42 protein-coding genes and 2 riboswitches (2 of these 44 only partly in view) are annotated in these 57,671 nt (G+C 59.9%); of the genes, 21 read left to right on the forward strand and 21 right to left on the reverse strand.

Going from position 1 to position 57,671, the window contains the following annotated elements; genetic code table 11:
- Positions 1-4,889: the 3' portion of an NEL-type E3 ubiquitin ligase domain-containing protein gene (locus LJX92_RS11865; RefSeq protein ID WP_228309801.1), read on the forward strand. Its footprint begins 2,353 nt before the window's first position; only the last 4,889 of its 7,242 coding nucleotides appear in the window; its start codon lies beyond the left edge, outside the window; its stop codon occupies positions 4,887-4,889.
- A gap of 44 nt (positions 4,890-4,933) precedes the next feature.
- Here LJX92_RS11865 and metH read toward each other — a convergent pair whose 3' ends face one another.
- Complete coding sequence (metH, locus tag LJX92_RS11870; protein ID WP_223018592.1) at positions 4,934-8,644, reverse strand: methionine synthase; 3,711 nt, start codon at positions 8,642-8,644, stop codon at positions 4,934-4,936.
- 167 nt (positions 8,645-8,811) lie between these two features.
- Here metH and LJX92_RS11875 point away from each other — a divergent pair, with 167 nt between their 5' ends.
- A complete protein-coding gene (locus LJX92_RS11875) occupies positions 8,812-11,103 on the forward strand; it encodes a fatty acid cis/trans isomerase (protein ID WP_228309802.1) in 2,292 nt (763 codons plus the stop codon).
- A gap of 81 nt (positions 11,104-11,184) precedes the next feature.
- Complete coding sequence (locus LJX92_RS11880) at positions 11,185-12,210, forward strand: acyltransferase family protein (protein WP_223018594.1); 1,026 nt, start codon at positions 11,185-11,187, stop codon at positions 12,208-12,210.
- A gap of 41 nt (positions 12,211-12,251) precedes the next feature.
- Here the strand turns inward: LJX92_RS11880 and LJX92_RS11885 are convergent, their stop codons facing one another.
- A complete protein-coding gene (locus LJX92_RS11885; protein WP_228309803.1) occupies positions 12,252-16,433 on the reverse strand; it encodes an SET domain-containing protein-lysine N-methyltransferase in 4,182 nt (1,393 codons plus the stop codon).
- Between the two features lie 415 nt (positions 16,434-16,848).
- Here LJX92_RS11885 and nfuA point away from each other — a divergent pair, with 415 nt between their 5' ends.
- Positions 16,849-17,433 (forward strand): Fe-S biogenesis protein NfuA, encoded by a 585-nt coding sequence (gene nfuA / locus LJX92_RS11890; RefSeq protein ID WP_003190728.1) that lies wholly within the window; start codon positions 16,849-16,851, stop codon positions 17,431-17,433.
- Between the two features lie 122 nt (positions 17,434-17,555).
- On the opposite strand, the gene cobM is transcribed toward nfuA, so the two are convergent.
- The 5 genes from cobM to LJX92_RS11915 all read right to left on the reverse strand — a co-directional run bounded on the left by cobM (position 17,556) and on the right by LJX92_RS11915 (position 20,666).
- Positions 17,556-18,302, reverse strand: coding sequence for a precorrin-4 C(11)-methyltransferase (cobM, locus tag LJX92_RS11895; RefSeq protein ID WP_228309804.1), 747 nt, complete (start codon positions 18,300-18,302; stop codon positions 17,556-17,558).
- A 71-nt stretch (positions 18,303-18,373) separates the two neighbouring features.
- Positions 18,374-18,766: a cobalamin biosynthesis protein gene (locus LJX92_RS11900; protein ID WP_032875943.1), complete on the reverse strand. Its 393-nt coding sequence runs from the start codon at positions 18,764-18,766 to the stop codon at positions 18,374-18,376.
- The gene (locus tag LJX92_RS11905; protein WP_032875940.1) at positions 18,763-19,467 is read right to left on the reverse strand and encodes a CbtA family protein; all 705 of its coding nucleotides are present in this window, start codon (positions 19,465-19,467) and stop codon (positions 18,763-18,765) included. Before LJX92_RS11905 ends, LJX92_RS11900 begins: the two co-directional genes overlap by 4 nt.
- Positions 19,468-19,478: 11 nt before the next feature.
- Positions 19,479-19,667, reverse strand: coding sequence for a CbtB domain-containing protein (locus tag LJX92_RS11910; protein WP_032875937.1), 189 nt, complete (start codon positions 19,665-19,667; stop codon positions 19,479-19,481).
- 96 nt (positions 19,668-19,763) lie between these two features.
- Positions 19,764-19,978: riboswitch (cobalamin riboswitch) on the reverse strand.
- A 118-nt stretch (positions 19,979-20,096) separates the two neighbouring features.
- Positions 20,097-20,666, reverse strand: coding sequence for a hypothetical protein (locus LJX92_RS11915; RefSeq protein WP_177327389.1), 570 nt, complete (start codon positions 20,664-20,666; stop codon positions 20,097-20,099).
- A gap of 264 nt (positions 20,667-20,930) precedes the next feature.
- Positions 20,931-21,131, forward strand: a riboswitch (cobalamin riboswitch).
- A 91-nt stretch (positions 21,132-21,222) separates the two neighbouring features.
- Between LJX92_RS11915 and cobW the strand changes: the two genes are divergently transcribed.
- Genes cobW through LJX92_RS11935 form a run of 4 tightly spaced genes read left to right on the forward strand, consistent with a single transcriptional unit; the run spans position 21,223 to position 27,702 of the window.
- Positions 21,223-22,284: a cobalamin biosynthesis protein CobW gene (gene cobW / locus LJX92_RS11920; RefSeq protein ID WP_032875935.1), complete on the forward strand. Its 1,062-nt coding sequence runs from the start codon at positions 21,223-21,225 to the stop codon at positions 22,282-22,284.
- 2 nt (positions 22,285-22,286) lie between these two features.
- A complete protein-coding gene (cobN, locus tag LJX92_RS11925; RefSeq protein ID WP_228309806.1) occupies positions 22,287-26,048 on the forward strand; it encodes a cobaltochelatase subunit CobN in 3,762 nt (1,253 codons plus the stop codon).
- A complete protein-coding gene (locus LJX92_RS11930) occupies positions 26,048-27,046 on the forward strand; it encodes an ATP-binding protein (RefSeq protein ID WP_078821506.1) in 999 nt (332 codons plus the stop codon). Before cobN ends, LJX92_RS11930 begins: the two co-directional genes overlap by 1 nt.
- 53 nt (positions 27,047-27,099) lie before the next feature.
- Positions 27,100-27,702 carry a vWA domain-containing protein gene (locus LJX92_RS11935; protein WP_032880973.1) on the forward strand — a complete coding sequence of 201 codons (603 nt, stop codon included), beginning with the start codon at positions 27,100-27,102 and terminating at the stop codon, positions 27,700-27,702.
- Positions 27,703-27,816: 114 nt separating this feature from the next.
- Here LJX92_RS11935 and LJX92_RS11940 read toward each other — a convergent pair whose 3' ends face one another.
- Complete coding sequence (locus tag LJX92_RS11940) at positions 27,817-28,764, reverse strand: DUF1853 family protein (protein ID WP_078821505.1); 948 nt, start codon at positions 28,762-28,764, stop codon at positions 27,817-27,819.
- 145 nt (positions 28,765-28,909) lie between these two features.
- Here LJX92_RS11940 and LJX92_RS11945 point away from each other — a divergent pair, with 145 nt between their 5' ends.
- The 8 genes from LJX92_RS11945 (at position 28,910) to LJX92_RS11980 (ending at position 37,670) form a co-directional block, all read left to right on the forward strand.
- A complete protein-coding gene (locus tag LJX92_RS11945; RefSeq protein WP_003217892.1) occupies positions 28,910-29,800 on the forward strand; it encodes an NAD(+) kinase in 891 nt (296 codons plus the stop codon).
- Entirely contained in the window at positions 29,797-30,771 is a 975-nt protein-coding gene (locus tag LJX92_RS11950; protein WP_164365996.1) for a metallophosphoesterase, read from the forward strand. The genes LJX92_RS11945 and LJX92_RS11950 overlap by 4 nt, the downstream gene beginning before the upstream one ends.
- Positions 30,768-31,637, forward strand: a complete 870-nt coding sequence (locus LJX92_RS11955; RefSeq protein ID WP_032875921.1) for a rhomboid family intramembrane serine protease — start codon at positions 30,768-30,770, stop codon at positions 31,635-31,637. The genes LJX92_RS11950 and LJX92_RS11955 overlap by 4 nt, the downstream gene beginning before the upstream one ends.
- Before the next feature lie 14 nt (positions 31,638-31,651).
- Complete coding sequence (locus LJX92_RS11960; protein ID WP_005788688.1) at positions 31,652-31,912, forward strand: YeaC family protein; 261 nt, start codon at positions 31,652-31,654, stop codon at positions 31,910-31,912.
- Positions 31,909-32,739: a DUF2797 domain-containing protein gene (locus LJX92_RS11965; protein WP_005788687.1), complete on the forward strand. Its 831-nt coding sequence runs from the start codon at positions 31,909-31,911 to the stop codon at positions 32,737-32,739. Before LJX92_RS11960 ends, LJX92_RS11965 begins: the two co-directional genes overlap by 4 nt.
- Before the next feature lie 13 nt (positions 32,740-32,752).
- A complete protein-coding gene (gene pepN, locus LJX92_RS11970) occupies positions 32,753-35,410 on the forward strand; it encodes an aminopeptidase N (RefSeq protein ID WP_228309807.1) in 2,658 nt (885 codons plus the stop codon).
- Between the two features lie 493 nt (positions 35,411-35,903).
- Positions 35,904-37,010 carry a cell division protein ZapE gene (zapE, locus tag LJX92_RS11975; protein ID WP_032875915.1) on the forward strand — a complete coding sequence of 369 codons (1,107 nt, stop codon included), beginning with the start codon at positions 35,904-35,906 and terminating at the stop codon, positions 37,008-37,010.
- Positions 37,011-37,175: 165 nt separating this feature from the next.
- On the forward strand, positions 37,176-37,670 hold the full coding sequence (locus LJX92_RS11980; protein WP_032875912.1) for a GNAT family N-acetyltransferase: 495 nt from the start codon (positions 37,176-37,178) through the stop codon (positions 37,668-37,670).
- Between the two features lie 98 nt (positions 37,671-37,768).
- Here LJX92_RS11980 and LJX92_RS11985 read toward each other — a convergent pair whose 3' ends face one another.
- The 4 genes from LJX92_RS11985 to LJX92_RS12000 all read right to left on the reverse strand — a co-directional run bounded on the left by LJX92_RS11985 (position 37,769) and on the right by LJX92_RS12000 (position 42,547).
- On the reverse strand, positions 37,769-37,981 hold the full coding sequence (locus LJX92_RS11985) for a hypothetical protein (protein WP_032875909.1): 213 nt from the start codon (positions 37,979-37,981) through the stop codon (positions 37,769-37,771).
- Between the two features lie 142 nt (positions 37,982-38,123).
- Positions 38,124-40,361 (reverse strand): TonB-dependent siderophore receptor, encoded by a 2,238-nt coding sequence (locus LJX92_RS11990; protein WP_223018600.1) that lies wholly within the window; start codon positions 40,359-40,361, stop codon positions 38,124-38,126.
- Between the two features lie 127 nt (positions 40,362-40,488).
- On the reverse strand, positions 40,489-42,231 hold the full coding sequence (locus LJX92_RS11995; protein ID WP_103734322.1) for a phosphoethanolamine transferase CptA: 1,743 nt from the start codon (positions 42,229-42,231) through the stop codon (positions 40,489-40,491).
- Positions 42,232-42,385: 154 nt separating this feature from the next.
- The gene (locus tag LJX92_RS12000; RefSeq protein ID WP_223018643.1) at positions 42,386-42,547 is read right to left on the reverse strand and encodes a DUF6026 family protein; all 162 of its coding nucleotides are present in this window, start codon (positions 42,545-42,547) and stop codon (positions 42,386-42,388) included.
- A 274-nt stretch (positions 42,548-42,821) separates the two neighbouring features.
- On the opposite strand from LJX92_RS12000, the gene gnd reads away from it, so the two are divergent.
- Genes gnd through LJX92_RS12015 form a run of 3 tightly spaced genes read left to right on the forward strand, consistent with a single transcriptional unit; the run spans position 42,822 to position 46,146 of the window.
- Positions 42,822-43,805 carry a phosphogluconate dehydrogenase (NAD(+)-dependent, decarboxylating) gene (gene gnd, locus LJX92_RS12005; RefSeq protein WP_032875901.1) on the forward strand — a complete coding sequence of 328 codons (984 nt, stop codon included), beginning with the start codon at positions 42,822-42,824 and terminating at the stop codon, positions 43,803-43,805.
- A complete protein-coding gene (zwf, locus tag LJX92_RS12010) occupies positions 43,802-45,325 on the forward strand; it encodes a glucose-6-phosphate dehydrogenase (protein WP_223018601.1) in 1,524 nt (507 codons plus the stop codon). The genes gnd and zwf overlap by 4 nt, the downstream gene beginning before the upstream one ends.
- Entirely contained in the window at positions 45,322-46,146 is an 825-nt protein-coding gene (locus tag LJX92_RS12015) for an HAD family hydrolase (RefSeq protein WP_148853719.1), read from the forward strand. Before zwf ends, LJX92_RS12015 begins: the two co-directional genes overlap by 4 nt.
- A 67-nt stretch (positions 46,147-46,213) precedes the next feature.
- Here the strand turns inward: LJX92_RS12015 and LJX92_RS12020 are convergent, their stop codons facing one another.
- Positions 46,214-46,474: a hypothetical protein gene (locus tag LJX92_RS12020; RefSeq protein ID WP_032875895.1), complete on the reverse strand. Its 261-nt coding sequence runs from the start codon at positions 46,472-46,474 to the stop codon at positions 46,214-46,216.
- 344 nt (positions 46,475-46,818) lie between these two features.
- Between LJX92_RS12020 and LJX92_RS12025 the strand changes: the two genes are divergently transcribed.
- Positions 46,819-48,141, forward strand: a complete 1,323-nt coding sequence (locus tag LJX92_RS12025) for a sigma-54 dependent transcriptional regulator (RefSeq protein ID WP_223018602.1) — start codon at positions 46,819-46,821, stop codon at positions 48,139-48,141.
- 543 nt (positions 48,142-48,684) lie between these two features.
- On the opposite strand, the gene LJX92_RS12030 is transcribed toward LJX92_RS12025, so the two are convergent.
- The 7 genes from LJX92_RS12030 to LJX92_RS12060 all read right to left on the reverse strand — a co-directional run bounded on the left by LJX92_RS12030 (position 48,685) and on the right by LJX92_RS12060 (position 54,654).
- Positions 48,685-49,992, reverse strand: a complete 1,308-nt coding sequence (locus LJX92_RS12030) for an autotransporter outer membrane beta-barrel domain-containing protein (protein WP_032875889.1) — start codon at positions 49,990-49,992, stop codon at positions 48,685-48,687.
- Between the two features lie 49 nt (positions 49,993-50,041).
- Entirely contained in the window at positions 50,042-50,785 is a 744-nt protein-coding gene (locus tag LJX92_RS12035; protein ID WP_032875886.1) for a hypothetical protein, read from the reverse strand.
- A gap of 37 nt (positions 50,786-50,822) precedes the next feature.
- Complete coding sequence (locus tag LJX92_RS12040) at positions 50,823-51,503, reverse strand: C39 family peptidase (protein WP_032875883.1); 681 nt, start codon at positions 51,501-51,503, stop codon at positions 50,823-50,825.
- A gap of 60 nt (positions 51,504-51,563) precedes the next feature.
- The gene (locus LJX92_RS12045) at positions 51,564-52,301 is read right to left on the reverse strand and encodes a hypothetical protein (RefSeq protein ID WP_103734318.1); all 738 of its coding nucleotides are present in this window, start codon (positions 52,299-52,301) and stop codon (positions 51,564-51,566) included.
- A gap of 69 nt (positions 52,302-52,370) precedes the next feature.
- Positions 52,371-52,919 (reverse strand): hypothetical protein, encoded by a 549-nt coding sequence (locus LJX92_RS12050; RefSeq protein ID WP_032875877.1) that lies wholly within the window; start codon positions 52,917-52,919, stop codon positions 52,371-52,373.
- Positions 52,919-53,359: a hypothetical protein gene (locus LJX92_RS12055; RefSeq protein WP_032875874.1), complete on the reverse strand. Its 441-nt coding sequence runs from the start codon at positions 53,357-53,359 to the stop codon at positions 52,919-52,921. Before LJX92_RS12055 ends, LJX92_RS12050 begins: the two co-directional genes overlap by 1 nt.
- Positions 53,360-53,658: 299 nt before the next feature.
- Positions 53,659-54,654, reverse strand: coding sequence for a FecR family protein (locus LJX92_RS12060; RefSeq protein WP_032875872.1), 996 nt, complete (start codon positions 54,652-54,654; stop codon positions 53,659-53,661).
- Between the two features lie 149 nt (positions 54,655-54,803).
- Here LJX92_RS12060 and LJX92_RS12065 point away from each other — a divergent pair, with 149 nt between their 5' ends.
- Entirely contained in the window at positions 54,804-55,073 is a 270-nt protein-coding gene (locus tag LJX92_RS12065) for a PepSY domain-containing protein (RefSeq protein WP_032875869.1), read from the forward strand.
- A 20-nt stretch (positions 55,074-55,093) separates the two neighbouring features.
- Here the strand turns inward: LJX92_RS12065 and LJX92_RS12070 are convergent, their stop codons facing one another.
- Positions 55,094-57,671: the 3' portion of a dermonecrotic toxin domain-containing protein gene (locus tag LJX92_RS12070; protein ID WP_228309808.1), read on the reverse strand. 2,561 nt of this gene lie beyond the right edge of the window; only the last 2,578 of its 5,139 coding nucleotides appear in the window; its start codon lies beyond the right edge, outside the window; it ends in the stop codon at positions 55,094-55,096.

Consider the following 57,671-nt stretch of genomic DNA (forward strand, 5'->3'; position numbering starts at 1 on the left):
TTAAAGGTGGGCGCGCAGCGCTGCCGATCAAGGTGGGGCGCAGCGATATTCTCGGCGGCGAAGTGCCTGCGCGGATTCTATTGGCGTTGGACGATTCAGAGCGGGTGCAGTTGCTCGGCACCGACGGCCCAGGCAGCCTCGACGCGCGCAAGGCGAGGTTCAACCAGCGACTGGCCGACTATGCGCGCGAGCGCAGGCCGGCGATTTTCGACAGTATCTACGGCGGCACCGAGCCGCTGGACAAGCGTATCAGCCTGCTGCAACGCACTTGCCCGGGGCTCAGCAAGGCGGCAGCGCAAACGGTGCTCGACCACGCCCGTGTCGATGAGCTTGAACGGCTAGCCGCCACCGCGCGCGTACCCTTGAACATGCTCGAGGAAGCTCGCTGGTATGCGCGACAAGGACGGTTGGCCCGAGCCTACGCCGGGCTGCGTAGCGAGACGATTGCCGCGGCCGACAGCCGACGGCTGGCGCTGCATGCCCTTCAAACGCTGCCGGGCTGGCCGGATACGTTGCGCCTGGAAGTGCGCAGCACCCACACGCGTGGCACGCTGATCGACAGCATTGGTGCGCCCACCGCGGCGCAGAAAAAATACTTGGTCAAGCACGGCCCCAGCTACCAGGCGTTCGATGAGCGGGGCGAAGCACTCAACAGTCTGGCACCGGAGGGCGACAACTTTTTCGCCTCGCTGATGCATGCCTTGCCCGATGAGGCGCGCCAGAGCCTGGGAGTGCCGCAGGTCAGCCAACACGCCGTGTTGCAACGCAAACTGATCGAGCAAGCCGATGCGCATCGTCTGGAGGCCTCGGCGTGGCTGGAGCCAAAAGTGCCCAGGTTCAAGCCGCCGGTGCGCATCAACGACACGCTGATAGGTTATCAGGCCAGTGGGCGGGGGCCGAGTGTGAGCCCGCTGCTGGCTCATCAGGTGCGCATAATCTATCCGGATCTGGATGAGGTGCAGATCAATGCGTTTTTCCTTGAGCTGGTACGGGCGGGGAACGATGGCCGAGCAATCGTCAGCAGGTTGAAAGCGCTGTTTGAAGAGCGCCAGGCGCTGCATGACGCGCTCAATCATTGGGTCAATCGCTCGTCGGTAGCCAATCGTCAGAGCAATTTCCTCGCCGGGGAAGCGCTCAAGCGTAGCTGGGGCCGTTCTTGGTTGGCCGGGAAAGTGCCGAGTGCCGATGCCTTGGCGTTGACCCTCAATGAACCGTTGCCTTCATTGACGGCGAACTTTTCATACGTGCGTGAACTATCTGTTCTCGGTACGGCCCTGCATGACACCAATATCGATGGGTTTCTGAGCCAGTTTCCCTCTCTCGAAAAACTGACCTTGCGGCCGCCCTATTTCCCAACCGTAGAAACCACGGATGCCAGCCCGAAGTTGACCCGCGTGCCCCAGGTGTTGGCACAGTTCACAGGGCTCAAACATTTGGCAGTCAGCTTCGATGCACATCAGTTGACCGCGCAGTTATCGTCGCAATTGACGGCACTGGCCGGCCTTGAACACCTGGAGCTCGGTTATTTCGCCTACGACGGCCACGTCCTCAACGGCCTGGATTTAAGCCCCTTGCAACGCTTGAAACGCTTGAAGATCGTGGCGCCCAACGTGCCAATGCAATGGCCCGCCTATGTGCAGAAACTGCCGCTTCTGGAGCGACTGGATCTGGCCCAGACCGCCATTGCCACGTTGCCTGCCGAGCTCTATAGCGGGTACGAGCGGTTATGGAGCGGGTTATCGCTGGACTGGTCGACGTTCAGCTATGAAGACTTCAAGCCAGCCTATGAGCACGTCAGGAATTATGCGGGGTCGTTCGGGCCACACCTGGCGAACCTGGACGAAATGGTCAGAGGCTTTGCACGCGGAGAATTGAGCCTGCTGATGGGCGAGGTCCCTGTCGGCCGTCGAATGACGGACGTGGTCATGGGCCTGTGGAACACGCCACAAACGCGGATGAACGCCGTGCAAGCGCTGCGTGAAGAACACCTCGGCATTTTCAAGCCGTTCTACGAACCCTCTTTGGTCCCCGTACTCCGGGTGCGCTGGAGGGACGGGCAGAATGCAAGCATCCTGGCGTTGCTGAAGAAAAGCTGGCGCGGGGCGGTATGCCAACGCTATGGCCTGCCGACCGATATCGATATTTCGATGTTTGAACTGCCGGATCCAAAGATGTCGCCGACCAATCCCCTGGTCGCTGAAAAAATCCGCGAATTGCCGGTGTTGCCGGCCGGTACCTTTTCGCATGTCAAAACGTTAAAGGTGAATTGGCTGGAGGATGTGCCGCCTGATCAGCTCAGTGGTTTCATCCAGGCGTTCGCCGGAACGCAAAGCCTTGAACTGCGCTTCAGTCGCCTCACTGAGGTACCGATCAGTGCGGACATCCTGCCGGAATTGACACACCTGGACTTGTCCGACAACCAGATCGCAGTGACCCCGGCAGTACAGGCTCAATTCAATGGGTTGAACAGGCTGCAAGTGCTGAGCCTGCAATACAACCGGCTGGGCACCCTCGACGTCAGCGCACTGACCCGCCTGACGGCGCTGAACCTGCGCGAATCGATGCTACGGGAATGGCCGCAAGGTGCTGAACACCTCGCGCAATTGGCTTGCCTGGACTTACGTGACAATCAGTTGACGAGCCTTGCACCGCTCGCGCTTGATGATTCAGATGTGTTGATGCGCACTGAGTTGGCAGGCAACCCGTTGAGCGTCGAAGGCACGACGGTACTCAATGCAGCGCGGCGTCGGATCGAGACGACCAAAGGATTGCCTGAGGGGGCGTTGAGCCGGTTTGCGCTGGATCAGGAACCCCTGGTGTTTCCCCCGAAGCAGACCGCAGGTTCGGTAGCGCACTATTTGCTGCCCTTGCCATCGGGTAGTGGACACTTTGAGGGTGTTCCGGAAAATGCGATAAGGGCGTTAAGCCCGCTCTCGACGCAAGAGCAAGCCATGGCCAGGGTCAGGCAACTGCGCGAGACGGGGCTGAGCGACCTGCAAATAGATACGCAGGTCGCTCGGTGGTATCAGACCCACGACGTGCTGACGCGTGAGTTGAATGGTTGGTTGTTTACCCGCGAGGCGCGCGCTTTTGGCGACAGTCTCGACAGTCTGAAGCGAGTAACCCCCGCACAGGCGATCCGCGAATCCTGGGTTCGGGCTGTGGTAGAAGGGCGCCCGGCTGGCGAGGTCGAGACGTTGAGCTTGCAGGCGACCCAACCTGGTGATTTTCCCGCGCTCTCCGTGCCGTTTACCCATGTGCGCAGCCTCAATCTGACGGGGGTCAAGCTCACTGCGCAAGGCAGCAACGGATTTTTAGCCGCCTTTGGCCCATTGAACCGGTTGATACTCAGTGGTAATGAGCTGACAGCACTGCCCGAAGCCGTTCAACGCATGGAGCAGCTTGAACGTCTGGAACTGGCCTACAACGCCTTCACGCAAGCGCCGTCGTTGCCTGCTCGATTGCGCAGTGAGCGCTTGCGTTGGTTGGACTTGAATCATAACAACCTGCAGGCATTTGATATGCGGGACTTCAGTCGCCTGGAGACACTGGACGTGAGCTACAACGACATCGCAAGCTGGCCCGAGGGGGCGTTGGAGTCGCAGCACCTGACCCGGCTGAACCTGAGCGGCAATGCGCTGGTGTCCTTCCCGCAGTCTCTACTCGAAGGCGCGCACGACGGCTTGGTGTCAGGTACGGACCTGTCCGATAACCATAACCTGACCGCGCAAGCCCTTGAACAAATGCGCAATTACGCCGAGGCGCATGAGGCCAATGAGGTCATGGGCTTTTCGCGAGCAGAACTGGACCGCGCCCATCGTCGCAATTATGGCGGGTCCGACACTGAGTCGGACCCGGACTCCGACTCCGATGCTGATTCGGGCTCTGGTTCTGACGACGATGATAGTGATCCGGACGCCGGCTACCTGCCGGCTGAGAGCATTGAAAACCCGCTGCAAAATACCGCGCAGCCGGCACTTGACCCCTGGTTGGCCGATACCTCAGCGGAGTTGGCGACACAACGAACAGCGCTGTGGAATCAACTGGCACAGGCGCAGGATCATGATCGGTTTTTCCACCTCATTTCGCTGTTGCGCCTGACCTCGGAATTCAACCTCAATCGTCCAAGCCTCACGCAACGGGTATGGGGGGTTATCGCGGGGGCCGCAGAAAATGCCGAGTTGCGCGGTACCCTGTTCATCGAAGCCGAAACCCATGGCACCTGTATCGATGGCCGCATCCTCACGTTCAGTGAGATGGAAGTGCGGGTGTTCGAATACCGCGCCTTGCGCGATATCCCACAGCAGCGGCTCGACCTCAGGGGCCGGGCGCTGCTGAACCTGTCGCGGCAGTTGTTTCGGTTGAGCAGGGCCGATCAACTCGCAGAAGCCGCCGCGGTGGGCATGGACCGGGCCGAGGTGCGCTTGAGTTACCGGATCGGCTTGACCCGCGGCTGGCCCGACGGCCTGGAGCTGCCTGGGCAGCCGACCTACATGGCGTTCGCAAACCCGATCAATGCCGAGCTACAGGCACAGTTACGCGCACAAATCCTGGCAACTGAAAGTACCGATGCGTTTGTCGAAAGCCTGATTCAACGTGAGTACTGGTTGCGTTATCTGGATGAGCGTTACGCCGAACAGTTCGAGGCCCTTGAGGACGAACTGGCACGCCGTTATGAAGCCTTGGAGGACGCGCACAGTGATCGGGGCGATGCCCAGAGCATGGCGCGCTATGAGCAAGCCATAGGCCAGTTGGAGATCGAACGGGCCGCCGCCCGTACTCAGAAACGCATGGAGCTGTCCCGGGCGGAGATACAACGGTTATCGGGCATGGAACCTGCCACGCCCGCTCCGTCGTCACCCCAGCCCGGTCCGTCCTGGCGTCCCTGAAGCGGCAATTTAAGAGCGCCGAACCGGGTGGTCGGGGTTTAACCTCAGTTGTCATACCCCAGGTTCGGCGCCAGCCAGCGCTCCGTCACGCTGAGGTCCTGGCCTTTGCGCGCGGTGTAGCTGGCGACCTGGTCTTTGTCGACCTTGCCCACGGCAAAGTACTGCGCCTGCGGGTGGGCGAAGTACCAGCCGCTGACTGCTGCTGCCGGGAACATGGCGTAGTGCTCGGTGAGGAACACGCCGCTGCGCCCGGCGTGCATTTCACGGGCCTCGGGGTCCAGCAGTTGGAACAGCTGGGCTTTCTCGGTGTGATCCGGGCACGCCGGGTAGCCGGGGGCAGGGCGGATGCCGCTGTACTGCTCCTTGATCAGCGCCTCGTTGTCCAGTTGTTCATCCTTGGCATAGCCCCAGTGTTCTTTGCGCACTTGCTGGTGCAGCCATTCGGCGCAGGCTTCGGCCAGGCGGTCGGCGAGGGCCTTGACCATGATCGAGTTGTAGTCGTCGCCAGCGTCCTGGTAAGCCTTGGCCACTTCCTCGGCACCGATGCCGGCGGTGGTGATGAAACCACCGATGTAGTCGGTCACGCCGCTGTCCTTGGGCGCGACGAAGTCGGCCAGGGAAAAATTCGGCTTGCCGTCGGTCTTGATGATTTGTTGGCGCAGGTGATGCAGTTTGGCGATGGGCTGGCCGTCGTCGCCGTAGACTTCCAGGTCATCGTCCTGCACCTGATTGGTCGGCCAGAAACCGAACACCGCGCGGGCGCTGATGAGTTTCTCGTCGATCAGCTTCTTGAGCATTTCCTGGGCATCGGCGTACAGCGCAGTGGCGGCTTCACCGACCACCTCGTCTTCGAGGATGCGCGGGAACTTGCCGGCCAGGTCCCAGGAGATAAAGAACGGCGTCCAGTCGATGTACTCGGCCAGGACGTTGAGGTCGATATTGTCCAGCACCTTGGCGCCGGTAAAGGTCGGTTTGACCGGGGTGTAGCTGCTCCAGTCGAACTGCGGCTTCTTGGCGATGGCCGCCGGGTAGCTCAGGCGTTCGGTACGCGCACTGCGGTTGGAGGTGCGTTCACGCACGTCGATATATTCCAGGCGGGTTTTCTCGACGAAACCGGCCTTCAGTTCCTTGGACAGCAACTGCGTGGCCACACCCACGGCGCGCGAGGCGTCGGTCACGTAGATCACGGCGTCATTGCTGTACTTGGGCTCGATTTTCACTGCCGTGTGCGCCTTGGAGGTGGTCGCGCCACCGATCATCAACGGCAGGTGGAAGTCCTGGCGCTGCATCTCGCGGGCCACATGCACCATTTCATCCAGGGACGGCGTGATCAGGCCGGACAGGCCGATGATGTCGCACTTCTGCTCCTTGGCCACCTGCAGGATCTTCTCGGCAGGCACCATTACACCCAAATCCACGATGTCATAGCCGTTGCACCCGAGCACCACGCCGACGATGTTCTTGCCGATGTCATGCACGTCGCCTTTGACCGTGGCCATCAGGATCTTGCCCTTGGCCTCCGGCTTGTCGCCTTTTTCCAGCTCGATAAACGGGATCAAGTGGGCCACGGCCTGCTTCATTACGCGGGCGGATTTCACCACCTGGGGCAGGAACATTTTGCCGGCGCCGAACAGGTCGCCGACGATGTTCATGCCGGACATCAGCGGGCCTTCGATCACTTCGATCGGACGTGCGAACGACAGGCGCGACTCTTCGGTGTCTTCGACGATATGCGTGGTGATGCCCTTGACCAGCGCATGTTCCAGACGCTTGTTGACGTCCCAGCCACGCCATTCCTCGGTCTCGGCTTCCTTGACGCTGCCGTCGCCTTTGTACTTGTCGGCAATCGCCAGCAGGGCGTCGGTGCCTTCCGGCGTGCGGTTAAGCACCACGTCTTCCACGGCGTCACGCAGCTCGACCGGGATCTGGTCGTAGATCTCCAACTGGCCGGCGTTGACGATACCCATGGTCAGGCCGTTGCGGATCGCATACAGCAGGAACACCGAGTGGATCGCCTCACGCACCGGGTTGTTGCCGCGGAACGAGAATGACACGTTGGATACGCCGCCGGAGGTCAGCGCATACGGCAGTTCGTCGCGGATGTAGGCACAGGCGTTGATGAAATCGACGGCGTAATTGTTGTGCTCCTCGATACCGGTGGCGACGGCGAAGATATTCGGGTCGAAGATGATGTCTTCCGGCGGGAAGCCGACTTCATTCACCAGAATGTCGTAGGAGCGTTTGCAGATCTCTTTTTTACGCGCTTCGGTGTCGGCCTGCCCGGCTTCGTCGAAGGCCATCACCACTACCGCAGCGCCGTAACGCTTGCACAGTTTGGCGTGATGAATGAACTGCTCGACGCCTTCCTTCATGCTGATGGAGTTGACGATGCCCTTGCCCTGGATGCATTTGAGGCCGGCCTCGATCACTTCCCACTTGGAGGAGTCGATCATGATCGGCACACGGGAGATGTCCGGCTCTCCGGCAATCAGATTGAGGAAGGTGACCATGGCCTTCTTCGAATCCAACATGCCTTCATCCATGTTGATGTCGATCACCTGGGCGCCGGCTTCCACCTGCTGCAGGGCGACTTCCAGGGCTTCGGTGTAGTTGTCTTCGCGGATCAGCCGAGCGAACTTGGCCGAGCCGGTAATGTTGGTACGCTCGCCGACGTTGACGAACAACGAGCTGCGATCGATGGTGAACGGCTCCAGGCCGGACAGGCGGCAGGCTTTGGGAATGTCCGGGATCGGGCGCGGCGCATAACCGGCAACGGCCTTGGCAATGGCTTCGATATGGCCCGGTGTGGTGCCGCAGCAGCCGCCGACGATATTCAGGAAACCGCTCTGGGCGAACTCTTCGATGACCTTGGCGGTTTGTGACGGCAGTTCGTCGTACTCGCCGAATTCGTTGGGCAGGCCGGCGTTGGGGTGCGCCGAAACGTGGGTGTTGGCTTTGTTCGACAACTCCTCCAGGTAGGGGCGCAGCTCGCTTGCGCCCAGAGCGCAGTTCAAACCGACCGAGATCGGCTTGGCGTGGGCCACGGAGTTCCAGAACGCTTCGGTGGTCTGGCCCGACAGGGTACGGCCGGAGGCATCGGTGATGGTGCCGGAGATCATGATCGGCAGTTCGATATTCAGTTCTTCGAACACGCCTTGCACGGCGAAGATCGCCGCCTTGGCGTTGAGGGTATCGAAGATGGTTTCGATCAGGATCAGGTCGGCACCGCCTTCGATCAGGCCCTTGGTGGCCTCGGTGTAGTTTTCCACCAGTTCGTCGAAAGTCACGTTGCGGTAGCCAGGGTTGTTCACGTCCGGGGACAGTGAGCAGGTACGGCTGGTCGGGCCCAGTACACCGGCGACAAAACGCGGCTTGGCCGGGTTCTCATGGGTTTTGGCGTCGGCCACCTTGCGCGCCAGGCGGGCGCCTTCCACGTTCAATTCATAGGCCAGCTCTTCCATGCCATAGTCGGCCATGGAGATCCGCGTGGCGTTGAAGGTGTTGGTTTCAAGGATGTCGGCGCCGGCGTCCAGGTAGGCCTTCTCGATTCCGCCGATCACGTCGGGACGAGTGAGGACCAGCAGGTCGTTGTTGCCCTTCACGTCGCTTGGCCAGTCGGCGAAGCGTTTGCCTCGGTAGTCCTGCTCCTCAAGCTTATAGCTCTGGATCATCGTGCCCATGCCACCGTCGAGGATCAGGATACGGTCCTTGAGGGCTTTGTGAAGGGCTTGCAGGCGAGCGCTACGATCGGGCATGGGACTACTCTGGTCAGGCATTACGGAGGGCGTGAATCATAGCAAACCTGTGCCGATTTAGAGCATGTCAGGGTTCTGCATGAATATCGCTCATGTTGTCGGCAGTCATGGCCCGGTAGAATCACCGCCACTTCACAGACCGCACGCCTTGAATCGGGACCCGATACATGTCACTTCGTTTGATCGTCAGCGCCGTCCTGGCCTTGATAGCCAGTACCGCGCAGGCTGACGGCCGCGCTTCGGCGATTTCCTATACCCGCGATATCCAACCGATCTTCACCGAGAAGTGCGTGGCCTGCCATGCCTGCTACGACTCTGCTTGCCAACTCAACCTTGGCAGCGCAGAGGGCGCGGCCCGTGGCGCGAGCAAGGTGCCGGTGTACGACGGCGAGCGTAGCCAGGCCACACCGACTACACGGCTGTTCTATGACGCGTTCGGCAAACAAGCCTGGCAGCAGAAGGGCTTCTATTCGGTACTGGATGCCCAGGGCAGCCAGGCTGCGTTGATGGCACGTATGCTGGAGCTGGGGCATAACGCGCCATTGCCACCCAATGCCAAACTGCCCGACGAGATTGTATTGGGCCTGAACCGCCAAAACATGTGCGCGACGCCCGGCGAGTTCAACGCCTATGCCGGCGCCCATCCCAAGGAGGGCATGCCGCTGGCCGTCACCGGCCTGACCGACCAGCAATACCAGACCCTGCAACGCTGGCTGGCCTCCGGTGCGCCGATTGATGAGCAGAGTCTGGCTCCCAGCACCAGGGAAGCCTTGCAGGTGCAGCAATGGGAAACCCTGTTCAACCAGCCGGGCGCCCGGCAAAGCCTGGTGGCGCGCTGGTTGTACGAGCATTTGTTCCTCGCCCACATTTACTTCGAAAACGGCGAGCCGGGGCATTACTTCCAGTGGGTGCGTTCGCGTACGCCGAGCGGGCAGCCGATCGACTTGATCGCGACCCGTCGTCCTAACGATGACCCAGGCACTCAGGTCTATTACCGCCTGTGGCCGGTACAGGGCGTGATCGTGCATAAAACCCACATCACTTACCCGTTCAGCGCGGCGAAAATGGCACGGATCAAAGACCTGTTCTATTCCGGTGACTGGCAGGTGAGCGCCTTGCCGGGCTACGGACCGGGGCGCCGTGCCAACCCGTTCGAAACCTTCGAAGCCATACCGGCCAAGGCGCGTTATCAGTTCATGTTGGATAACGCCGAATACTTCGTGCGCACCTTCATCCGCGGTCCTGTATGCCGTGGGCAGATCGCCACGGACGTGATCCGTGACAACTTCTGGACACTGTTCCAGGAGCCGGACCATGACCTGTACATCACCGATGCCCGTTACCGCGGCCAGGCCACGCCATTGTTGGCCATGCCTGGGCAAAACGATGATGTGGGCAGTGTGCTGGGCCTGTGGCTGGCCTATCGCGACAAGCGTAATCAGTATGAGGCGTTGCGCCGCGATAGCTACGCAGATGTGCCGCCGCCGAGTTGGTCGAGCTTGTGGGCGGGTAATGACAATGCCTTGCTGACCATCTTTCGCCATTTCGACAGCGCCTCGGTGACCAAGGGCCTGATCGGTGAGGTGCCGCAGACGATGTGGCTGTTCGATTACCCACTGCTGGAGCGCACTTATTACCAGTTGGCAGTCAACTTCGACGTGTTCGGCAATGTGTCGCACCAGGCCCAGACGCGCTTGTACTTCGACCTGATCCGCAACGGCGCCGAACAGAACTTCCTGCGTCTGATGCCGGCCGACACCCGCGAGGACTTCCTTGACGACTGGTACCAGAACAGTGGCAAGCTCAAGCTGTGGCTGGACTATGAAGCCATTGATGACGACAAGCCCACGGGGCTGCATCTGGACGAGAAAGATCCCAAGCGCGATTTTGCCAACCAACTGCTGACGCGTTACGGCGGTTTGAACGTCAGCCCGGACCCGATCAACCGCTGCACCGGGGCCTATTGCTCGCGCACCTGTATCGACCCGGCCTTGCAGGACGCCGAACAGGCGCTTAGCCGCCTGACGTCGCGCCCGGCGGCGGGGCTCAAGGTGATCGACCAGTTGCCCGAAGCCACCATGCTGCGCATCGAAACCCAGAGTGGCCAGCGCGTGGTCTACAGCATGCTGCGTAACCGTGCCCACAGTAACGTGGCTTTCCTGTTGGGTGAGGCTTATCGCTACCAGCCGGGCCTCGACACACTGACCATCTATCCGGGGGTGATGAGCAGTTACCCGAACTTCATGTTCAACATTCCAGCTCAAGAGGTGCCGCAATTCGTCACGCAAATGGAGCAGGCCAAGGATGCCAAGCGGTTTGAGAAAATAGTCGATCGCTGGGGGGTACGCCGCAGTCATCCGCAGTTCTGGCAATACTTCCACGATTTGTCGCGGTACATTCGTGAAACCACGCCAGTGGAAGAGGGTGTATTGGACATGAACCGCTACGAGAATCTATAACTACTGTATTGGTCCGGTCATTTCTCCAAGTGAGCGCTGAAGCAGTCGGATACCTACCTACGGACTGGACAGGGGACACCGATGTTGATTTCAGTGCAGTTTCTACGCGCCTTGGCGGCATGGAGTGTGGTGGGCCACCATTTCATGCAAGGGTTTTTCAACTTTGAAGCCAGCAACGCGCTGGAATTTCTGTTTGTCGACAAAGGCGCCATTGGGGTGGATGTGTTCTTTGTCATCAGTGGCTTGGTGATTTACCTGGCGACTGCCGACAAAGCGCTGAACCCCGGGCGTTTCATGCTGATGCGCGTGGCGAGGATTGTTCCTGCGTATTGGTTCTATACCCTGCTCATGATTCTCGTGGTTGCCGTTGTGCCTGCGATCTTTCCAGAGGCTCGGCTCGAACCCGGTCATGTACTCATGTCGATGCTCTTTATACCGGCCCAAAACCCGGGAGGCTTCGGCGTCTACCCACTGCTCGATGTCGGGTGGACACTGAATTTCGAGATGCTGTTTTATTGCCTGTTTGCCTTTGCCTTGCTGGTGCCCGCGGCCTATCGCTTGTGGGTGGTAGCAGCGCTGCTGTATCTGGTGTGCTACATCATCACTCCCGCCGTTGACCTGGCCAGTGACTTCTACCATGAGGACATTATTTTCGAGTTCCTGATGGGCGTGGTGATCGGCATGCTGTATCGGCGCGGCCTATGCCGGGCCAAGCCGTGGCTGGCATTGTTGAGTATCGCAGCGGCCCTGGTGGCTATTGATCATGGCGCGGACATACCCCGAGCCCTGGAGTGGGGAGTACCCAGCGCGATAGTGGTCTTCAGTTGCGTGGCGCTGGAACCTTACTTCCAGGGCGCGCGCTTGTTGAAGGTGCTCGGGGATTGCTCCTACTCGGTCTATCTACTCCACGTGTTGGTGCTCAGCGCCGGGCGTTGGATCGCCGACCGCACGGGGATCGACCCTTACGCCATATTGCCTGGATGTATCGTCATCATCGGACTGGGCGCATTTGTGAGTTACCAATGGCTGGAGAGGCCTGCCTACCGCACGCTCACACGCTGGTTTGGCGTTGATGCTCCGGCACCCCTTTCGACAGCGCCTCGGTGACCAGGGATCTGGTCGGCGAAGCGCTTTACAAGTGGCCGGTCTCAGGGCTTCAAGTACTTCCAATAGCTTTTGCCATAGTCCATCAATAACTCGGTCCCGGCCGGAATATCCCGCCACGCGACAATAAATACCATGTATTTACCTACGCACAGGGAGCCGACGTTCTCGATACCGACATCGGTAATGCCCGGTACCTTGACCGCATTGATCAGGCTCAGCGTATTACTGTTGCCGTGGCCGCTAATGCTGGCACCGCTGGTGTTGGTCTGAAATAGATATGTGCCGACCGCCGCTTCACCCTTTTCAAGTATTTCGGTATTCACCGAAGCTTGGTCCAAGTGCAGCTTGCCGGTGTACGGCCCCAGCACATCGAACCGCTTGATGTCGGTGCGGGCCACGACCGAGAGTCCGCGTTCCGTGCCCTCGTTGAGTTTCTTGACCTCCAGCAATCGATCGAGCTTGCGATGATGGTTGCCCTCCTTGGAGATCCATTCGCGAATGCTCTTGGTGGCAGCCTCCTTGACTTCCACATGTTGCATGCCGATGAACTCATCGAAAAAGCCGTTGGCATCGGTAATTTTGATGTTTTGCAGTGGGCCTTCCAGTTCCAGGGTCAAGCTGCGCCTGACATCGTTTGGGTCCTGCAGGATCGGTGCGTTGTTGTTGATTTTATGGTCAAAGGACGCCGTGATTGAAGTGGAACGCCGGCGGGCAGGGACGGCCTCTTCATCCAGGCGCGGATGTTTCGAGCCGCCTGCCGTAGGTGGCGGGGCGGGGCGTTTCCTGGCGATCGGTTGATCCAGCGGGCTCCTCTGCCCGAAGATCAACATTTCCCTGCCGGCGCGGGTCATGCTGCCATTGTCATTGACGTAGGCGCTCCAGATCATCGGATTGAGGTTTTTCTCATCGACAAACGTGAGCACGGAATGCCTTGAACCAGGGGTAATGTAGTGCTTGTGCCATTCGTCCAGGTGTTCAGGTGTCAGTACGGTGAATTCTCCACCGTTGGCATGCTTGGCGAGCACTTTGCCGGCGGCGCGATAGCTGCCATCGAGGTTGACGTACTGTGCCAAATCCCGTGGGTCCAGGTTATGGTCAGCGGCGAAGCCTTCAAGGGTAAGGCTGTTGCGTTCTCGTTGCGAGCTGTTGCGCCAATGCTCCAGATGGTCGTGGGTAATGGCGGTACGGGCGGTTCCCGCACGGTCGAGCATCTGTTGCCCTCGGGGTGTCAACGTGTCGCGGCTTTTGACAAATTGGCGGAATGCGGTGGGGTCCAGATTGTAGGTCTTGATGAAGGTGTCCAGGGTTTTTTTCAAGGCGTGTTCACTGGATTCGGTCCATTTCTGCAGGATCGAGGGGGTCACGACGTTCGTGACATCCGGCGCGCCACCCGTGACTTTGATCTGGCTTGAGTACCAATGCCCCGGTTCTACGGAGGATAGCGTGATCGACAGGTCGCGATTGTTCTTCGGGTTGACCATGACCACCGAGAAGCTGTTGTCGGCGCCCGCGGCGGTTTCCTGGATAAATCCATAGGAATTGTCACGTACCTGATACACCGCGATCTTGCCCTTGTCATCGACATTGCAGATGAACTTCTGGTTGTAGTCCGCGCGGGAGAAGATACCGCGTGCGTCGGGTTTGAGACCGCTGATCAACTGAGGGTCGACGGCGTATTGACGGATCAACGGGCTGCTGTTGCTGATCACCGTGATCGGTTCGCGATAACGCGGGCCGAAGGCTTTATTGGACGCGGCATCGATGAGGCGAAAATCTGGCGCGTCGAGGCTACCGACGTTACGCATCGGAATGTCAGGGAAACCGTCGACGGTAAAGAGTCGATCGCCGGCCTGAAGTGGCTTCCAGGTCGTGGGGTCAACTGACTTCATGTGGCGGGCAGCGAGGGTTCCATCGCGTAGGAGGGCGACCCCGCGTTTCGTCTGGCGCATGGCAATACGGCCAAGCTTGACCAGTCCAAAGCGCGCCAGCCTGAGCAGGCTGGGTACCGCCGCCAGGGGGTTGAGTTCCTGCAGAACTGAAATCACCAGCGTGCCTGTCAGTTTTGCGAGTTTTGGCAAGGCCAGGCGCAACCCGGTTTTCCCGGCCTGGATGATCAGACGGCTGGAGCCGGCAACATACCTTCCGACCGGCAAGGCAAAAGACACGAAGTCGATGGTCAGGCTCGCGATCCCCGGTTTGATGCGCTGGGGATCCCCGGATGCGAGGTCGTCAATGCCGGCCCAGAAGGGAACAAATACCTTGCCCCAGAACGTCATGTCTTCCAGTACATCGCGGCCGATGTCCATTTCCCGTGTGCTTTTGCGGGTCTGTTCCAGGAGCGCTTCTTCGTCGCGGAAAAACAGCTCTCGGGCGATCATACTCGCCAATTGTTCACTGCGCGGGGCATACAGGGTATTAGGGGCGAACGATTCGATTCGACGTCCCAGGGCATCGATGGCCGGCAATGTTTCGCCGACTTGCTCAACGATCAACTCGGCCTTGCGGCCTGCAACAGGGGTATTGCTCTCCTTGTAGGCATTCGGATCAAAGGGGACTTCGGTGGCCAACCTGTATTTACACCAACTCATCGCGTCGCGTAGCTCTACGACCTTGCCGTCCAGCGGCAGGGTCTTGATGTCAGGACGTCGACGAATCAATCCGGCGAGGGGGAACACCTCGATGTAGTTGGCATGGAAGGGCTGGCGTGGTTTTACGATTCGAAGGATGAAACCTGCCCGGTAACGAACGGCATCGGTCTTGCGTTTGTCTTCATATTCGACCGGAACCTTGTCCAGGGCTTTTCGCAATGAGTACACCGTGATTTCGTCTTGATCCACATTAAGGGTGTCAGAACCCAGGTGGGCAAGCAGGGATTGGATCAAGACCTTGTAGGCGTTCCTGGGCGTCTCAAGGGCCTCACGGAAAACTTTGTCGTACTCGGCGTCCGACGCCGAGCGCCAACGACTGGGCAGCTTGAGCGCAAGATCGCGGACTGCGTTGAACACCTCATGCTCATGTTGCTCGAGGGCGGCTACGGCTTGGGCAAGTTCCTCACGGGAGTGGCCTGACTGCCGAGTGGCAATCAACCCGTTGGCTTGCGCCCAGTAAACGCTCGGCGCGAGCTTGGCGGCCGCTACCAGTGCTTGTTGCTCGGGGCTGTTGGCATGGGCGCTATAGTGTGCCGCTGGCAGGTTGAGCAATTGTTCGAAGGTCATGTGGCGCGATGAGCCTGGTGCCAGCGCTTCGGCCAGAAGGAAACCGCTTCTGAAGTTGACCCAGGCAGTGGTGACACCGTAGGGCAGGTCCTGGGGAATATCGGCGACCCATACCTCGCTGGCGATATTGGCCTTGGCCACGCACATCACCAAGGGTGTCGACTCAGGGCTGATCGACAGGGCGTTTTCAAAGCGCCGGGCCAAAGAATTGCGGATCGACGAATAGTAAGTTCCCGCTGAGATGAACAACTTCAATTCATTATCAATGGACGCTTGAGGTGCGGGGATGATCGTCAGCCATAGCGCGCGCCAGAGTAATTTCACTAGAACCGGCTGTGGGCAACTTTCGTGCTTTTGGCTGCCATACCAGCCCAACGCCGTGGCTATCCGTTCGGCCAGTGCCAGGTTCTGCGGGCTGTTGAGAATCTGCTCAAGCAAGACCGTTGGTGTCGTTGCGAGCAGTTCCTGCTGCGATGGGGAATAGTGCTCAGGCAATACTGTACGGAACAGAGATCGGCCGGTTTCCTTTTCGATTTGGCGGGTCACCTCCTTGATAGTTTCGTCGGCCGGTGCATCCAACAAATGCTCCAAGTCGCTTACGTGGCCGTCGTGTCCTAGTCGCTGCAGAACGCGGTGCTCCTGCAGGCCATAGAGCACCGATTTCCACTGTGCGGTGGTCTTGGGCTGTGGGGGGGCGATGGAGTAATACTTGAAGACCAGATCAAGCCTTACCGAGCCATCGGCTTTGAGTCCATTGCCCACGCGGCGGTTGATGTCGAGCAATACATCGACGTCGATGGACCAATAAGTGGGGACATGTCGAAGGACCACGGCGTGGTCGTCGATGCTGAAAACTTCGGGAAGAGCGGGCATCGGCGGGCGGGTGCTGCTGAGCATTGTCGAGAGCAGGTCGTAGAGAAAGTCCCGCCCCAGTACGGAATTGTCAGGCTCTGGTTTCTTGCAGAGGAACTGTTGAAAGTCTTCATCCTCCTGCAGTTTTTTCAGCACCCGAAAGGCTTCCTTGCACTCGCGACCCAATGCGGAATCTTGCGGGGGGTAATAATAACAATCAGAAGCGGGTGACGACTTCAGTGGGATGCGTGCGGTCACGTAATCAATCAAATGGTCCAGATGCGCTGGCTGTTCAGGCAAACCCTTGAAATGGAAACTCTGCATAGCAATATTCATTGAATCCTCACAACCAATAGCCGAAGAGGATTCACTATATTCAGCATGATTTTGCGGGAGGCCTATATAACTAGGTGCAAGGCAGGCGTTGGCGATCGATCTGTTTTCACGGGCAATGGGGCGGTTGTTCGCCATCGGTCAGGGGGATAGGGGGGCTTTTCCGACAAAAATGCTCGGACTTTGTACCTGCGTAATAATTTGGCGTAAACTGCCGGCAAGCCTGTGAGGAGTTTCCATGACTGCCATAACCATTACCGACGCCGCCCACGATTACCTGGCTGACCTGCTGTCCAAGCAGAACACCCCGGGTATCGGCATCCGCGTCTTTATCACCCAGCCCGGCACCCAGTACGCCGAGACCTGCATTGCCTACTGCAAGCCTGGTGAAGAGAAGCCTGAAGACACCGCCCTGGGGCTGAAAAGCTTCACCGCGTACATCGATGCCTTCAGCGAAGCTTTCCTTGACGACGCCGTAGTCGACTACGCCACCGATCGCATGGGCGGCCAGTTGACTATCAAGGCACCCAACGCCAAGGTGCCCAACGTTAACGCCGACAGCCCGGTCAATGAGCGGATCAACTACTACCTGCAAACCGAGATCAACCCGGGGCTGGCCAGCCACGGCGGTCAGGTGAGCCTGATCGACGTAGTGGATGACGGTATCGCGGTATTGAAGTTCGGCGGCGGCTGCCAGGGTTGCGGCCAGGCGGACGTGACCCTGCGCGAGGGCATCGAGCGCACCTTGCTTGAGCGTATTCCTGAGCTCAAGGGTGTGCGCGACGTGACTGATCACACGCAGAAAGAAAACGCCTACTACTGAGTAAGGTGTTCACTGCGAGCTTAAAAAACGGCGCCCCGTGAGCGCCGTTTTTTATGCTCTAAATTCAGCAAGTTATGATGATTGTCTGATAGTTTGGATTGGCTGTGGGTCAGTCCATGTCTTCAAGGGCGATAGAGGTGGGCGTGACCTGCGCGGTACAGCGAGGACTCGCCAAAGCTATCATTTGCCAACACCCGCCCGACTATAATCAGCGCCGTACGCCGAAAGCCTTTAGTCGCGACCTTCTGGGCAATATCACTCAACGAACCCACCACCCAATCCTGGTCCGGCCATGTCGCGCGGTGCACCACGGCGATCGGGCAATCTGCACCATAGTGCAGCAGCAGCTCAGCGACGATCCTGTCCAGATGATTGACCCCCAAGTGAATGGCCATTGTCGTGCCGTGCCGGGCCAGGCTGTCGAAGTCCTCACCCGCCGGCATGCTGGTTTTATCCGCATAACGGGTCAGGATCACACTCTGGGCAATGTCCGGCAGGGTCAGTTCGGTTTCCAGCAACGCCGCGCAGGCAGCCACCGCCGTGACCCCGGGAATGATCTGAAAGGGAATGCCCAGCTCGCGCAAGTGACGGATTTGCTCACCAATCGCCCCATACAGGCTCGGGTCGCCGGAGTGCACGCGCGCCACATCCTGGCCTTGCGCATGGGCGGCTTTGATCACGTCGATGATCTGTTCCAGGTGCAGCTCGGCACTGTTGACCACCTGGCGTGCCTGATGACCTTCCAGTACTGCCGCAGGCACCAGCGAGCCAGCGTAGATGATCACCGGGCAGCTGCGGATCAGCCGCTGGCCCTTGACGGTAATCAGTTCCGGGTCGCCGGGGCCTGCGCCGATGAAGTAGACGGTCATGGGGAATTCCTGTTGAAAAAACGGGCGAGCATGAAGATTGCTCATGATCGAGAGCGGCAATTATCGGGATTTTAACCGGCGCAGGCTAATGCAAGGGTGGCCTGGATGGTTTTCTTGCGGGTGATGAGCAGGTGGGCAGGGCCGTGGGCGAGTTGCTCGGCCAAGGCCAATGCGGCACTTTCGGCGATGCCGTAACAGCCGGTATGGCTAAATGCTACGTCTGATTTGTGGCTCAGCCGATGTTCAAAGCCGGCCAGTTGTTCGGCGCTGAAACACTGCAAGGGCAGGCTCAATAATTGGGCCAGGGCCACCAACCCCGGCTCAGCCTGTTTGCGATCAATGCTCGCCAGCGCGGTAATGCGTTGGCGTTCAATGCCGCCTTCGGCGAGGGCGCTATCAAGGAGTTCCAGCAGGGTTCGGACATCACAACCCCGCTGGCAACCCAGGCCGACGACGAGGGTCATGCCGAGTAGTGTTCGTCGCGGTTACGGCGAAACAGCCAGGCACTGATCAGACCAAGGGCCAGCCAGAACGCCACATTGGTCAACTGCGACGCGATCTTGAACTGGGCTTCGAGGGCCTCCGGGGCCAGCATGGAGTGGACTTCCGGCTGCGGAGCGCCAATCACGTGGGGTACGGCGACGATCGCCACGCCCAGCACTTTGAGCAACCAGCCGCGACCGAACACCAGCAAAGCAATGCCAGCAGCGGTAGACGCGGCAGTGCCGATCCACCAGATCTGCCGTTGCGCCAGATCAGCGGCGGCGGTGCCCGGCAGTTCAGGCGGCAGGCCCAAGGTCGGCGCAAGTACGAATGTCGCGTAACCGGCCAGGCCCCACAGTAGCCCTTGAGCTGTACGGGTTGGTGCGCGCAGGGTGTACAGGCCGGCCAGCATCAGCGCAAACCCGACCGCAACGACTAGGTTGCCACCGGTGGTCGACAGCACGCGCTGCCAGCCATCTTCCGGCTCCCAGGCTTCGGCGTCGTGGGTGTGGGCAGCGGTGCCAGCAGCATGTTCATGGGGGACTTCGGCAACAGCTGGAGCCTTTTCAAAGGTCTCCGCCTGCAAAATCAACGGCGCGACCCACAAGCTTTGCAGCAGGGTCAGCAGCAGGGCGGCCAATAAGCCGGTGAACCCTGCGGTTTGGGCAATACGCTTGATCATGTCGGCAGGTCTCAGTGGCACGGGAACGCGGCGCTGTGGCGGGTATCGTGGGCCGCGTTGTGCACGGCTTCGATATGGGAGAAACCGGCGAAATACACCAGGCACGCACCAAGGATTGACGCACCGATGGCGGCGGTCAGGCGTTGGCTCAAGGTGGCAGTGCTGCTGGCGGAGTGCGAAGTGCTGCTGATGATCGACATGGCGCGTCCCTTTCAGGTATCAGGGTGAAACGAGCGCATGAAAACCCCGCGAGCCAGGCACGCAGGGTTCTGAACAGCGCCCGCCCACCGCGGGTTTGTTATCTGATATTTTCGGGCCGGTCTCCGGGCTTGCGAGGGGCGGCTCTTGATAGAGTCCATCCTGACAAGCGTCTCCTTCCCATGCACAGCACAGTGGATTTGACGCTTCGCTCGCTTACCGTTGCGGGGGCAGCACCGGACTGGCCATAAGTCTATGACGCACCGGTTTCCCGTTTCACCCTGTGAGGGGCACCCGAAACAAGATGTGTAGGAGAGCATGACGCAGTGATGTGCGTCAAACTGATACGTAGTGACGAACGCAGCTTGCCTGTCGAAACCTTGCCATCTTGTATCAAGCACCGCCGACTGTGTTGTATCTGACCGAACTAATCAGGTGAGTCGGTAATCCAGCAAAATCGCAAAGTGCTCTCCCATATAAGTTGGCTTTGTTAACATGTGCTCGATGTTTTCAATATCAAATCTCCCATCTTCCGCGCCGGGCCGGCCATGGTCACCAATTCCGATATCTAACTCACGAAGTACCCGAGGGTTCTGCAGGAGTATTTTGGCATAGAGGGTTGCCTCGGCGGAAAAAGCTCTGGTGGTTGGTATTTGACCTGCCGCTTCTTTCAATTCGTTAAAGTTTACAAATCGGTCGTTTTCGCCTGCGGCGTACTCACGAAAGTGCTTTTTTATCCCATTTATCAGATCGTCTTGGAAGCAATGGAGTAGGGGGCCACGTTTGCTGATCCCTTGTTCCACAAGGCTGCTCATAAGCGGCTCTGATCGTTTGAATCGCGGTAAGTTGCCGCGAGCGTTCAGGGCTGCGGGAGGGTTGTCCTGAGAATCCAGCGGCGCACGCCCAACAGCGTCAGCACTGACGGGCTGTTTGTTATTGAGTGCACCCGTATTGTTAAAAAGAGCGAGGGGGGTGGGCGCGTTAGAAGTCGATATCAGCATGATTCATTCCTGAAGCCAATGGATTAAAATTCGCCACATTTCAAAAACACTCCGCTAATTGCGAAATGGCAGGAGTCTCTGTATGAAATGAGCACTGCTGCGTGGTGTCGTTCTGCGCGTCCGTTCCGTATTGAATATGACATCATATTGCAGGGCGCTTTTGCGGGATCGGCGCAAGCCTTACAAAGACTGAGTTGGTCAAGGCACAGGCTGGGTAAGTTTATGCTTTAGGCGGCGCGACATTGACCCGCTCCGTTGCACTGCGTAGCCTTGCACCCTCGAGGTTCTTCGGCCCAGGTCGAAGCTAAGAAGGGAACGCGGTTCAAGCCGCGGCTGCCCCCGCAACTGTGAAGGGTTCAGTTGACTGCCACGCCACTGCCGAGACGGCGGGAAGGCGCAGTCAGCGTTGGTCACAAGACCTGCACGCCCCAAGCCAGGAGACCTGCCTCGTCACCGATTTTCCAATTCAACCGGGCGGGGTGATCCGGTGACGAAATCCGCTGCTGCGCGCGCCGCAGGGCCTGTCGTCCCGTATGCCCGCCCCAAAGGGCATCCGATGAAAACACTGGCCAAACTCCCCGTCACCATCGTTACCGGCTTCCTCGGCTCGGGCAAGACCACGTTGCTGCGCCACATGCTCGATAACGCCCAGGGCCGTCGCATAGCCGTGATCGTCAACGAGTTCGGCGAACTGGGCATTGACGGCGAAATCCTCAAGCAATGCTCCATCGGGTGTACCGAAGAAGAAGCCAACGGCCGCGTGTACGAACTCGCCAACGGCTGCCTGTGCTGCACCGTGCAGGAAGAGTTCTTCCCGGTGATGCGCGAACTGGTCGCCCGTCGTGGTGACCTTGACCATATCCTGATCGAAACCTCGGGGCTGGCCTTGCCAAAACCCTTGGTGCAAGCGTTCCAGTGGCCGGAAATCCGCAGCGCCTGCACGGTTGACGCGGTGATCACGGTGGTCGACAGCCCGGCCGTGGCCGCCGGCACTTTCGCTGCGTTCCCGGATCAAGTCGACGCCCAGCGCAAACTGGACCCGAACCTGGACCACGAGTCGCCTTTGCACGAGCTGTTCGCCGACCAACTGGCCAGCGCCGATCTGGTGATCCTCAACAAAGCCGACCTGATCAGCACCGAAGACCTGGCCCGCGTGCGCCTGGAAGTGGCCGAAGAGTTGCCGCCGGCGGTTAAGATCATCGAAGCCAGCAGCGGTCGCCTGCCATTGGACGTGCTGATCGGCCTGGGTGCCGGCTCCGAAGAGCATATCGACGCTCGCCACAGCCATCACGATCACCACCATGAAGGCGAAGACGACCACGATCACGATGCTTTCGACTCCATCTCCATCGACCTGCCTCAAGCCGACGAAGCACTGTTGCTGGACGCCCTGACCCAATTGGTGGTGCAACACGGCATTTTGCGCGTCAAAGGCTTTGCTGCTATCCCGAACAAGCCGATGCGCCTGCTGATCCAGGGCGTGGGCACACGCTTTGACAAGCACTTCGACCGTGCCTGGGGTGCCGATGAAGCGCGTATCACGCGCCTGGTGCTGATCGGTCAGGAGCTGGACGCCGCTGGCCTTGAAGCGCAATTGCGCGCTGCCCTCAGCGTTTAACCATGCACCTGCTCAGGACCCAACCCGGTGGTTTCGTCGCGGACGACAATATTGCCGACCTTGGCCAAACCCCCGCCGAGCTGGTGATCCTGTGCAGCGGTGACTCCAGCCTGGCGCTGCTGGCCGAAGCCGCCCAGCAGTTGCCCGAGGATTACCCCAGCCTGCGCCTGGCCAACCCGATGCAGGTGCAGAACCACGCCTCGGTCGACCTGTACGTCGATGAGGTGTTGCGTCACGCCAAGGTCATCCTGATTTCCTTGCATGGCGGCATTGGTTATTGGCGCTACGGCATCGAGCGCCTGGTGGAGTTGGCCGAGCGTGGCGTCACGTTGATCCTGGTGCCGGGGGATGATCGTCCAGACCCGGAACTCAGCGGCCTGAGCACTGTTGCTGCTGAACAGCGCGAGCGTCTGTGGCACTTTTTGCGCCAGGGCGGCCTTGGCAATGCGTTGGACTTTTATCACTGCCTGGCCAGCGCCCATCTGGGCCGCGACTATGCCTGGGCCGAGCCACAAACCTTGCCGCGTACGGCGATCTATCACCCGCACAAAGCCAATGCCCGCCTCAATGACTGGCAGGCGGATTGGCGCGCCGACTTCCCCGTGGCCGCGGTGCTGTTCTACCGCTCCCACTTGCAGGCGGCCAATACCGGGTTTATCGATGTGTTCTGCCAGCGCTTGCAGGCAGCGGGCCTGAACCCATTGCCCATCGCAGTGGCCAGTTTGAAAGAGCCCGGTTGCCTCACAGTGGTCGAGGACCTGTTGGACGACGTGCAAGTCGCGGTGATCCTCAACACCACAGGCTTTGCCCAATCCAGCCCCGAAGCGCCGCATCTGCGACCGTTTCGGCGCAACGTCCCGGTGATCCAGGCGATCTGCGCCCAGGATAACCAGCCCGGCTGGGAGGCCAACGAACAGGGGCTCGGCCCCCGCGACCTGGCCATGCATATTGCCTTGCCCGAGCTGGATGGGCGCATCATCAGCCGGCCGATCAGCTTCAAGGACCTGGCCTGGCGCAGCGAGCGCAGCCAGTCTGACGTGGTGTGCTACCGCGCAGCGCCCGAGCGCATGGATTTTGTCGCTGAACTGGCGCGGCGTTGGGTTGACTTGGCCCGGGTGCCGAATGCCGACAAACGCATCGCCCTGATCCTCGCCAACTACCCGACCCGTGACGGTCGCATCGGTAACGGTGTGGGCCTGGACACGCCAGCAGCGGCGCTGAATATCCTGCGGGCCTTGCAGGTTGAAGGCTATCCGGTGGCGCCGGCGCTTGCGGACAGCGGCACCGCACTGATCCACGAGCTGCTCGGCGGTGTCACCAACGACCTCGACAGCCTCGACCAGCGCCCGTGCCATCAAAGCCTGGGCCTGGCCGAGTACCAGGCGTTGTTCGATCGACTGCCCGAGTCCAATCGCCAGGCCGTGCTGCAACGTTGGGGTGCTCCACAAAACGATCCAATGTTCCGCGACGGCCGCATGATGATCGCCGGCCTGCGCCTGGGCCTGACCTTCGTCGGCATCCAGCCTGCCCGGGGTTACCAGGTGGACGCGAGTGCCGTGTACCACGACCCGGACCTGGTGCCGCCCCATGGGTACCTGGCGTTCTATTTCTGGCTGCGTCACACCTACGGCGCACACGGCGTGATTCATGTGGGCAAGCACGGCAACCTGGAGTGGTTGCCGGGCAAGGGCGTGGGCCTGTCGGAAAACTGCTGGCCGGATGCATTGCTGGGGCCGCTGCCGAACATCTACCCGTTTATCGTCAACGACCCGGGCGAGGGTGCCCAGGCCAAGCGGCGTACCCAGGCCGTGATCATCGACCATCTGATGCCACCGTTGACCCGTGCCGAAACCTACGGCCCGTTGCGTAACCTTGAGTTGTTGGCCGACGAGTATTACGAGGCGCAATTGCTCGACCCGCGCCGCGCCCTTGAGTTGCAAAAAGACATTCTCAAGCTGGTGCGCGAAACCCGCATCGACCAGGAGCTGGAGCTGGACAGCGAGACTGACGCCGACATCTGGTTGCCGCGCCTGGACACCTACCTGTGCGATTTGAAGGAGTCGCAGATCCGCGACGGCCTGCATGTCTTTGGCGAGTCGCCCGAGGGCCGCTTGCGCATCGACACCTTGCTGGCGTTGCTGCGCATTCCGCGTGGCGATGGCCGTGGCCCGCAATCGAGCCTGTTGCGGGTGCTGGCCAAGGCCTTCGAACTGGGCTTCGATCCGCTCGATTGCGCCTTGGCCGAACCATGGACGGGGCGGCGCCCCCAGGTACTGCAAAAGATCGACGGGCAGTTGTGGCGCACCGCCGGCGATACCCGCGAACGCCTGGAGCTTTACGCAACGCGCTTGATCGAGCAGGCGCTGGAAGGCCCTGTCGAGCAGTTGGAAGAGCCTGGCTGGGAGGACGTCAAGTCGGTCGTCGAAAGCCTGCGCATCGTGGTGGCGCCACGCCTGGACGCCTGCGGCCCGGCGGAAATGCGCGGCCTGCTCGATGCCTTGAGCGGGCGCTTCGTCCCGGCAGGGCCCAGCGGTGCGCCCAGTCGCGGACGCCTGGATGTGCTGCCGACCGGGCGTAACTTCTTTACCGTGGACGTACGCAACCTGCCAACCACCACAGCCTGGCGCATCGGTTTCCAATCGGCCAACCTGATTCTGGAACGCCATCTACAGGATCATGGCGATCATTTGCGCCAACTCGGCCTGTCGGTATGGGGCACGGCCACCATGCGCACCGGCGGTGATGATATCGCCCAGGCCATGGCGCTGATGGGCGTGCGCCCGGTATGGGCCACCGGCAGCCAGCGGGTCGACGATTTTGAAATCCTGCCGATCAGCCTGCTGGATCGCCCGCGTGTCGACGTGACCCTGCGCGTGTCCGGCTTCTTCCGCGATGCCTTCGCCAACCTGATCCGCCTGTTCGACGCAGCGGTGCAGGCGGTGGCGGCCCTGGATGAACCGGACGACATGAACCCTTTGGCCGCCAAGGTGCGCAGCGAGCGCCAGGCGCTGGTTGAGTCGGGCCTGAATGCAGAGGCTGCGGCCAAGCAGGCCGGCTGGCGCATCTTCGGCGCCAAACCGGGCGCCTATGGCGCGGGCGTGCAGGGCGCGGTTGACGGGCGCCTGTGGCAGAGCCGCGAGGACTTGGCCGAGGTCTACCTCAACTGGGGCGGCTATGCCTACGGGGGCTCCGATGAAGGCACCGCCGCCCGCGAGCAGTTTGCCCAGCGCCTGAGCCAAGTGCAGGCGGTGTTGCAGAACCAGGACAACCGCGAGCACGACTTGCTCGATTCCAATGATTACTACCAATTCCAGGGCGGTATGCTCGCCGCCGTGGAAACCCTGAGCGGTGACAAGGCCGCCAGTTATCATGGCGACCACAGTCAGCCGGACTTGCCCAGAATCCGCACCTTGAAGGAAGAGCTGAACCGGGTGATCCGCGCCCGCGCCGCCAACCCCAAGTGGATCGAAGGCGTGAAACGCCATGGCTATAAAGGCGCGTTTGAAATGGCCGCGACCGTGGACAACCTGTTCGCTTTCGACGCCACCACCGCGTTGATCGACGACCATCAATATGCACTGCTCGCCGATGCCTACCTGCTGGACCCTGACACCCGGGCGTTTGTGCAGCAGCACAACCCCGATGCCCTGCGCGACATGACCGAGCGTATGCTCGAAGCCCAGCAGCGGGGCATGTGGCAGGCGCCGGGGGCTTATCGCGAAGCACTGGAAAACCTCTTGCTGGATATAGAAGAAGACAGCTGATGACCGAGATTCCCCATTTTCCGCTGTCCGCCGTGGTCGGTGCTGACGACCTGAAACTGGCGCTGTGCCTGACCGCCATCGACCCCCGCATCGGCGGCGTGCTGATCGAAGGCCCGCGAGGCATGGCCAAGTCGACCCTGGCCCGTGGGCTGGCGGACCTCCTCGCCAGTGGCCAGTTCGTGACTTTGCCCCTGGGCGCGACCGAGGAACGCCTGGTCGGCACGTTGGACCTGGAAGCCGCACTGGGCGAAGGCCGTGCACAATTTTCCCCCGGCGTGTTGGCCAAGGCTGACGGCGGCGTGCTGTATGTGGATGAAGTCAACCTGCTGGCCGACCATTTGGTGGACCTGCTGTTGGACGTGGCCGCCAGCGGCACCAACCTGATCGAGCGCGACGGTATTTCCCATCGGCATTCGGCGCGCTTTGTGCTGATCGGCACCATGAACCCGGAGGAGGGGGAGTTGCGCCCGCAGTTGCTCGACCGCTTTGGTTTCAATGTGGCGCTGAGCGGGCAGACCTTGCCCGCCGAACGTGGGCAGATCATTCGTCGTCGTCTGGATTTCGACAGTGATCCGGCGGCCTTCTGCGCGCAGTGGGCCGCGCCGCAAGCCGAGTTGCGCGAACGCTGCACGCAGGCGCGGGCGCGACTCGACAGCATCGACCTGGACGATCACGCCTTGGCGCAGATTACCGAACGCTGCTTTGCCGCAGGCGTGGACGGTATGCGCGCCGACCTGGTCTGGCTGCGTGGTGCCCGGGCCCATGCGGCGTGGCGAGGCGCGTCAGCCATTGCCGAGCAAGACATCGAAGCGGTGGCCGAGTTTGCCTTGCGCCATCGCCGTCAGCAGCAAACGCCCGCGGCCGCACCGCCGAATCAAGGGCAGTCGTCGAAACCGTCTGAAAGCTCGCCCGGCCAAGGCCAATGGGGCGATATGCCTGCGCCGGCCTTGCCCACGGGCGCCCGCCGCGATGTGCCGGCCTGGCCAAAAAAGCCCTAGGCATTCGCCCCCGACCTGACGCGGGGGCGGATGCCCGGCCCCAGGCGGGGCGACTGGACAACGGCAGGCAGGGCAAGGCGCGCAGCGCACAGAAAGGCAGGATCAATTGGCCGGGTACGTTGCTCGGTGGACGGCCACAATGCCGTGATGATCTGCTGTTCCACCTGCGTAGCCGTTCGGCGCCGGAACTGTGGTTGGTAATCGTCGATGCCTCGGCGTCCACCCGGCGCCATCGGGCGTTGACCGATGCCAAGGGTTTGTTGGCTCAGCTGTTCGACGACGCTTATCGGCAACGGGCGCGCATGGCGCTGTTGACGGCCAGCGGATCAGCGCCGAAGTGGCAGGTGCAGGGCTTGAAGGCGGCAAAGGGATTGACGGGTTGGCTGGAGCAGTTAGGCGCCGGTGGCGGTACGCCATTGCTCGCCGCCTTGAGCGAGGCCGGGCAGTGGCTCAAAGCGCGGCGCAAGCGTTACCCGGCGCAGCAACAGCGATTGCTGGTGATCACTGATGGTCGGCTCAAAGCCATTGATGGGTTGCCGCCGTTGGAGTGTCCGGGGTTACTGGTAGACATTGAGCGCGGGCCGATCAGGTTGGGACGGGCTCAGGAGTTGGCGATGGGGTTGCAGTTGGATTATCAGCATATCGATGATGTGTAGTGCCTGGGCAATCGACATCGGGAGCAAGCCCCCTCCCACATTTTTCAGTGCGCCGCACTACCTTGTGGAAGGGGGCTTGCCCCCGATGGCTGCCTTGAATACACCGAGGATTTATCAGCCTGCCCCCGGCACATTCGGCCAAAGATCCGCCACCAGAAACAACCGCTCCGCTTCCTCCCAGTCCTCACCGTTCTGCACCATCCGAACCAGTAACTGCGCCGGTGCCATCGGATCCAGGTCCTTCAGCCAGCTTTGCATCTGCGCTTCACTCCACACTTGATCCGCCGTGTAATGCGCAGGTGCCAACCAGGCGTGGCGGGGCAGGGGTTGCCAGTGGCCGGGTGGGCGGGTGCTGACAAAATCCGACCAGTCACGCTGATGCAACCAGCAACCACGCAGATGCTGCGGGTGGGCGCCGATTGGGGGTTGCGCCGTGCCAGGCCAGGGATAGAGCAGATAACCGCCCAGCCACAAATGCGCATCGAACACCTGGATATCCAGCGCCGCCAAGGCGTCGCGGCTCTCGGCCCGCGCAGAAATCGGCAGTTGATGTTCGGCCAGGTGCGCCAGCTTGCGGTCCAGCCGGTCATGGCAGCCCGGCCCGAGCCATAGCGCGGTGTCCTGGCCATTGCCGTCCTGTGGGCCAAGATAGAGTTTGATCGCCAGTTCCAGATGGTGCACGCCATCGCGGTCGCGCAACAGCATGTCCAGTTCGCCCAGGGTATGCCCGGCGCGGCGGATCGGCAGGTTGGCGGCCAGCAATTCCACACCCGGCGCGTGCTGCACGGCAAACTGCCACAGGCGCTCGTAATAGAGGCCCAGGCGCCGTGTGCGCGACAGGCTGAGCCACTGCTGCAGGGCGCTGCTGTCCTGATCAAGCGCACGCAGCCAATGCTCAAGCCGGTGTGGCGCCTGCGCCCAGTCACTGCCGGCCAGCGGGTGGCGCTGCGGCCACGGCGTTTGCGCCAGCATGGGCGGGGCGAGGATCACCCACGCCAGGTCGCGCACCTCGGGGTGGCGCAATTGGCGGGGCAAGTTGTGCAAGTCAGGGAACACGGTCATGGTCCGAGCATAGCCTTTTCAGCCGGGTGAAGGTGCCTGAGAACCATTGTCATCAAGGCGCGGCGGCGACAAAGGATTTTGCCTGACGCGGCCTTTCGCCCATAATCGTTCTTTTTTGCCGCACCCCAAATCCCGCAGGAGCCCCATGGAGCAATTTCGCAATATCGGCATTATCGGTCGCCTGGGCAGTACCCAGGTGTTGGACACCGTCCGCCGGCTGAAGAAGTTTCTGCTCGAGCGCCACCTGCATGTGATCCTCGAAGACACCATCGCCGAAATCCTCCCGGGCCACGGCCTGCAGACCTCGTCGCGCAAGATGCTCGGCGAGGTCTGCGACATGGTCATCGTGGTCGGCGGCGATGGCAGCCTGCTCGGCGCCGCCCGGGCGCTGGCGCGGCATAACGTGCCGGTGCTGGGGATCAACCGCGGCAGCCTGGGGTTTCTGACCGACATCCGCCCCGATGAGCTGGAAGTCGAAGTGGCCAAGGTGCTCGACGGCCATTACCTGGTGGAAAACCGCTTCCTGCTGCAAGCCGAAGTGCGCCGCCATGGCGAGGCGATCGGCCAGGGCGATGCCCTCAACGATGTGGTGCTGCACCCGGGCAAATCCACGCGGATGATCGAGTTCGAGCTGTATATCGACGGCCAGTTCGTGTGCAGCCAGAAGGCCGACGGCCTGATTGTCGCCACGCCTACTGGCTCCACCGCGTATGCACTATCGGCCGGTGGCCCGATCATGCATCCCAAGCTCGATGCCATTGTGATCGTGCCGATGTACCCCCATATGTTGTCCAGCAGACCGATTGTGGTCGATGGCAACAGCGAGCTGAAAATCGTGGTGTCCAAAGACATGCAGATCTACCCGCAAGTCTCCTGCGACGGGCAGAACCATTTCACCTGCGCCCCCGGTGACACCATCACCGTGAGCAAGAAGGCACAGAAGTTGCGCTTGATCCACCCGCTGGATCACAACTACTACGAAGTGTGCCGTACCAAGTTGGGCTGGGGCAGCCGCTTGGGGGGTGGGGGCGACTGATGCTCGATCCCGCGCGTAGCTACGACCTGATTGGTGACGTGCACGGTTGCGCTCATACCCTTGAGCACTTGCTCGACCAATTGGGTTACCACAAGCAGGGCGGCACCTGGCGCCATCCGTCGCGCATGGCGGTGTTCCTGGGCGATATCATCGACCGTGGCCCACGTATCCGCGAGGCGCTGCATATCGTCCACGATATGACCGTGGCCGGGCAGGCGCTGTGCATCATGGGCAACCATGAGTTCAATGCGCTGGGCTGGACCACCCCGGCACCACCCGGCAGCGGCAGGCAGTTCGTGCGCGAGCACAACCCACGTCATGCGCGGTTGATCCAAGAGACCCTGACCCAGTTCGAGCACCACCCGGCCGACTGGCACGACTTCCTCGGCTGGTTCTACGACATGCCGCTGTTTGTCGATGCCGGGCGTTTTCGCGTGGTGCACGCGTGCTGGGATGAAGGCTTCATCCAGCCATTGCGCGCCACCTTCCCGGATGGCTGCATCGACCAGCACTTCCTGCAAGCCGCCGCCGTACCGGGCAGCTTCGCCTGCAACGCCTTCGATCGGCTGTTGCGCGGCACCGATATGCGCCTGCCCGACGGCCTGACCCTGACCGGCGGCGATGGCTTGACGCGGTCGTTCTTCCGCACCAAGTTCTGGGAAGATGACCCCAAGACCTACGGTGACATCGTGTTCCAGCCCGACGCTTTGCCAGAGCCGGTGGCGCGCACGCCGTTGTCGTCCACCGAAAAGAATTCCCTGCTGCGCTACGGCGTCGACGAGCCGTTGTTGTTCGTCGGCCATTACTGGCGCAGTGGCAAACCGGCGCCGATCCGCCCGAACCTGGCCTGCCTGGACTACAGCGCGGTGCTGTACGGCAAGCTGGTGGCGTATCGACTCGACCAGGAAACCCAACTGGATCCGCGTAAATTTGTATGGGTCGACGTTGAGCGACCCGAGGCCATTCCATGAGTACCGTAGCCGTATTGCGCTTGCCCCTGAGTGTCGACCTGGGTGGTTTCGTCAAGTTGCTGCAACGCATGCAGGTGCCCCATCGCGTCAGTGAAGAGGCGGGTGAGCAAGTGTTGTGGGTGCCTGAAACCATCAGCGATGACGTGCGCGTGTTGTATCAACGCTTTCCTGCCGGCGACCCGGACCAGCAGCTGGATATTCCTGAACAGGCGCCAGTTGCACGGCCAGGTTTCGTCCAGCAGCTGCGTCATAGCCCTGTCACGGCGCTGGTGCTGTTGGCCAGCCTGATTGTCGGCGCCGTGACCCTGCTTGGTGAAAACCTGCAAGCCATGGCCTGGCTGACGTTCCTGCCGTTCCGGGTGCTGGGCGAGTACATCCAGTTCACGCCTTTGGCCGACACGCTCGCTTCAGGGCAGTGGTGGCGATTGGTCACGCCGATGCTGATCCACTTCGGCATCCTGCACCTGGCCATGAACGGCATGTGGTACTGGGAGTTGGGCCGGCGCATCGAAGCGCGCCAGGGCAGTATCAACCTGCTGGGGTTGACCCTGTTGTTCAGCCTGGTCTCCAACTACGCGCAATACGCTTATGGCGGCCCTGGCCTGTTCGGTGGCTTGTCCGGTGTGTTGTATGGCCTGCTCGGGCATTGCTGGATCTTTCAACTATTGTCACCCAACCCAGCCTATCGCCTGCCCCGTGGGGTGCTGGTGATGATGCTGGTGTGGCTGCTGCTCTGCCTGTCGGGGCTGGTCTCGATGATCGGCTTCGGCCAAATCGCCAACGCGGCCCATGTCGGCGGCCTGGTTATCGGTTGCCTCACCGGTTTGCTCGGCGGGCTGTACAACCGTCGCAAATCGTCTATTTGATAAGGAAGAGCCGAATGTCCTCTTTTGCTGAAATGATCGAAAACATCACCCCCGATATCTATGAAAGCCTCAAGCTCGCCGTGGAAATCGGCAAATGGTCCGATGGCCGCAAGCTCACCGCCGAACAGCGCGAATTGTCCCTGCAAGCGATGATCGCCTGGGAGATCCAGAACCTGCCCGAAGAGCAGCGTACCGGCTATATGGGCCCGCAGGAATGCGCGTCCAAGTCGGAGCCGGTGGCGAACATCCTGTTCAAGTCGGATGCGATCCATTGATTGAAATTGGTCGTGGTGCAGTCAGCAAAATGTCGGCGCAACTTGGTGAGCCGACTGTTCAATATGCGTTTCGCCTGGGCGATGTCGAGGTGCCGGTCAATCCGATGATCGGCACCCATGTGCGCCTGGAGTACCTGGGTGCCATTCATTGCAGCCATTGCGGGCGCAAGACCAAGACCAGCTTCAGTCAAGGGTATTGCTACCCGTGCATGACCAAGCTGGCCCAGTGTGACCTGTGCATCATGAGCCCCGAGCGTTGCCATTACGACGCCGGCACCTGCCGTGATCCGGGCTGGGGCGAAAAATTCTGCATGACCGACCATGTGGTGTACCTGGCCAATTCGTCGGGGGTCAAGGTCGGCATCACGCGTGCCACCCAGCTGCCCACCCGCTGGCTGGACCAGGGTGCCAGCCAGGCATTGCCGATCATGCGCGTGTCGACTCGCCAGCAGTCCGGCTTCGTCGAAGACCTGTTCCGCAGCCAGGTGGCCGACAAGACCAACTGGCGCGCCTTGCTCAAGGGCGACGCGCAATCGGTGGACCTCAAGCAGGTGCGCGATGAGCTGTTCGCCTCCTGCGCCGAAGGCTTGCTGGGTTTGCAGGAACGCTTTGGCCTGCAAGCCATCCAAACCATTGCCGACATCGAGCCGATTGAAATCCGCTACCCGGTCGAGCAGTATCCGACCAAGATCGTCAGCTTCAACCTGGACAAGAACCCGATTGCCGAAGGCACGCTGCTGGGGATCAAGGGCCAATACCTGATCTTCGATACCGGCGTCATCAATATTCGTAAATACACGGCCTACCAGCTCGCCGTGCATCAGTAGAAGGATCCCGAGCATGCGCACCGAACAACCGAAGATGATTTACCTTAAGGACTATCAGGCGCCGGACTACCTGATCGACGAGACGCACCTGACCTTCGAGTTGTTCGAGGACCACAGCCTGGTCCACGCGCAGCTGGTGATGCGCCGCAACCCCGAGCGCGGCGCCGGTTTGCCGCCCTTGGTACTCGACGGCCAGCAACTTGAACTGTTGAGCGTCAACCTGGCCGACCAGCCGCTGACGGACGCTGACTACCAGTTGACCGACAGCCACCTGACCGTGCAGCCAAAGAGTGAGACCTTCACCCTCGACACCACCGTCAAGATCCATCCGGAAACCAACACTGCCCTGGAAGGTTTGTACAAATCCAGCGGTATGTTCTGCACCCAGTGCGAGGCCGAGGGCTTTCGCAAGATCACTTACTACCTCGACCGCCCGGACGTAATGAGCGTGTTCACCACCACGGTGATCGCCGAGCAGCATAGCTACCCGGTGCTGTTGTCCAACGGTAATCCGATTGCCAGTGGCCCTGGCGAAGACGGCCGGCACTGGGCGACCTGGGAAGATCCGTTCAAGAAGCCGGCGTACCTGTTTGCGCTGGTGGCCGGTGACCTGTGGTGCGTCGAAGACAGCTTCACCACCATGACCAATCGCGAAGTCGCGTTGCGCATCTACGTCGAGCCGGAAAACATCGACAAGTGCCAGCACGCCATGACCAGCCTGAAGAAATCAATGCGCTGGGACGAAGAAACCTACGGCCGCGAGTACGACCTGGATATCTTCATGATCGTGGCGGTCAACGATTTCAACATGGGCGCCATGGAGAACAAGGGCCTCAATATCTTCAACTCCAGCGCCGTGCTGGCCCGCGCCGAAACCGCTACCGACGCCGCCCACCAGCGCGTCGAAGCCATCGTCGCCCACGAATACTTCCACAACTGGTCGGGCAACCGCGTGACCTGCCGCGACTGGTTCCAGTTGTCGCTCAAGGAAGGCTTCACCGTGTTCCGTGATTCGGGCTTCTCCGCCGACATGAACTCGGCCACGGTCAAGCGCATTCAGGATGTGGCCTATCTGCGTACGCACCAGTTCGCCGAAGACGCTGGCCCTATGGCCCACGCGGTGCGCCCGGACAGCTTTATCGAGATCTCCAACTTCTACACCCTGACCGTTTACGAAAAGGGCTCGGAAGTAGTCGGCATGATCCACACCTTGCTCGGCGCCGAAGGCTTCCGCAAAGGCAGTGACCTGTACTTCGAACGCCATGACGGTCAGGCCGTGACCTGCGACGACTTTATCAAGGCCATGGAAGACGCCAATGGCGCCGACCTCAGCCAGTTCAAACGCTGGTACAGCCAGGCGGGTACGCCACGCTTGGCGGTGAGCGAGTCCTACGACGCGGCGGCCAGGACCTACAGCCTGACCTTCCGCCAGAGCTGCCCGCCAACGCCGGACAAGGTCGAAAAACTGCCGTTCGTGATCCCGGTGGAATTGGGCCTGCTGGACGGGCAGGGCGCCGCAATCAACTTGCGCCTGGCCGGTGAGGCTACAGCTGCAGGCACCTCACGAGTGATCTCGGTGACTGAAGCCGAGCAGACGTTCACCTTCGTCGATGTCGCTGAAAAGCCGTTGCCTTCGCTGTTGCGTGGGTTTTCGGCGCCGGTGAAATTGAGCTTCCCGTATAACCGCGATCAGTTGATGTTCCTGATGCAGCACGACAGCGACGGCTTCAACCGCTGGGATGCCGGCCAGCAGCTGTCGGTGCAGGTGTTGCAGGAACTGATCGCCCAGCATCAGGCAGGCCAGCCGCTGAAGCTGGACCAGCGCCTGATCGATGCGCTGCGCACGGTATTGAGCGACGAAAGTCTCGACCAGGCCATGGTCGCGGAAATGCTCTCGCTGCCAAGTGAAGCCTACCTGACGGAAATCAGCGAAGTGGCGGATGTGGATGCGATCCACGCGGCCCGTGAATATGCCCGCAAGCAACTGGCCGAGAACCTGTTCGAAGGCTTGTGGCTGCGCTACCAGGCCAATCGTGAGCTGTCCAAGCAAACGCCGTACGTGGCAGAGGCCGAGCACTTTGCCCGCCGTGCCTTGCAGAACATCGCGTTGTCGTACCTGATGCTCAGCGGCAAGCCAGAAGTATTGGCGGCCACCCTGGATCAGTTCGACACCAGCGATAACATGACCGAACGCCTGACGGCCCTTGCGGTGCTGGTGAACTCGCCGTTCGAAGCGGAAAAGGCCCAGGCGCTGGCGGTGTTTGCCGAGAACTTCAAGGACAACCCGTTGGTCATGGACCAGTGGTTCAGTGTTCAGGCCGGCAGCACGTTGCCGGGCGGGCTGGCGCGGGTCAAGGCGTTGATGGAACACCCGGCGTTCACCATCAAGAACCCGAACAAGGTGCGCGCCTTGATCGGCGCATTCGCCGGCCAGAATCTGGTCAACTTCCATGCGGCGGATGGCTCGGGTTATCGCTTCCTGGCGGATCTGGTGATCGAGCTCAACACCTTGAACCCGCAGATCGCCTCGCGCCAACTGGCGCCGCTGACGCGCTGGCGCAAGTATGACAGCGCACGCCAGGCGCTGATGAAGGCGCAACTGGAGCGCATTCTCGCGTGTGGCGAGCTGTCCAGCGATGTGTATGAGGTGGTCAGCAAGAGCCTGGCGTAACGTTTTCTGCCTGATGTTCCGGGGGCAAAATGTGGGAGCGGGCTTGCTCGCGAAGGCGGCCAGGCAGCCGACACAGTTATACCGAGTACATATCCATTGCTGCGGTAACGGCTGATATTGGTTCCGCTTTTACAGCGGGTCACTTTTGGAAAAGAGCCCGGAATGCCGGCCCAGCCAAAAGTAACCAAAAGGGCTCTTGCCCCACCACTCGGCACCTCGCTTAGGCTCGGTGTGCCCGTAATCCGCCAGTGATTTGGGGGGGCGCCGCCACGCGCCATCCATGGCGCGGGGCGGCTAAACCGGCATCCCTGCCGGTTTACCCCCCAAATCCCTGTCGAATTTCGGCCAGCGTGGTTTAACGGGGCGTCTGAGATCAAAAGCAGATCAAGATCAAGAGCGGCTCGCTTCGCATCGTGGTTACGGTTGGTGACTACAAACCAGGCTCAACGGGGCGTGCCCCCTCTCATATTTAGTCCGCAGAGCAGCATCTGACATGACGTTCGACTCGCCCCTCATTGCCTACCAGCACGCTATCGCCCAGCAAGGCTTCGTCTCCGACGACGCCCAGCGTCGGGCGGTGCAGGCTTTGCAAACCTGTCACGAGGGGTTGCATCAAGGCCATTCGCCAGTTGCCGGGGTCTATCTGTGGGGGCCGGTGGGGCGTGGCAAGACCTGGCTGATGGACCAGTTCCACCAAAGCCTGCGTGTGCCCGCGCGGCGTCAGCATTTTCATCACTTCATGGGGTGGGTGCATCAGCGCTTGTTCCAGCTCACCGGAACCCAGGATCCTTTGCGGGCGCTGGCTCAGGAGCTGAGCCAGGAAGTGCGCGTGCTGTGCTTCGATGAACTGTTTGTCAATGATATCGGCGACGCGATCATCCTCGGGCGGCTGTTCCAAGTGATGTTCGAGCAAGGCGTGGTAATGGTGTGCACCTCCAACCAGCCGCCTGATCAGTTGTATGCCGATGGCTTCAATCGCGAGCGTTTTCTGCCGGGCATCGACGCGCTCCAGCAGCATATGCAAGTGGTGGCGGTGGACGGTGGCGAAGATCATCGCCTGCATCCGGGGGTGGGGCAGCAACGCTATTGGGTGAATCAACCGAATGCACTGGCTGCGGTGTTCAAGCAATTGAGCCAAGGCCAGGCCGTAAGCAGCGGGGCGGTGAGCGTGGGGTACCGCTCCATTGTGGCGGTGCAGGCCAGTGATACGGTGCTCTGGTGTCGTTACGCCGAACTGTGCGAGCAACCCCTGGCCGCGATGGACTTCATGCTGCTGTGCGATAGCTTCGAGGCCATCCTCCTGGGTGAGGTCCCGAACCTCAGCGCCCAACAGCGCCCGGGGCGGATTGCCCGTGGCACCGAGGACGGCGCCGAGCGTGTGATGGCCGGGGACCGCCAATTGCCGCAACTGTCGGTTCATGATGACAGCGTGCGGCGCTTTATCGCCTTGGTGGACGAATGCTACGACCGCAAGGTGCCACTCTTTATCGAGGCCCGGGTGCCCTTGGAGTGCCTGTACACCGAAGGCTACCTGGAGTTTCCATTTCGTCGCACCCTGAGCCGCTTGCAAGAGATGCAACTGCAGCGCTTTGCTGTCTAGGAAAAATCCCCACTCCAGGGGCTTTTGCGCGATTTGATGCGAGCAACCTTCGCAATTTCTGTCAGATATTTGTAGTTAATCTCCTTCATCTACTGCCGACTCCACGCTTACAATCGAGGCTCTCAAAGGGGAACGAATCCCTGGTTGTCGTTATCGAGGAAGGAAATGGACACCCCAGACATCCTGGTGCTGCAAGCCAGCTATACCAACGAGGTGCACGCCAACGCCATCGGCTTGCTGCTCAACCACTATGCGCAAGACCCGATGGGCGGCGGCCACGCCTTGTCAGCCGATCTGTTGCAGCAACTGCCGGCTGAACTGGCCAAGCGTCCTCATGCGTTCAGCGTGCTGGCATTTGTCGGTGGCGAACCGGCGGGGTTGGTCAATTGTTTTGAGGGCTTCTCGACGTTTGCTTGCCGCCCGCTGGTCAACGTTCACGATGTGATGGTGAGGGAACAGTTTCGTGGCTTGGGCTTGAGCCAGAAAATGCTGCAGAAGGTCGAAGAAATCGCCCGCCAGAGGGGCTGCTGCAAGATTACTCTGGAAGTGCTTGAGGGCAATGAACTGGCGCAATCGGCGTATCGCAAGTTCGGGTTCGATGATTCAGTATTTGATCCGAAGTATGGCCATATGTTGTTTTGGAGCAAGTCGCTGTCATAAATGACTGGCGAAAAAAAGGCGCCATTAGATGGCGCCCAATAAACCTTTGCCAACGGAGCGGGATGGCGCAGGGTATTACGGATTAACTAAGCATTAAATCAACTGTTCGGTTGTTCCTGGCTGACGGTATCGACTTTCAACGTCTTCCCGTCGGCAGAGGCCATTCGTTGCTCTGCTGTGCCGTGAGTTTGCTGTTGAATGAAGCTGAAGTTGTCGTAGAACTCCTTCGAACGCTCTGAACCGCCCTCTGCGAAGGCAGCGGCGGAGGTCAGGGTCATCAGGCTGGCAAGCATCAACGTCGAGATTTTCATCGCGGTATTCCCATTAAGAGTGATAGGTGTCTGGCCGTTCCTTGATCAGAATCATGGAGCGACTATGGCGCTATCTTATTAAGTGGGAATTAACTGACAGACACTGCGAAGTTAACGATTTTGTTAACTTCGCAGGGAGCGACTACAGCTTCCAGTCCAATGCAAGCGTGATAGATCGCGGGTCACCCCAATACACACCATTATAAAAGCCGACACGTTCGTAATATTTTTTATCAAATAGATTGTTAACGTTAACCGAGGCGGAAACCTGTTCGTCGAACTGGTAGCGTGACATCAGGTTGACCACGGTGTAACCCTGTTGCGTGATCTTCGCCCGCGTGGTTATCGGCCGACCTTCGCTATTGCGTGCCCCTGTGGGCCGGTTACCGAAATCGTAGATTTCGCTTTGCCAGTTCACCGCGCCACCGACGGTGAGGTTGCGCCATGCGCCCGGCAGGCGATAGGCGCTGGAAACCTTCAACAGGTTCAAGGGCTGGCCCGTATTGGTACGTTTGTCTGAGCCATTAAGCGAGTGGGTGTAGGTGTAGCCGGCGGTCAGGTTCCAGTCCGGCCGGATTTCGCCTGCGGCTTCCAATTCGAAGCCGTTGACCTTGTTACCCTTGCCGCCAGACTTGTAGTACTCCTCGCCAGTGACGGGGTTGGGAGGGACCGAGTCATCGCGCTCTGCAACGTTGTCCTGGGTGCTCCAGAAATAGGCGGCCGCCAGGTTCAGACGTTCATTGAGCAGGCTGCCCTTGAGCCCCACCTCATAATTGCTGCCCACCACCGGTTCCAGGTACTTCTTGTTGACGTCACGCCTGTCTTGCGGCTTGAAGATATCGGTGTAGCTTGCGTAAACGGTGTACTGCGGGGTGATGTCATAGAGCAGCCCGGCGTAGGGCGTCCACATGTCGTTGTGGGTCTGGCGTGTTTTGCCGGCAGCCGTCAGTTGATCATTGTCGTTGTATTCAGGCGTGGCGCTTTCCAGCTCCCAGCTGCCGTAGCGGCTACCCAGCACGGCGTGCAAGCGGTCTGTAAGGCTCAGTCGAGTGGCGAGGTAGCCGGCTTTCTGCTGTTTTTTGCTGTGTTCGCCCTTGAGGTCGGTGACCGTGTCGGCGAACTTGCCGATATCGCCCATGTGCTTCCAATCCTCGATGGGGTAGTAGCTGGCAGGCAGGTCGTTACGCATAAAGGGCGAGACGTCCCGTTGGGCGGCCTCGCCATAGCCCATCATCAACCCGTGTTCGCGGCCCAGCAGGGTGTAGCTGCCGGCCAGGTTGAAGTCGATGGCTTCCATCCGCGACGTACCGCGCATATGACTGGCCCAGGCCGTCATGCCGCTGCGGTCCGCATTGGGAAAACCGGTGCCGCCGTAGTAGACCTTGCCGTCGGTGTCACTTTGGCGATGGGTATAGGCAGCCTTCAAATGCCAGTCGCCGCCGAGCCGATGGTCGAGGGTGGCGAAGGTGGTCTTGTCAGTCAGCGGCCAGGAGCTCCAGTGCGCCGCCATATTGGTGGAGCGAGGCAACCTTGCCTTGCCGCCCTGGCTGTTCCAGTAGGGCACAGTGCCCCAGGAGGTGCCTTGTACCTGTTTGTCCTGGTAATCAAAACCTACAGCCAGCACCGTATCGTCTGAAAGGTCACCTTCGAGAATGCCGTAGCCAACTGCGCGCTGCAGCCCATAGTTATCGCGAAAGGATTTGCTGTCACGGTAGGCCAGGACGCTACGCCCGCGCAGCTTACCGTCGAACGCCAAAGGCCCACCTACGTCGATGTAGCTGTAGTAGTTGTCATGGCTGGCGCCACTCACACCGGTCTGTGCCTGCCATTGGGCAGTAGGGCGCTTGCGCACCATGTTGACGGTGGCCGATGGGTCGCCCGCGCCTGTGGTCAGGCCCGTGGCGCCGCGTACCACTTCGATACGGTCGTAGATGATGGTGTCGGCGTCGGACTTCATGTAGCCGAATGTGTTGAGCATCCCATCAACCTGGAAGTTGTTGATGCCGTAACCGCGGGAGGAGTAGTAGACACGGTCCGAATCGTTATGTTGAACGTTGATGCCGGTGGTCTGGCGCAGCACTTCGGTCAAGGTGTTGAGGTTGAAGTCATCCATCTGCTGGCGTGTGATCACCGAGATCGATTGCGGGGTTTCCTTGATGGAAAGGTTCAGGCGGGTGGCGGTATTCATCGAACCGGTGGTGTAGGCACCGGTGTGCTCGGTGGTGGACCCAAGGCCGTCGGCGCTGATAGTGGTCGCGTCCAGCTCCAGGGCTTTGCTGGAGGCTTGTCCGGGGTCGATTTCAGCCAGCAGATCCGGGCTCAGCGCAAGACTGAACAGACCGAAGGTAATGGTCATGGAACGGGTAAAAGGCGCGAACATTGCGGCAGACTCCTTGTCGTCTTTTAACCCTCCCTGGGTGGGAGGGCATGGTTCAAAGACGAAAGGAGGTGTGGAACTTTAGGCTTAAACGAGAACGATTGTTATCTTTGTGTTGCAGCGCCCCTGATTACTTCGCCACCACTTCGGCGCCATTGGCCTTCTTCGGCTTGATCAGGCTGAAGTCGATCAGGGCCTTCTGCTTGGTTTCGTAAGGGTTGCCGATCAACAAGGGCCGAGGCTTGAAGCTGTCGCTGACCAGGCTCTTGCTGTGGTCCAGTTCGTCAAAACTCAAGCCTGCCATGTCGGCCCAGGTATGGATCAACTGCGAACTGCTGTAAGGCCGTTGCAGGTCGCCGGCGAAACTCCAGTCGTGGCTTTCGCGCCACTTCGGTGAGGCGTAGGCCATGAACGGGATAGTGTACATCGGTGCAGTCGGCTTGCCTTCGTTGCGGCCCAGGGTGTCGTGGCCGGCGGAGTCGAACACGTCTTCGCCGTGGTCCGAGAGGTACAGCAAAAAGCCGTTGGGGTCGGTCTTGGCGTAGTCCTTGATCAGGCTGGAGACCACGAAGTCGTTGTACAGCACTGCGTTGTCATAGCTGTTGTAAGTCGGCAACTGCGCGTCGCTGACACCGGCCGGCACGCCCTGGCGGTCGGTGAACTTGTCGAACGTCGGCGGGTAACGGTACTGGTAGCTCATGTGAGTACCCAGCAGGTGCACCACGATGAACTTGCGCTCGGCGGTATCGGCCAGGGCCTTGGAAAAAGGCGCCAGCACATCGCCGTCGTACTGGCGGGCGTTCTGGTTGCGGTTGTTGTTCAGGTACACCTGCTCGTCGGCCTGTTCGGAAAAGGTCGTGAGCATGGTGTTGCGCTTGGTCATGGTCTGCTGGTTGGTGATCCAGAAGGTCTTGTAGCCGGCCTGTTTCATCACGCTGACAATCGACGGCGTCTTGAGGTACAGGTCCGGGTTTTCTTCATCGGCAAAGGTCAGCACCTGTTGCAGCGCTTCAATGGTATAGGGGCGAGGGGTGATGACGTTATCGAACACGGCCAGTTGGTCGCGCAGCTTGTCCAGTTCCGGCGTGGTGTTGCGCGGATAACCGTACAGGCTCATGCGCTGGCGGTTGGTGGACTCGCCGATTACCAGTACCAGCGTGGACGGCTGGCCGGCCATGCTGTCCTTGAGGTTCTTCAATGGCGGGATCTGGCTGGCGCTGTTGAGCATGCCCTGCATATTGTCCAGCTGTTCGGTGTAGCGACGGTAGGCGACGATCATCTGCCAAGGCACGGCAGGCTCGATACGGGTTTCGAAACGATCAATGGCCAATTCCATGGTTTCGCTGGTGGCGATTTGCTTGACCAGCGGGTAGCCCACAACCGCCAGGACAATGGCGATGGCCGCCACGATCGACTGGCCGCGAGGCAGGTACACCGGGCGCAGGCGCGTCCAGAGGAAGATAGCGAAGGCGGTGTGGGCTATGAACGCCAACACAATCCACCAGGCAAAATATTGGGTCGCGTATTCGCCCGCTTCGGAGATGTTCGACTCGAACATGATGAAGATGACGCTCTGGGAGAACTCCTGCTGGTAAATGAAGAAGTAACCCAGGCTGGCCATGGAGCAGGCCCACAACACCACACCGATCAAGGCGGCAAGCAGGCGTGTCTTGCGCGGGAACAGCAACATCGGCGCCAGCCATAGTGCACTCATGAAGAATGCCTGGCGGAAACCACTGAAGCCGGACGTGCCGGTCAGTTGGATAAGAAGCTGGGTAATACCCGAGAAATACCAGAAAAACAGGAATAGCCAACCAAGGCCGGCCCAATCAAAGCCTTTCGCAGTCGTCGTGCTGCGTTTGAACATCGCCATCCAGCGCCCCATCAGTCAATGATCGTCGCGCAGAGTCGCGCGACATCGGGCCGCTCAGAACGTGAGCGGCATCGCGGGCGGGAGTATCAGGATAAGTGTGTGAAAACTTTGTGAGTTTTCCGTAGGTATTGCCTTACAAACTGACCAGGTGCGTTCAGCAGAGCGCCGGCTTGGCCTGGGATTGCAGTTCGAGCTGGGCTTGAAGGTGTGAACGCAGACGCAGGACTTCCTGTTGCAACTGATCGCGCTCGTCCTTCAACTGGCGCAATTCATCGCGACGGATGCTGACGTAGAGGGTCTGTGGCGGGCGGGTCATCTGTGCTGTGCTCATTGCTTACCTCGCAAATAGCCGGTAGATCGCGCTGCTCAAACAGGGTTTGGGCAACAGTCGGAAGCAAGTTTGAATTCTTTTTTGCAGCAAGGGAACTTTTTTATTTTTGGCGGTCGTGTGACTTTTCAGGCGGTGATGGTGAAACGATGGCAACTTTTTTGTCATGAAACTACACGGATCTGCTCTGGACTAACCCTCATTAGCCTCATTGCGCTATAAACTATGTCACACATTTTTTAGAAGTTAGGAGCATCAGCACATGCAACTGGGGATTATCGGACTAGGCCGCATGGGCGGTAACATTGCGCGGCGCCTGATGCTCAATGGGCATACCACCGTTGTATACGACCGTAACGAAGCCTTCGTCAAAGCCTTGAGCGAGGAGGGCGCCACTGGCGTCGCCGACTTGAATGCCCTGGTGGCTGGCCTGCAAAAGCCCCGTGCGGTCTGGGTAATGTTGCCGGCGGGCGCGCCCACCGAAGACACCATCAATGCCTTGAGCGAGCTGCTCGAAGACGGCGATGTGATCATCGACGGCGGCAATACCAACTACAAGGATGATGTACGTCGCGGCAAGGCCCTGGCTGAAAAGGGCCTGCACTACGTTGACGTCGGCACTTCCGGCGGCGTCTGGGGCCTGGAGCGTGGCTATTGCATGATGATCGGCGGCGACGTCGAGACCGTGCAGCGCCTGGACCCGATCTTCAAGAGCCTGGCCCCTGGCCTTGGCAATATCCCGCGCACCAAGGACCGTTCGGCCGCAGCCGACCCACGCGCCGAGCACGGTTATATCCATGCAGGCCCGGCGGGTTCCGGTCACTTCGTCAAGATGATCCACAACGGCATTGAATACGGAATGATGCAGGCGTTCGCCGAAGGTTTTGACATCCTCAAGACCAAGAACTCGGAAAACCTGCCGGAGGATCAGCGCTTTGACCTCAACGTTGCCGATATCGCCGAAGTCTGGCGCCGTGGCAGCGTGGTGTCGTCGTGGCTGCTGGACTTGACCGCCGACGCCCTGGCCACCGACCCGAAACTCGATGGTTACTCCGGTTCCGTAGCGGACAGCGGCGAAGGCCGTTGGACCATCGAAGCGGCCATGGAACAAGCGGTGCCGGTACCGGTGCTGTCGACGTCGCTGTTTGCGCGTTTCCGCTCCCGCCAGCAGAGCACCTACGGCGACAAAATGCTGTCTGCCATGCGCTTCGGCTTTGGCGGCCATGTGGAGACCTCCAAAAAATGACCGCCAACGGCAAGAAACCCAAGGCCGAACCTGCTCCACCTACCACGTTGTTTCTGTTTGGCGCCCATGGCGACCTGGTCAAGCGCCTGCTCATGCCGGCGCTGTACAACCTGAGCCGCGACGGGTTGCTGGGCGATGGCCTGCGTATTGTCGGCGTTGATCACAACGCCATCAGCGACGCAGACTTCGCCAAGAAGCTTGAGGATTTCATTCGCACCGAAGCCGCCAGCAAGGTCAGGGGCAATGCTGAACATGCCCTGGACCCTGCGCTGTGGGCGCAACTGGCCAAGGGCATCAGCTATGTCGAGGGCGACTTCCTAGACGACGGCACCTACGCGGATATTGCGCAGAAGATCGCCGACAGCGGCACCGGCAACGCCGTGTTCTACCTCGCCACTGCGCCGCGCTTCTTCAGTGAAGTGGTGCAGCGCCTGGGCAGTGCCGGTTTGTTGAATGAAACGGACGATGGCTTTCGGCGTGTGGTTATCGAGAAGCCGTTCGGCTCCGACCTGGCCACCGCCGAGGCGCTGAACGCGTGCCTGCTCAAGGTGATGAGCGAGAAGCAGATCTACCGCATCGACCATTACCTGGGCAAGGAGACGGTGCAGAATATTCTGGTCAGCCGCTTCTCCAACGTGCTGTTCGAAGCGTTCTGGAACAACCATTACATCGATCACGTGCAAATCACCGCGGCTGAAACCGTCGGCGTTGAAACCCGAGGTAACTTTTTCGAAAAAACCGGCACACTGCGCGACATGGTGCCCAACCATCTGTTCCAGCTACTGGCGATGGTCGCCATGGAACCGCCGGCAGCCTTTGGTGCCGATGCGGTGCGCGGTGAGAAAGCCAAGGTGGTGGGTGCGATCCGTCCCTGGTCGCTGGAAGATGCGCGGGCCAACTCCGTGCGTGGTCAGTACACCGCTGGCGAAATCGCTGGCAAGCCATTGCCCGGTTATCGCGAAGAAGCCAACGTCGCACCCGACAGCAGCACCGAGACCTTCGTTGCGCTCAAAGTGATGATTGATAACTGGCGTTGGGTCGGTGTGCCGTTTTACTTGCGAACCGGCAAGCGCATGAGCATCCGCGACACCGAGATCGTGATCTGCTTCAAGCAGGCGCCTTATGCGCAATTTCGCGATACCGAAGTCGATGAGCTCAAGCCCACTTACTTGAAAATCCAGATCCAGCCGAACGAAGGCATGTGGTTCGACCTGCTGGCCAAGAAGCCTGGGCCGACTCTGGAGATGGCCAATATCGAGTTGGGTTTTGACTACAAGGACTTCTTCGAGATGCAGCCCTCGACAGGTTACGAAACCCTGATCTACGACTGTTTGACCGGCGATCAGACGTTGTTCCAGCGTGCCGACAACATCGAGAACGGTTGGCGCGCCGTGCAGCCGTTCCTGGATGCATGGAAGGAAGACGACGGTATCCAGGCCTACAAGGCTGGCGAAGATGGCCCGGTGGCAGCGGGTGCGTTACTCGCTCGTGACGGCCGCACCTGGCACAGCCTCGGATGAGTGACGTAACGATTCATCCCATCCGCTTTGTCCTCAGTGATGTAGACGGGACGCTGTTGCACCCCGACCACAGCCTCAGCCAGCGTACCGCCGATGCAATTGGTGCGATGCGTGAAGCCGGGGTGCTGTTCAGCCTCGCCAGCGGGCGTCCGCCCAAGGCCATGCTGCATTTGATCGAGACGTTTGGCATCGATGTGCCGGTGGCCGGTTTCAACGGCGGCACGCTGGTCAACCCGGATGGCAGCATCCTGGTGGCTCACCATTTGCCGGCAGAAGCGGCACTGGTCACGCTGGCGCTGTTTTCTGCCGAGCCGGATGTAGAAGTGTGGGTGTTTGCCGACGGCGATTGGCTGCGCCGCGACCCGCCAGGGCCAATGATGCAGCGCGAAGCTGATGGCCTGGGCTATGGCCCGGTGGTCGTGGAGAGTTTCGAGCCCTACCTGGACCGGGTCGACAAGATTGTCGCGGCCAGTAACAACACGCAGTTGCTGGTGGAGTTGGAAGCGCAGTTGCAGCCCAAGGTACAAGGTTTGGCTCAGGTATCGCGTTCGCAGCCGGTGTATCTGGACGTGACCGCAATGCTGGCTAACAAAGGCGAAGCCTTGAAAACCCTGGCTGAGCACCTTGGCGTGCCGCTGAACCGGACCGCCGCCATCGGCGACGGCGGCAACGATCCGGCGATGTTTCACGTGGCTGGGTTGTCGATTGCCATGGGCCAGGCCGAAGAAACCGTCAAGCGTCAGGCCAATGTGGTGACCGGCAGCAACGTCGAGGACGGGGCTGCCGAGGCATTCGAGCGGTTTATTCTCGCGGCACGCTAAGTACTTGAAGTGTTATTGCACAACTTCCAGCCGATGTTTGACGTTGGCTGGAAGTTGTCGCATTGAATTACTTCGGCATTGCCCAGGACTGTAACTGGTAGCCATCTTTGTCGAGCTCGGCGCGAGCCTGCAACAATAGGTCTTCAAGTTGAGCCGGGTCGGTATAGGCAGTCGACGACAGCTGTTTTCTGCCGATACGGGTGTTGGTACGGTCGATGACGCTCAGGCTGAGGGCGCCATTGCCATCGTGCCAGGCCACGCACTGAAAGGGTTGGAAGGCACGGTCTGCAATCAAAAGAGCTTCGTTGATGCGCAGCGGAGCGTTCATTTGGGTCTTCTCTCTGTATGCCCATTCAAGTGAGTACCGGCGGTTGGGCTGACCGTGCGGTGGGTTACTTGTACTGATGCACGATGGTGGGGTGCGGGTCACATGCTAGAGCAAGAAATTTTAACTTTCCCTGACTAACGTCATGTAAGCGGCTGTTTTGAAAGCTGATTGAAAGTTTCGGCAGCAGCAAACTTTTTGCCCCCGATTAAACACACATGGCTTTTTGCCCGCACTTATAGCGAAATAGTACAAGGTGAGCGTCAAGATCTTGCTAGGGTTAGCGCCAGGCGCCCCAAATCCTTGTTTCTAAATAACTTTAATAATCTTGGCGCCAAGGAATCGTCATGATTGTGACACCTGTTCAACGCCGCTTGCTGGTAGTCGAGCCCTGTGATGACTGTCACAGGCTACTACCCGGCTTGCGCACTGCCGGCTGGGAAGTTGACAGCTGTGCATTGCAGGCGGTGGGGGATCGTTCTTGCGATGTGGGCCTGCTCCGCTTGCAGTCCTGCCATCTGGAACGCCCCGAGGCGGTCAAGGAGTTGATTGGCCGCAGCGGTACCGAGTGGATCGCCGTGCTCAGTCCTGAAGTCCTGCGTTTGCAGAATGTCGCAGATTTTGTCTGCGAATGGTTCTTCGATTTTCATACCTTGCCGTTCGATGTGGCTCGGGTCCAGGTGACCATTGGGCGTGCGTTTGGCATGGCGCGATTGCGGGGCAAAGGTGTCGTGCCGGTAGATGAACCCCACGAGTTGTTAGGCGACAGCCGCCCGATTCGTGAACTGCGCAAATTGTTGTCGAAGTTGGCGCCCACCGAATCGCCGGTACTGATTCGTGGCGACAGCGGCACCGGCAAAGAGCTGGTCGCCAAGACCCTTCATCGGCAATCCCAGCGCCACGCCAAGCCGTTTGTGGCGATTAACTGTGGGGCGATCCCTGAACATCTGATCCAGTCGGAACTGTTCGGCCATGAAAAGGGCGCCTTTACCGGCGCACATCAGCGCAAGGTCGGACGGATTGAGGCGGCCCACGGTGGCACGTTGTTTCTGGATGAAATCGGCGATTTGCCGATGGAGCTGCAAGCCAACCTGTTGCGCTTTCTTCAGGAAAAACATATCGAGCGCGTCGGCGGCAGCCAACCCATTTCGGTGGATGTGCGGGTGCTGGCAGCCACCCATGTGGATCTTGAAGCCGCGGTGGAGAAGGGCGCCTTTCGCGAAGACCTGTATTACCGCCTCAATGTCTTGCAAGTAGTCACGGCCCCATTGCGCGAGCGCCATGGTGACGTGGCGATGCTGGCCAATCATTTTTCGCGTTTCTACAGCCAGGAAACCGGCCGACGCCCGCGCAGCTTCAGCGAAGAGGCACTGGTGGCGATGGGGCAACACCCGTGGCCGGGCAATGTGCGTGAGTTGGCCAACCGTGTGCGCCGCGGTCTGGTGCTGGCCGAAGGGCGCCAGATCGAAGCCGTGGACCTGGGGCTGCAAGGCCAGCAGGTACTTTCGCCGCCGATGGCGACACTGGAAGACTACAAGCACCGCGCCGAACGCCAGGCGTTGTGCGATGTGCTCAATCGGCACAGCGATAATTTCAGTGTTGCAGCCCGTGTGCTGGGGATTTCCCGGCCGACGTTCTACCGGCTGCTGCACAAGCACCAGATCCGCTAAGGCGGGTTGTGGAGGGTAATGCCGGTCAGTTAAGCGCAGATCCCCTGTGGGAGGGGGCTTGCTCCCGATGGCGGCCTCAGGACCGGCCGGGATGTTGGATTAGACCGAGTACATATCCGTTATTTGGGTAACGGCTGCTACTGGTTCCGCTCTTACAGCGGGTCACTTTTGAAAAGAAGAGCCCAAAAGTAACCAAAAGGCTCTTGCCCCACCACTCGGCACCTCGCCTGGGCTCGGTGTGCCCGTAATCCGCCAGGGATTTGGGGGGCCGCCGCCACGCGCCATCCATGGCGCGGGGCGGCTAAACCGGCATCCCTGCCGGTTTACCCCCCAAATCCCTGTCGAATTCCGGCCAGCGTGGTTTGACGGGGCGCCTAAGATCAAAAGCAGATCAAGATCAAGAACGGCTCGCTTCGCATCGTGGTTGCCATTGGCGACTGCAAAGTTGTGTAGATACCTATGCCCCGATAGCGGTGGATCAACCAACATCAATGTTTGCTGGGCCGACGTCTTCGCGGGCTTGCCCCTCCCACTTTTTCGCGGTCAGAAGTAGTACGGGAATTTCAGGCTGAACGTAAAGTCCGGCGCATCATCGGTCATCCCGATCGCCAGGTTCGGCACAATGGTCAGGTTATCCGAGGCGGCAATCGTCATGCCTACGTTGAAATAACCCGCGTTGGCATCGCTGGACACCACCGATTGCCAGTCGCCGCCGTCCGGCTTGAGCTTGCTCTTGCGCTGCACCAGATCGGAAACCGAGAACGACATGCTCATCTTCTCGTTCAAGGCGAACGCCACACCGACACCGAACTGGAAGCTGTCGCCCAGGCGTACTTTGCCCCCCACCTTCTGGTTGACTTCACTGCTGATGTCATCGAACGAGTCTTCGAAGTTGTGGGTATACGACAGCGAACCGAACAGCACCGCCGGGTCGAAGGTCTTGACCAGGGAAATGCCCGGTGTAACCGACCAGACCCCGTTGCCCGTAGGCAGGCTTTCCGGCAAGTAGAGGTTGTCGTTATTGGGTTGCCTGACCAGCTTGATGCCGAACGGCTCTTTACCCGTGGGCGCCTTGACGCGCACAGACACTACCGCATCCGGCAAGGTCGGCGTTTCGTCGAGGAACTTGTAGGCCACGCCAAAGTTGACGTCACCGATGGTAGGGTCGCGGGTCACCGAGGCTTCCGAGGTAGCGGTGGCATCGTTGCCGGCGCCGCCGGACTGGTAGGTCGAATCGCGGTACACCACGGGGACGTTCAGATCGAACTGCCAGCGGTTGTCGACGTTGTAGCGCCCGGTAAGGTCCAGGGTCCAACTGTCGGACTTGATCCGGTCCAGGTTGATATTGCCCAGAAAGATCGAGTCCAGCGCCAGGAAGCCATTGAGGGTCAATTGGCGTGCGTCGTAACGGGCATAGGTGATGCCGGTTTCCACGCTGAACTTGCCATTGCCGAAAAAGCCGCTGGCCTCGTTGTACAGGTTGCTCACACTTTGCGCAGGGGCCGAGTCGTCCTTGAGGGATTGGCCGTAGGAGCTGCCGCCACCGCCTGCACCACCTGACGCTGCGGCTGCACCGGTACCCGTGGCGGCGACAGCGTTAGCGCCTTGCTTGAAGTCGGCAGGTGATTTGGCCAAGCGCTTGGGGGCGGGCGCTGCGGGTTGATCCTCTACCTGACGCACGCGTTGCTCCAGCACGGCCAAGGCTTTTTGCTGCACGTCATAGCGTTGCTTGAGTTCCAGCAGTTCCTTTTTCAGGGTTTCGATATCGGCGTCTGGCGCGGCATACAGCAAGGATGCGGGCAAGAGCGTACTTAAACAAATCACCGCGCGTAGCGATAACGATCGATGCATGAAATAAGCCGTCCTGTTCTAATGCGAAAGTGTCGAGGGTCAGCGTAGTTCAATAACCGAGCGTGCGTAGGCCTTTGAGTTGATCCAAATTGCAGTTCAACGCGCCGTTGTTCAAGCCGTTATTGTTCATCACGACGTTGAGTTGGGTGATGTTTCTGACAAGGTTGCTGTTGCCGGTCAGCACCGTTCCCTGCAGCACATTGCCGCCGCCGATCTGCTGCAGGCTGTTGCCCTGGTTGTGGTTGGCCTGGATCGCCATCTGCACGCCGCCATTGTTGGCCGAAACGCTGACGCGGCCCGCCGCGCTGTCGCCGGTCACGGTGCCGCCGGCCATCAGCACTTGCCCCGTTTGCAGGTTACTGGCGGGGGCGACACCATTCTCGATGCTGATGCCCACATCGTTGTAGGCGGTGTTGCCATCGCCTGCGGTGCGCACGCTTTGGGTTACGCCCTGGCCGCTGCCGAGGCCGGCGCCACCGACCACATTACCGGTGCCGGTGTTTGGCAGGCTGCCGTTACCCGTGGAGCCGGTGGTTTGCACATAGAATTGCGGAGTAACGGTGGTCTTGTCGATCTGCATGTTGGCCGTGCCGGTAATGCGGTCACCGACGGCGTTGGTCCAGGTGCTGCTCATGACAATACCGAAGCTGATGATGCGCCCCGGCATTACGTAACGGCCACGCAAGTCGGCCATCTGCGCATCATTGAGTTCGATCGGTTTGAAAGCCGATGAAGCATAGGCGGGCATAGAGGCTGCCAGACACAAGACCGTCAGCCAACGGAAAGTGTTCATCTGCTGCTCCTGGGGCGTCCTGCCCCTTATTGCGCTTCTAGAAGAAGTCGCTCTGGATAAAACCGAAATCCATCAACTCGGCATCGCCCACGGGCCGGAACTCGTTCAACTGGTTCTTGGCCGTCAGCGGAGTGGGCGGGTCAAGCAAGACGTTGGCCTTGTCGTAACCTTCACCCAGCACGGCAAACACAATGCCATTCCAGCCTTTGACGAAGTCGTCACGGGAATAGCGCTTGTGCCCCAGCACGGGATCGCCGATATACACCCAGTCCTTGTCGGCCCGCTGCATCACCACGAAGTGCTTGTAGCCACGGATCTCCAGCAGCACCACCACGGGAATCTTCACCGTCACCAGGGTATCGGGTGCGATCTTGTAGCCGCGGGCACGCATACCGATGCTTTCGAGGTAGCGCTTCATATCCAGCATGGAAAAGCCTTGGGTGCGCACCAGGTCCTGGTCGGCGGTTACCAGCATCCCTTTGATGATGTGGTCTTCGTCGACGTCCAGCCAATAGGCCTGGCGCAGGATGGTCGCGAGTGCCGCGGCACCGCAGCTGAAATCGGTTTTCTGTTCCACCAGGTTGGCGAACCGGCGCTCACGGATGCTCTCGACCTTCTTGAAGATCACCGCACCGCCGGGCATGGCGGAAATCGCCATGGTGCCTGCCCAGGTTGTGCCGGTGAGCAACATCAAGAGGGTGAGGGTCGCGATACGCATGATCGAATGACCTGTTGGGCACTGAAATAAAAAGGGCCTTGTTGCCAAGGCCCCGTTGGATCAGAAGCGCACGCCGCTAGGGCAGGCGGTGCAACCTTGACCGATCACCAGGCTGTTGCTGCCCTGGTTGCCCGCACCGGATTGCAGGTTGACGCCTACGTTGCCTGAGTTGCGGTTGACCGAGTTGTCGAGGCTGGAATTGTTCGACACGTATTGAGCTTTGCCACCATAGCCGTGGCTGCTGGCGGCGGTGCTGAGGAAGTTGTTGGCAAGCGAGTTTTGTTCGGTATTGGCTGCCGCCGCGATATTTTTCCCGTCAGCGGTCACGATAGCCAGGTTGTTTTTACCTTGGTTGCCTTGACCGGACTGGCCGTTGTAACCGACGTTGCCGGAGTTACCGTTAACAGCATTATCCAGGGAGGAGTTGTTTTGCGTGCCTTTGTTGATGAAGCTGTTCAGCCCGCTGTTTTGATTCACGTCGACCACGCCGAACACGGTCGCTGCATCGCCTTTGGCGCTGGAGATGGCGGCAGAGTTGTCGGCCTGGTTGCCACTGCCAGACTGCACGTTGACGCCGACGTTACCGCTGTTGCCATTGACGGAGTCATCGGCAGACGCGTTGTTTTCGGTTTTGGTGTCGTTGAATTTATTGCCTGCGCTGTTTTGTACATCCGTGACGACAGCAGCAATTACGCCCGTTGGCTGAGGCGCTGGGTGCCAGCCACCCGCTTGAGCAGCTGCTGCCATGAGTGCGGCGAGAGCGAAAACCAGAGGTTTCAGAGCCATTTGAGGTTTCATGGTGTTTCTCCTTGCTTCTAATTAGTTGGGTTAAGTGTTGGTACGGTCTAACTAACGTCTACCAAGCGGTTACTTGATAGTGATGCCCAGGGTGTTAGCCACTCGGTTCCCCACCCCGGCACTCTGGTTCACCTGAATCACTCCTCGGCTGCCGGTGAAGGCCTGGTCGCTGGTCGCGACCTGGCGGCTGCCAGTGGTGGGGGTGAGCCCTGAGTCGGTCAACTGCGTCGTGTTCTGTTGCAACAGGACGCTGTCATCGATGCTTTGCGGGCCAGGGTTGAGGCTGATCCGCACCGCGTTGATTGATTGGTTATTGGCCCCGGCCGACTGGTTAACGCCCAGCACGCCGTTGCCATTGATAAATGAAGCGCCCTGAATCGCCACCTTGGCACTCAAGGACGGGTCGACGTTGCCGTCGAGCCGCTGGATATTCACATTGGTGGCCTGGCCATCGAGCGCGATTGCGCGGCTGTTGGACATCTGTTGCTGGTTGCCGGCGGCCTGGTTGATCGACAGCACACCTTCGTACTGTTGGCCGCTGTTATTGATAACGGCGGTGTTGTCGGCCATTGCCGAGACGCTGCCCAGCAGGGCGATGGTCAACAGGATGCGCTTCATCATTTGCCCCCCAGCATGTTGCCCAGATTGTTCAAGGGCGCCATGCCGCGCTGGATCGAACCATTGATCTGCCCAGCCATGCTGCTGCCCGCGCCATGGCCGGCGGCTGCACCGGCGCCCTGGGTCGACAGGCTGTTTTGCGTGGCGCCCAGGCCAGACAGGTTGCCGTTGGGCTGGATGGATCGCGCAAGGCCAGAACCGCTGCGGATGCCGCCAATGTCCCGATCACTGAGTTCGCCGGAGGTGGCACTGATGATTTCTTTGCTGGGGTTGGCGTTGGCAGTGGTGGGGTATGGATCGGGGAGGGAGGTGCGTCCGTACATGTGACCCTGCACGGTTCGCCCTGTCACGATAACGCCATCGCCCGCATGGCTGATGCCGGCGCTGAGCACGCAGCTGATCAGCAGTACGGTTATCGAGGCGTGTGTGAGTGTGATCACGGCGGCAGTCCTTTTTCTGAACGCTGACCCTAAACAGCGTTATCAGGGAAAGAGCAGAACCCGTGCCGCTTTTCGTTTACGTTTGAAACTCAATAGGTTGCAATTTTTCTGCGCGCATCGCCGATAGCAGTGTTTCAAGCATGAAACAGTCGCTGGGCGGCGCGATATGCCCGGCCACACTCTTCAACTGTGTCAGCGATGAAACAGTCTCGATGACAGATGCATGAATCCGCAGCCGCTGGGCGATTCAGCGTACCGAGGTGTTTCAAAAGTGGACACTGAAGTAAAAAAAACGCGCCTCAACCCTTGGGCGTTTTACCCGGGATGGAGTTGAGTACGGGATTGCCATCCTGGTTGCGGGTCAGGTAGACCGGCAGGACCTTGGGCAGGGAAGGGATGAGGTTGTTGACCTCGCTGAGGTTATAGATGCCACCAATGCGAATGCTCCCGGTGCCAGCATCCGCCAGCATCACTGGCTTGTTCAGGTATCGGTTGATCAGCGGCAACGCATCGGCCAATGCAAGGTTATCAAGCACCAGCTTGCCCGTACGCCAGGCAAGCGCAGGGTCATTGGGTTTGATCGCGGCGACTTGCGGCGTGGCGTCGCCGCGGTGGTAGCTGGCCTGCATCCCCGGAGTCAACGGCACGCTGCCATGCACCGCGTCGCTGGTGATCTGCACCGAGCCTTCCAGCAACATTACCCGCACCTGGTCTTCATACTTCCACACATTGAACTGGGTGCCCGTCACCCGAACCTGGCCTTCGCCAGCCTGCACGATAAACGGGTGCTCGCTGTCGTGGGTGACGTTGAAAAACGCTTCGCCCTTGGCCAACTTCACCTGGCGACGATCCTTGTAGTGGCTGTAGACCAGCTCGGTGCCCAGGTTCAACTCCACCTCACTGCCGTCACCGAGGGTAACTTTGCGCAGCCCGTTGGTGGCGTCAAACCGCTCGTATGAGCTTGGCAACCAACCGGCTTCCCACCCCGTGAAGGCGGCCAGCGGCAGAGCAGCAAGGCAGATAGCGGCTGCCACCGCATAAGAGCGCCAGCGTTTACGAGGCTTGAGCGGCACCACAAGCGGTGCAGGCGCATTGCGGGGCAAATGATCGGCCACGTCCCAGATTTCCAACATCGCGGCATACTCGAAGGCGTGCAGCGGGTGGGCATCGTGCCAATGTTCGAAGGCCTGACGTTCAGCCGCCGTGCAGTCGCTGGCATGCACACGCATACACCAATGCGCAGCGGCGTCGGTGATGGCGTCGTATTCGGCTTCTGAAAGGGACTTTTCGCTCATTTATCCATCCTGATTTCCCCACATTCTACCCCCCCGAGCCTTACGGCGAGAACAGCATCATGGCGATTGCATATCAATTGGAACTTATTCTTGTTTAAACGCGCCTAAAAAATCAGGAAACACACTGTCATCCACCAAGGAGTACGAAAATGTTGAAGAAAACCTTAGCCGCCCTGTGTGCGACCACCGCGCTGTTGAGCGCCGGCGCTGCGCTGGCAGACAAGCCGGGTGCGGGCTGGATTCCGATTGAAAAAGCTATTGAAGTGGCGAAGACCAAGGCTGGGTATGTCGAGGTCTACGCCGCCGAAGCCGATAACGACGGCTACTGGGAAGTCAAAGGCCGTAAATCCGACGGCGTGGTGTATGAAGCACGAATCGACGGCGCCTCGGGCAATGTCCTGCGCGACCAGAAAGATTGATTCACGTGTTGGGGGCCTGCTCAGGCCCCCTCATCCAGCATTCGCCCCAGATGTGTAATCAGGTAACTGACTGAGTCGGCGTTGGATAGAATGACGTCAATACGCTTGTCGACATTGCTCATGAAAACTTCTCGGGCCTCATTCAGGGTCTTGGCACCCGTGATATTCAGGACTCTGCGTTTGAGGAAGCTGGTGGCGGTGAAAAAGCCGTAATCCTCCCAGGTATTGGATATGTCATCCCATGCCTTGAATAGCATAGTTGCCGGCGTCAACGTCGACAGCCCGCTCGTTTGCAAATCATCTTGGCGCGTCTTCACCGCCTGAGCACCCGGCTTTGCCGTATCGATCAGGTCTCGGAATGGCTCCAGGCTCCGCAGGTAGGCAATGTCCTCTGTCTTGAACCGCAGATGCGTCAGCTCATGGATCAGGGTAGAGGCTCTGGCATGGGCGAACATGTCGAAAGGTTCACTCAGTATGGTGGCGTATTCAGCCAGGTTTGGATGGAAGAACCTTTCGAACAAGTACACTTTGCGCTCGCTGTCACCGAGAAGCACCATCGCGTAATCAGTGGTGGGGGCTTTCACGCTTTCACCGCTGACAAAGCGCATTGAGTCAGGCCCGATCAAGGTGGGGTCGCTTAACTCATCCAGTATTCCATCGATGATGTCCTCGATTTTCTTCACTTGGGCCGGGTTCAGATTGAGAGTGCCGAACAGGTCGCACAAGAACAGGCCTACCCGGCTATCAGGCTTGAGCAGCTCTGCAAAGTGATGGATGTTGCGCTTGCAGTTGACGGCGTAGTAAGTCGATACGTTCAAGGCTTCGTCGATGACTTGGGCTTTCCAGCTTGACACTGCAGCGATCGCCCTTATGCCCTGCGCTTCAATATTGATGTCGCGCCTTTCGGCTCGTCGCACTTTTTGCCGCGTCCAGGCCTGGCCGAAGCGGGGCTTGTGTATGCTCAGGTCCATTACCCATTTGCCATCAGCATTGCGACCGACGTAGGGGCCCTGCTGATCGTCGTTGTCCAGGCGCCAGTGCTCCTTGGTTTTCTTCACCGGATACACCTTGCCTGCCAGCGGCACGTAACTCTTGGCGCTCGCCTTATCCTTGTAGACATGGGTGGAGGTGTCCAGCTCAAGGTCCTCCAGGGCGATGTCGTAGCCCTCCAAGCGCTGCAACCGCGTTCGCGAAGTGGCGGTGACGTCCCGCAGGCCCGGGGCAGTGGCGGTGGGCAGGCCGCCTTCCGGCAGGTCGACCAGGTCAGCGTCATCAGGCGGTGGGGTTTCGCTGCCATCAAGCTCGCTGTACAGGGCGGCCATTTGCACCACGGCCAGGCTGAAGTCCTTCATCGCGGCTTTCCACTGGTGCAGTTGCAGCGCTTCAGCCGAGCGCTTGACTAACTGGTAGCTGCGCCAGACCACAAGTGGATAGGCGAGTTTACCCGCCATGAAGTGCACTGCCGCGGGTATGCCCTTGCCGAACACGCCCACCACTTTATCCCAAAGCAGCTTGGAGCCTTTTTCGAACTGGCAGGCGAGCATTTTTAGCAGGATCAGCGTGTTCTCACTGAATAAATAGTGCAGCAGGTTGCCGGTCACGGCAGATGAGGCCAGGCTCATATCCGAAGAGCGATGAAGGTTGTTTTGCAGCAAGCTGCGGTAAACGGCCTGGTGCGGATCTTCCAGGTGCTGAATGACCCAGTCCTGCAGTTCCCCTGGTCGCTCCACCTCATCCAGCAGCGCTTGCTCGTTGTCATATTGCTTGAGCACGTGGTTTTCACTGTAGGGCGCATAGAGCACTACCGGACCGGCCTCTTTACCTCCAGGGCTGATCAGGTACATGCCCAATACCTTGGCGGCAGTAGCGCCTGCAGTCGCCACCAGCTCAACGGGCCGGATCAGCGTCGATACGTCCTTCAACGCCGCACGTGCCAGGCCGTCAGGCATGTCGAACACCTGCTGGACCAAGCCCAAGGCCTTGTTTGACAGGCGTTCTTGCAGATGTTGCTCGTGGGCGTATTGCAACACCTGCCATGGCAGTTGCCGACAGAACAGGCGCCGCCGTTTGCGTGCAGCTTCCGTGCGGGTGTCCATCTCGGTTTGCAATCGCTTTTGGTACACCGATTTCAAGTCCAGTTGCCGCACCAGTTGAACCAGCGCATTGGCATCCAGGGTGTCCGGCAGCGGTGTGGCGGTGCGCGATCGCGGGCCGATAGTCTGGTTGTTCAGGTCCGGCCAGTGACGCAAGGCAAAATCGGTCAGGCTGTAGTCATGGATGTCGAGGGCCTGGTGCACGGGAATCAGCACGTCATCGGGGCTGAGTGTGTGTTCGGGGAAGCGTGCCTGGAGCAGCTTGCTCAGGGCGCCAAAGGTGTGCTCGCGCAGGGACAGGATGCCCTGCAGGTAGTCTTCCTCTTCCGGGGCGCTGTTGTGGTATTGCTCAAGCAGTTCTGCATGGTAGATCTGCTCGTTGGCGGGCGCCATTGCCAGCCACACGGGCAGGGCCTGCTGGGTGACCATGGCATCGGCCAGCGCCTTGGCTCGTGCAAGGTTGGTGGGCGCCGGGATCTGCAGGATCTCATCCAGGCGGTCCTGC

The organism is Pseudomonas sp. HN8-3 (assembly GCF_020790195.1).
Classification (GTDB): domain Bacteria; phylum Pseudomonadota; class Gammaproteobacteria; order Pseudomonadales; family Pseudomonadaceae; genus Aquipseudomonas; species Aquipseudomonas synxantha_A.

What these genes read in the sequence shown, in the direction of transcription:
- LJX92_RS12030 (WP_032875889.1), bottom strand. Translation starts at nt 49,992, where the DNA reads ATGCATCGATCGTTATCGCTACGCGCGGTGATTTGTTTAAGTACGCTC.
- LJX92_RS11875 (WP_228309802.1), top strand. Translation starts at nt 8,812, where the DNA reads ATGTCACTTCGTTTGATCGTCAGCGCCGTCCTGGCCTTGATAGCCAGT.
- metH (WP_223018592.1), bottom strand. Translation starts at nt 8,644, where the DNA reads ATGCCCGATCGTAGCGCTCGCCTGCAAGCCCTTCACAAAGCCCTCAAG.
- cobW (WP_032875935.1), top strand. Translation starts at nt 21,223, where the DNA reads ATGAAAACACTGGCCAAACTCCCCGTCACCATCGTTACCGGCTTCCTC.
- LJX92_RS12025 (WP_223018602.1), top strand. Translation starts at nt 46,819, where the DNA reads ATGATTGTGACACCTGTTCAACGCCGCTTGCTGGTAGTCGAGCCCTGT.
- zapE (WP_032875915.1), top strand. Translation starts at nt 35,904, where the DNA reads ATGACGTTCGACTCGCCCCTCATTGCCTACCAGCACGCTATCGCCCAG.
- LJX92_RS12065 (WP_032875869.1), top strand. Translation starts at nt 54,804, where the DNA reads ATGTTGAAGAAAACCTTAGCCGCCCTGTGTGCGACCACCGCGCTGTTG.
- LJX92_RS12045 (WP_103734318.1), bottom strand. Translation starts at nt 52,301, where the DNA reads ATGAAACCTCAAATGGCTCTGAAACCTCTGGTTTTCGCTCTCGCCGCA.
- LJX92_RS11980 (WP_032875912.1), top strand. Translation starts at nt 37,176, where the DNA reads ATGGACACCCCAGACATCCTGGTGCTGCAAGCCAGCTATACCAACGAG.
- pepN (WP_228309807.1), top strand. Translation starts at nt 32,753, where the DNA reads ATGCGCACCGAACAACCGAAGATGATTTACCTTAAGGACTATCAGGCG.
- LJX92_RS12060 (WP_032875872.1), bottom strand. Translation starts at nt 54,654, where the DNA reads ATGAGCGAAAAGTCCCTTTCAGAAGCCGAATACGACGCCATCACCGAC.
- zwf (WP_223018601.1), top strand. Translation starts at nt 43,802, where the DNA reads ATGACCGCCAACGGCAAGAAACCCAAGGCCGAACCTGCTCCACCTACC.
- cobM (WP_228309804.1), bottom strand. Translation starts at nt 18,302, where the DNA reads ATGACCGTCTACTTCATCGGCGCAGGCCCCGGCGACCCGGAACTGATT.
- LJX92_RS11945 (WP_003217892.1), top strand. Translation starts at nt 28,910, where the DNA reads ATGGAGCAATTTCGCAATATCGGCATTATCGGTCGCCTGGGCAGTACC.
- LJX92_RS11940 (WP_078821505.1), bottom strand. Translation starts at nt 28,764, where the DNA reads ATGACCGTGTTCCCTGACTTGCACAACTTGCCCCGCCAATTGCGCCAC.
- LJX92_RS12000 (WP_223018643.1), bottom strand. Translation starts at nt 42,547, where the DNA reads ATGACCCGCCCGCCACAGACCCTCTACGTCAGCATCCGTCGCGATGAA.
- LJX92_RS11955 (WP_032875921.1), top strand. Translation starts at nt 30,768, where the DNA reads ATGAGTACCGTAGCCGTATTGCGCTTGCCCCTGAGTGTCGACCTGGGT.
- LJX92_RS11990 (WP_223018600.1), bottom strand. Translation starts at nt 40,361, where the DNA reads ATGTTCGCGCCTTTTACCCGTTCCATGACCATTACCTTCGGTCTGTTC.
- LJX92_RS11900 (WP_032875943.1), bottom strand. Translation starts at nt 18,766, where the DNA reads ATGACCCTCGTCGTCGGCCTGGGTTGCCAGCGGGGTTGTGATGTCCGA.
- LJX92_RS11930 (WP_078821506.1), top strand. Translation starts at nt 26,048, where the DNA reads ATGACCGAGATTCCCCATTTTCCGCTGTCCGCCGTGGTCGGTGCTGAC.
- LJX92_RS11915 (WP_177327389.1), bottom strand. Translation starts at nt 20,666, where the DNA reads ATGCTGATATCGACTTCTAACGCGCCCACCCCCCTCGCTCTTTTTAAC.
- LJX92_RS11960 (WP_005788688.1), top strand. Translation starts at nt 31,652, where the DNA reads ATGTCCTCTTTTGCTGAAATGATCGAAAACATCACCCCCGATATCTAT.
- cobN (WP_228309806.1), top strand. Translation starts at nt 22,287, where the DNA reads ATGCACCTGCTCAGGACCCAACCCGGTGGTTTCGTCGCGGACGACAAT.
- LJX92_RS12015 (WP_148853719.1), top strand. Translation starts at nt 45,322, where the DNA reads ATGAGTGACGTAACGATTCATCCCATCCGCTTTGTCCTCAGTGATGTA.
- LJX92_RS12050 (WP_032875877.1), bottom strand. Translation starts at nt 52,919, where the DNA reads ATGAAGCGCATCCTGTTGACCATCGCCCTGCTGGGCAGCGTCTCGGCA.
- LJX92_RS12040 (WP_032875883.1), bottom strand. Translation starts at nt 51,503, where the DNA reads ATGCGTATCGCGACCCTCACCCTCTTGATGTTGCTCACCGGCACAACC.
- LJX92_RS12020 (WP_032875895.1), bottom strand. Translation starts at nt 46,474, where the DNA reads ATGAACGCTCCGCTGCGCATCAACGAAGCTCTTTTGATTGCAGACCGT.
- LJX92_RS11995 (WP_103734322.1), bottom strand. Translation starts at nt 42,231, where the DNA reads ATGGCGATGTTCAAACGCAGCACGACGACTGCGAAAGGCTTTGATTGG.
- LJX92_RS11910 (WP_032875937.1), bottom strand. Translation starts at nt 19,667, where the DNA reads ATGTCGATCATCAGCAGCACTTCGCACTCCGCCAGCAGCACTGCCACC.
- LJX92_RS11880 (WP_223018594.1), top strand. Translation starts at nt 11,185, where the DNA reads ATGTTGATTTCAGTGCAGTTTCTACGCGCCTTGGCGGCATGGAGTGTG.
- nfuA (WP_003190728.1), top strand. Translation starts at nt 16,849, where the DNA reads ATGACTGCCATAACCATTACCGACGCCGCCCACGATTACCTGGCTGAC.
- gnd (WP_032875901.1), top strand. Translation starts at nt 42,822, where the DNA reads ATGCAACTGGGGATTATCGGACTAGGCCGCATGGGCGGTAACATTGCG.
- LJX92_RS12035 (WP_032875886.1), bottom strand. Translation starts at nt 50,785, where the DNA reads ATGAACACTTTCCGTTGGCTGACGGTCTTGTGTCTGGCAGCCTCTATG.
- LJX92_RS11905 (WP_032875940.1), bottom strand. Translation starts at nt 19,467, where the DNA reads ATGATCAAGCGTATTGCCCAAACCGCAGGGTTCACCGGCTTATTGGCC.
- LJX92_RS11985 (WP_032875909.1), bottom strand. Translation starts at nt 37,981, where the DNA reads ATGAAAATCTCGACGTTGATGCTTGCCAGCCTGATGACCCTGACCTCC.